The sequence below is a fragment of the Phycicoccus sp. Soil803 genome (genome assembly GCF_001429685.1).
GTDB lineage: Bacteria > Actinomycetota > Actinomycetes > Actinomycetales > Dermatophilaceae > Pedococcus.
Genome location: NZ_LMST01000001.1, coordinates 1,316,735 through 1,373,410, shown reverse-complemented (window position 1 = coordinate 1,373,410; position 56,676 = coordinate 1,316,735). Strand labels below are relative to the sequence as shown.

Annotated in this window: 51 protein-coding genes (2 of these 51 only partly in view); 21 read left to right on the top strand and 30 right to left on the bottom strand. The window is 71.5% G+C overall.

What is annotated here, in order from left to right; translation table 11 throughout:
- Nucleotides 1-645 carry the 5' portion of a metallophosphoesterase gene (locus ASG95_RS06370; RefSeq protein WP_056922796.1) on the bottom strand. It extends 75 nt beyond the left edge of the window, so the window shows 645 of its 720 coding nt (coding positions 1-645); the start codon lies at nt 643-645; the stop codon falls past the left edge of the window.
- A gap of 90 nt (nt 646-735) precedes the next feature.
- Entirely contained in the window at nt 736-1,446 is a 711-nt protein-coding gene (locus ASG95_RS06365) for an MOSC domain-containing protein (RefSeq protein WP_057376917.1), read from the bottom strand.
- A gap of 64 nt (nt 1,447-1,510) precedes the next feature.
- Here ASG95_RS06365 and ASG95_RS06360 point away from each other — a divergent pair, with 64 nt between their 5' ends.
- Nucleotides 1,511-1,966: a hypothetical protein gene (locus ASG95_RS06360; RefSeq protein ID WP_162259373.1), complete on the top strand. Its 456-nt coding sequence runs from the start codon at nt 1,511-1,513 to the stop codon at nt 1,964-1,966.
- A 50-nt stretch (nt 1,967-2,016) separates the two neighbouring features.
- On the opposite strand, the gene ASG95_RS06355 is transcribed toward ASG95_RS06360, so the two are convergent.
- Nucleotides 2,017-6,921: an NAD-glutamate dehydrogenase gene (locus ASG95_RS06355; protein WP_235543480.1), complete on the bottom strand. Its 4,905-nt coding sequence runs from the start codon at nt 6,919-6,921 to the stop codon at nt 2,017-2,019.
- Between the two features lie 212 nt (nt 6,922-7,133).
- Here ASG95_RS06355 and ASG95_RS21740 point away from each other — a divergent pair, with 212 nt between their 5' ends.
- The 6 genes from ASG95_RS21740 to ASG95_RS06330 all read left to right on the top strand — a co-directional run bounded on the left by ASG95_RS21740 (nt 7,134) and on the right by ASG95_RS06330 (nt 11,223).
- The gene (locus ASG95_RS21740) at nt 7,134-7,292 is read left to right on the top strand and encodes a DUF6131 family protein (protein ID WP_200961291.1); all 159 of its coding nucleotides are present in this window, start codon (nt 7,134-7,136) and stop codon (nt 7,290-7,292) included.
- An 89-nt stretch (nt 7,293-7,381) separates the two neighbouring features.
- Nucleotides 7,382-7,690: a hypothetical protein gene (locus ASG95_RS06350; protein ID WP_056922799.1), complete on the top strand. Its 309-nt coding sequence runs from the start codon at nt 7,382-7,384 to the stop codon at nt 7,688-7,690.
- Complete coding sequence (locus ASG95_RS06345; RefSeq protein ID WP_056922800.1) at nt 7,687-8,223, top strand: hypothetical protein; 537 nt, start codon at nt 7,687-7,689, stop codon at nt 8,221-8,223. Before ASG95_RS06350 ends, ASG95_RS06345 begins: the two co-directional genes overlap by 4 nt.
- A complete protein-coding gene (locus ASG95_RS06340; protein ID WP_056922801.1) occupies nt 8,220-8,990 on the top strand; it encodes a LamB/YcsF family protein in 771 nt (256 codons plus the stop codon). Before ASG95_RS06345 ends, ASG95_RS06340 begins: the two co-directional genes overlap by 4 nt.
- Nucleotides 8,991-8,996: 6 nt before the next feature.
- Entirely contained in the window at nt 8,997-10,658 is a 1,662-nt protein-coding gene (locus ASG95_RS06335; protein WP_056922802.1) for a 5-oxoprolinase/urea amidolyase family protein, read from the top strand.
- Nucleotides 10,659-10,731: 73 nt separating this feature from the next.
- The gene (locus ASG95_RS06330) at nt 10,732-11,223 is read left to right on the top strand and encodes a DUF2505 domain-containing protein (protein ID WP_056922803.1); all 492 of its coding nucleotides are present in this window, start codon (nt 10,732-10,734) and stop codon (nt 11,221-11,223) included.
- Nucleotides 11,224-11,382: 159 nt separating this feature from the next.
- Here ASG95_RS06330 and pruA read toward each other — a convergent pair whose 3' ends face one another.
- A complete protein-coding gene (gene pruA / locus ASG95_RS06325; protein WP_056922804.1) occupies nt 11,383-13,011 on the bottom strand; it encodes an L-glutamate gamma-semialdehyde dehydrogenase in 1,629 nt (542 codons plus the stop codon).
- A gap of 91 nt (nt 13,012-13,102) precedes the next feature.
- Here pruA and ASG95_RS06320 point away from each other — a divergent pair, with 91 nt between their 5' ends.
- Nucleotides 13,103-13,924, top strand: coding sequence for an alpha/beta fold hydrolase (locus ASG95_RS06320; RefSeq protein ID WP_057376914.1), 822 nt, complete (start codon nt 13,103-13,105; stop codon nt 13,922-13,924).
- A 24-nt stretch (nt 13,925-13,948) separates the two neighbouring features.
- Here ASG95_RS06320 and ASG95_RS06315 read toward each other — a convergent pair whose 3' ends face one another.
- From ASG95_RS06315 to ASG95_RS06300, 4 genes are all read right to left on the bottom strand, one after another.
- Entirely contained in the window at nt 13,949-15,415 is a 1,467-nt protein-coding gene (locus tag ASG95_RS06315; protein ID WP_057376913.1) for a peptide ligase PGM1-related protein, read from the bottom strand.
- 117 nt (nt 15,416-15,532) lie between these two features.
- Nucleotides 15,533-15,955: a hypothetical protein gene (locus ASG95_RS06310; RefSeq protein WP_056922807.1), complete on the bottom strand. Its 423-nt coding sequence runs from the start codon at nt 15,953-15,955 to the stop codon at nt 15,533-15,535.
- Nucleotides 15,952-16,992: a patatin-like phospholipase family protein gene (locus ASG95_RS06305; RefSeq protein ID WP_082592383.1), complete on the bottom strand. Its 1,041-nt coding sequence runs from the start codon at nt 16,990-16,992 to the stop codon at nt 15,952-15,954. Before ASG95_RS06305 ends, ASG95_RS06310 begins: the two co-directional genes overlap by 4 nt.
- Complete coding sequence (locus ASG95_RS06300) at nt 16,989-18,413, bottom strand: wax ester/triacylglycerol synthase family O-acyltransferase (protein ID WP_056922809.1); 1,425 nt, start codon at nt 18,411-18,413, stop codon at nt 16,989-16,991. The genes ASG95_RS06305 and ASG95_RS06300 overlap by 4 nt, the downstream gene beginning before the upstream one ends.
- Nucleotides 18,414-18,462: 49 nt before the next feature.
- Here ASG95_RS06300 and ASG95_RS06295 point away from each other — a divergent pair, with 49 nt between their 5' ends.
- Nucleotides 18,463-18,912, top strand: coding sequence for a cupredoxin domain-containing protein (locus ASG95_RS06295; protein ID WP_369820404.1), 450 nt, complete (start codon nt 18,463-18,465; stop codon nt 18,910-18,912).
- Complete coding sequence (locus ASG95_RS06290) at nt 18,909-20,288, top strand: hypothetical protein (protein ID WP_235543478.1); 1,380 nt, start codon at nt 18,909-18,911, stop codon at nt 20,286-20,288. The genes ASG95_RS06295 and ASG95_RS06290 overlap by 4 nt, the downstream gene beginning before the upstream one ends.
- Nucleotides 20,289-20,307: 19 nt before the next feature.
- On the opposite strand, the gene ASG95_RS06285 is transcribed toward ASG95_RS06290, so the two are convergent.
- Nucleotides 20,308-21,552: a ParA family protein gene (locus ASG95_RS06285; protein ID WP_057376910.1), complete on the bottom strand. Its 1,245-nt coding sequence runs from the start codon at nt 21,550-21,552 to the stop codon at nt 20,308-20,310.
- Nucleotides 21,549-22,226 carry a hypothetical protein gene (locus ASG95_RS06280; protein ID WP_157581761.1) on the bottom strand — a complete coding sequence of 226 codons (678 nt, stop codon included), beginning with the start codon at nt 22,224-22,226 and terminating at the stop codon, nt 21,549-21,551. Before ASG95_RS06280 ends, ASG95_RS06285 begins: the two co-directional genes overlap by 4 nt.
- A gap of 276 nt (nt 22,227-22,502) precedes the next feature.
- Here ASG95_RS06280 and ASG95_RS06275 point away from each other — a divergent pair, with 276 nt between their 5' ends.
- Nucleotides 22,503-22,727, top strand: a complete 225-nt coding sequence (locus ASG95_RS06275; RefSeq protein WP_056922813.1) for a helix-turn-helix domain-containing protein — start codon at nt 22,503-22,505, stop codon at nt 22,725-22,727.
- Here the strand turns inward: ASG95_RS06275 and ASG95_RS06270 are convergent.
- Nucleotides 22,718-23,290, bottom strand: a complete 573-nt coding sequence (locus ASG95_RS06270; protein WP_057376908.1) for a hypothetical protein — start codon at nt 23,288-23,290, stop codon at nt 22,718-22,720. The two genes, ASG95_RS06275 and ASG95_RS06270, sit on opposite strands and share 10 nt — an antisense overlap.
- A 628-nt stretch (nt 23,291-23,918) precedes the next feature.
- Between ASG95_RS06270 and ASG95_RS21990 the strand changes: the two genes are divergently transcribed.
- The coding region (locus tag ASG95_RS21990; RefSeq protein ID WP_235543476.1) for a LysM peptidoglycan-binding domain-containing protein at nt 23,919-24,267 on the top strand (349 nt) is incomplete at its 5' end.
- Nucleotides 24,264-24,815, top strand: coding sequence for an Rv3235 family protein (locus ASG95_RS06255; protein ID WP_157581757.1), 552 nt, complete (start codon nt 24,264-24,266; stop codon nt 24,813-24,815). The genes ASG95_RS21990 and ASG95_RS06255, both read left to right, overlap by 4 nt.
- 16 nt (nt 24,816-24,831) lie before the next feature.
- Here the strand turns inward: ASG95_RS06255 and secA are convergent, their stop codons facing one another.
- The 7 genes from secA to ASG95_RS06220 form a co-directional block, all read right to left on the bottom strand.
- Nucleotides 24,832-27,741: a preprotein translocase subunit SecA gene (gene secA, locus ASG95_RS06250; RefSeq protein WP_057376905.1), complete on the bottom strand. Its 2,910-nt coding sequence runs from the start codon at nt 27,739-27,741 to the stop codon at nt 24,832-24,834.
- A gap of 225 nt (nt 27,742-27,966) precedes the next feature.
- Entirely contained in the window at nt 27,967-28,269 is a 303-nt protein-coding gene (locus ASG95_RS06245) for a GNAT family N-acetyltransferase (protein ID WP_056922817.1), read from the bottom strand.
- Nucleotides 28,270-28,338: 69 nt separating this feature from the next.
- Nucleotides 28,339-29,691 carry an MFS transporter gene (locus ASG95_RS06240; protein ID WP_082592381.1) on the bottom strand — a complete coding sequence of 451 codons (1,353 nt, stop codon included), beginning with the start codon at nt 29,689-29,691 and terminating at the stop codon, nt 28,339-28,341.
- A gap of 100 nt (nt 29,692-29,791) precedes the next feature.
- Nucleotides 29,792-30,988, bottom strand: a complete 1,197-nt coding sequence (locus tag ASG95_RS06235; RefSeq protein ID WP_235543461.1) for a winged helix-turn-helix domain-containing protein — start codon at nt 30,986-30,988, stop codon at nt 29,792-29,794.
- 17 nt (nt 30,989-31,005) lie between these two features.
- A complete protein-coding gene (locus ASG95_RS06230) occupies nt 31,006-31,716 on the bottom strand; it encodes a response regulator transcription factor (protein ID WP_056922820.1) in 711 nt (236 codons plus the stop codon).
- A gap of 70 nt (nt 31,717-31,786) precedes the next feature.
- The gene (gene hpf, locus ASG95_RS06225) at nt 31,787-32,437 is read right to left on the bottom strand and encodes a ribosome hibernation-promoting factor, HPF/YfiA family (RefSeq protein ID WP_056922821.1); all 651 of its coding nucleotides are present in this window, start codon (nt 32,435-32,437) and stop codon (nt 31,787-31,789) included.
- A 228-nt stretch (nt 32,438-32,665) separates the two neighbouring features.
- Nucleotides 32,666-33,559 (bottom strand): ComF family protein, encoded by an 894-nt coding sequence (locus tag ASG95_RS06220; protein WP_056922822.1) that lies wholly within the window; start codon nt 33,557-33,559, stop codon nt 32,666-32,668.
- Between the two features lie 151 nt (nt 33,560-33,710).
- Between ASG95_RS06220 and ASG95_RS06215 the strand changes: the two genes are divergently transcribed.
- On the top strand, nt 33,711-35,300 hold the full coding sequence (locus ASG95_RS06215) for a sensor histidine kinase (protein WP_056922823.1): 1,590 nt from the start codon (nt 33,711-33,713) through the stop codon (nt 35,298-35,300).
- Nucleotides 35,297-35,947, top strand: a complete 651-nt coding sequence (locus ASG95_RS06210) for a response regulator transcription factor (RefSeq protein WP_056922824.1) — start codon at nt 35,297-35,299, stop codon at nt 35,945-35,947. Before ASG95_RS06215 ends, ASG95_RS06210 begins: the two co-directional genes overlap by 4 nt.
- A gap of 114 nt (nt 35,948-36,061) precedes the next feature.
- Here ASG95_RS06210 and ASG95_RS06205 read toward each other — a convergent pair whose 3' ends face one another.
- The 8 genes from ASG95_RS06205 to ASG95_RS06170 form a co-directional block, all read right to left on the bottom strand.
- Nucleotides 36,062-36,982, bottom strand: coding sequence for a type II secretion system F family protein (locus ASG95_RS06205; RefSeq protein WP_056922825.1), 921 nt, complete (start codon nt 36,980-36,982; stop codon nt 36,062-36,064).
- A complete protein-coding gene (locus ASG95_RS06200; protein WP_057376903.1) occupies nt 36,982-38,958 on the bottom strand; it encodes a type II secretion system F family protein in 1,977 nt (658 codons plus the stop codon). The genes ASG95_RS06205 and ASG95_RS06200 overlap by 1 nt, the downstream gene beginning before the upstream one ends.
- On the bottom strand, nt 38,958-40,328 hold the full coding sequence (locus ASG95_RS06195) for a CpaF family protein (RefSeq protein ID WP_056922827.1): 1,371 nt from the start codon (nt 40,326-40,328) through the stop codon (nt 38,958-38,960). Before ASG95_RS06195 ends, ASG95_RS06200 begins: the two co-directional genes overlap by 1 nt.
- Entirely contained in the window at nt 40,325-41,530 is a 1,206-nt protein-coding gene (locus ASG95_RS06190; RefSeq protein WP_056922828.1) for an AAA family ATPase, read from the bottom strand. Before ASG95_RS06190 ends, ASG95_RS06195 begins: the two co-directional genes overlap by 4 nt.
- A 9-nt stretch (nt 41,531-41,539) precedes the next feature.
- Nucleotides 41,540-42,319 (bottom strand): RcpC/CpaB family pilus assembly protein, encoded by a 780-nt coding sequence (locus ASG95_RS06185; RefSeq protein ID WP_056922829.1) that lies wholly within the window; start codon nt 42,317-42,319, stop codon nt 41,540-41,542.
- Nucleotides 42,320-42,375: 56 nt separating this feature from the next.
- Nucleotides 42,376-42,618: a Flp family type IVb pilin gene (locus ASG95_RS06180; protein WP_057376902.1), complete on the bottom strand. Its 243-nt coding sequence runs from the start codon at nt 42,616-42,618 to the stop codon at nt 42,376-42,378.
- Between the two features lie 57 nt (nt 42,619-42,675).
- Nucleotides 42,676-42,849: a Flp family type IVb pilin gene (locus tag ASG95_RS06175; protein ID WP_056922831.1), complete on the bottom strand. Its 174-nt coding sequence runs from the start codon at nt 42,847-42,849 to the stop codon at nt 42,676-42,678.
- A gap of 295 nt (nt 42,850-43,144) precedes the next feature.
- Nucleotides 43,145-43,306, bottom strand: coding sequence for a Flp family type IVb pilin (locus tag ASG95_RS06170; RefSeq protein ID WP_235543459.1), 162 nt, complete (start codon nt 43,304-43,306; stop codon nt 43,145-43,147).
- 215 nt (nt 43,307-43,521) lie between these two features.
- Here ASG95_RS06170 and ASG95_RS06165 point away from each other — a divergent pair, with 215 nt between their 5' ends.
- Nucleotides 43,522-44,913 carry a hypothetical protein gene (locus ASG95_RS06165; RefSeq protein ID WP_056922833.1) on the top strand — a complete coding sequence of 464 codons (1,392 nt, stop codon included), beginning with the start codon at nt 43,522-43,524 and terminating at the stop codon, nt 44,911-44,913.
- The gene (locus tag ASG95_RS06160; RefSeq protein ID WP_056922834.1) at nt 44,910-46,328 is read left to right on the top strand and encodes a hypothetical protein; all 1,419 of its coding nucleotides are present in this window, start codon (nt 44,910-44,912) and stop codon (nt 46,326-46,328) included. Before ASG95_RS06165 ends, ASG95_RS06160 begins: the two co-directional genes overlap by 4 nt.
- Nucleotides 46,329-46,344: 16 nt before the next feature.
- Here the strand turns inward: ASG95_RS06160 and ASG95_RS06155 are convergent, their stop codons facing one another.
- From ASG95_RS06155 to mtrA, 3 genes are read right to left on the bottom strand one after another with little or no spacing between them, the layout of a single operon-like run.
- A complete protein-coding gene (locus ASG95_RS06155) occupies nt 46,345-48,111 on the bottom strand; it encodes an LpqB family beta-propeller domain-containing protein (protein WP_082592380.1) in 1,767 nt (588 codons plus the stop codon).
- The gene (gene mtrB / locus ASG95_RS06150; RefSeq protein ID WP_235543449.1) at nt 48,108-49,895 is read right to left on the bottom strand and encodes an MtrAB system histidine kinase MtrB; all 1,788 of its coding nucleotides are present in this window, start codon (nt 49,893-49,895) and stop codon (nt 48,108-48,110) included. Before mtrB ends, ASG95_RS06155 begins: the two co-directional genes overlap by 4 nt.
- Before the next feature lie 2 nt (nt 49,896-49,897).
- Nucleotides 49,898-50,575, bottom strand: coding sequence for an MtrAB system response regulator MtrA (gene mtrA / locus ASG95_RS06145; protein ID WP_056922836.1), 678 nt, complete (start codon nt 50,573-50,575; stop codon nt 49,898-49,900).
- Nucleotides 50,576-50,841: 266 nt separating this feature from the next.
- On the opposite strand from mtrA, the gene ASG95_RS06140 reads away from it, so the two are divergent.
- The 4 genes from ASG95_RS06140 to ASG95_RS06125 are packed head-to-tail and all read left to right on the top strand — an operon-like array spanning nt 50,842 to nt 55,424.
- Nucleotides 50,842-51,354: a TadE/TadG family type IV pilus assembly protein gene (locus ASG95_RS06140; protein WP_056922837.1), complete on the top strand. Its 513-nt coding sequence runs from the start codon at nt 50,842-50,844 to the stop codon at nt 51,352-51,354.
- Nucleotides 51,351-52,541, top strand: coding sequence for a pilus assembly protein TadG-related protein (locus ASG95_RS06135; protein WP_056922838.1), 1,191 nt, complete (start codon nt 51,351-51,353; stop codon nt 52,539-52,541). The genes ASG95_RS06140 and ASG95_RS06135 overlap by 4 nt, the downstream gene beginning before the upstream one ends.
- Before the next feature lie 5 nt (nt 52,542-52,546).
- A complete protein-coding gene (locus ASG95_RS20740) occupies nt 52,547-54,037 on the top strand; it encodes a bifunctional glycosyltransferase/class I SAM-dependent methyltransferase (protein WP_082592378.1) in 1,491 nt (496 codons plus the stop codon).
- Nucleotides 54,030-55,424 carry a DUF2029 domain-containing protein gene (locus tag ASG95_RS06125; protein WP_057376901.1) on the top strand — a complete coding sequence of 465 codons (1,395 nt, stop codon included), beginning with the start codon at nt 54,030-54,032 and terminating at the stop codon, nt 55,422-55,424. The genes ASG95_RS20740 and ASG95_RS06125 overlap by 8 nt, the downstream gene beginning before the upstream one ends.
- Here ASG95_RS06125 and ahcY read toward each other — a convergent pair.
- On the bottom strand, nt 55,418-56,676 hold the 3' portion of the coding sequence (ahcY, locus tag ASG95_RS06120; RefSeq protein ID WP_057376900.1) for an adenosylhomocysteinase. 172 nt of this gene lie beyond the right edge of the window; the window shows 1,259 of its 1,431 coding nt (coding positions 173-1,431); its start codon lies off the right edge, out of view — the gene reads right to left on this strand; the stop codon is at nt 55,418-55,420. The genes ASG95_RS06125 and ahcY overlap by 7 nt on opposite strands.

Here is a 56,676-nt window from a genome sequence, read left to right as displayed (position 1 = left end):
GTGCGCCGGCACCTTGCCGATCTGCTTGCCCGCGTTGAAGACCCACGTGTCACCGAGCCGGGCGTGCCACGAGCCGCCCTTGGCCCACGGCGCCTGGTGGATGTGCCCGCAGAGCACCACGTCAGGGCCGTGCAGCGCGATCCAGGCGGCCAGCTCCTCGTCGGGGAAGGTCCGGCGGCCGTCGAAGCAGAGCGGCGTCCCCGCGGGCGGGGCGTGGTAGAGCCACACCCAGCGGGCCGGGCGGTCGACCGCAGCGGCGGCGAGCTGGGCAGCCACCTCGTCACGGGTCACCGGGCCGTCCCACCAAGGGCAGACGGTGAAGCGGGTGTCGCCGAGGTCGACACTGGTGCCGTCGACGTGCACCGACTCGGGCTGGGGCAGCCGCAGCCACGCGGCCACCTGCTCACCGTGCGCCCCCGGCCCGTCGAGGTCGTGGTTGCCTGAGGCGACGAGGACCGTGCCCCGGGCCGCGAGGAGCGCGAGGTAGCGGGTTAGCACCACCGTCTGGACCGCGTGCGGCACCGGGCTGACGACATCAGCCAGGTCACCGACCACGGCGACCACGTCCACGTCGGAGGCCGCCTCCACGAGCCAGTCGTAGTGCGGCAGCCGGTAGTGCAGGTCCGACACGACGAGGATCCGCATGGCGTGATCCTTGCGGGTCGACCCCCCTCGGCGCGCCCCCGGTGTCACCCGCTGGACCATGCTGTCCGATATGCCCTGCTGGTGACCCGATCAGTCGACGTGAACGCTGTCGCCCACGGTGATCGTGCCCGGCTGGAGCACCGACGCGTAGATCCCCGCGTTGAGGTCGTGGTGGTCGCTGATCGCCTTGAGCATGCCCGGGCGCTCGGCCAGGTCCACCTGCGCGACCCCCACCATCCGGCACCGCTCGATCGCCTCGGTCACGCGCAGCCGCACCGTGCCGATGGTGACCACGCGCCCGATCCACGACTCCTCGGCATACGGCTCGGTCGTGGTGACGACGAGGTTCGCGCGCAGGTGCCGTGGGTCGAGAGGGCGTCCGTCGCCCTCGTGCCGACCGAGCTCGGCGAGGGTGGCGCTGCCCACGAGCGAGAAGGTCGCAGCGTCCTGGTGCGGCACCTCACCCTCCTGCCGCACGGTGACCGGCTGTCCGAAGTGGCGCGACACGGTGGCGTCCGCGCCGTCCCGCCCCAGCGTGACCTCCGAGCCGTCCGGCAGGGTGACCACGGTGTCGGCGGCCCGCTGCGCCGCGACCAGCTCGAAGACCGGGTCCATCCTGCGGAAGCGCCGTGAGTGCTTGCCGCTGGCGAGCTTGCCGTCCGCCGCGTAGACCGCCCACTCGCGATCGCCGACCAGCCCGGTCGGGCCGACCTCGACCGAGGTGAGGGTCTCCCCACCCATCGACTTGACCGGGTAGCGGGTCACGAGCAGGACCTGCGGTTGCGTCGTCTGGTCGGCCACGCGCTCACTGTATCCGCGCGGTTTCGCCCCACTCCGGACCGGTTTCGTCCTACCCTCGGCGACCATGACCGTGCCGCCGCCCCAGCCACCCGTGCCACCCGTGCCACCCGGCCAGTCGATGCCGCCGGCCCCGCCGTCGCAGCCCGCCGTGGGCACGATCCGGCTGACCATCCAGGGGTCCATCTGGACGGCCAACGCCATCACCCCGCGGGTGCGGATCAACGGCTACCCAGTGCCGTCGCGCTACGGCGTGCAGGACCTGCCGGTCTACGCCGGGCCGAACCACCTCGACATCGACACGCAGTGGATGCGCACCTACGGCCAGGCCGGGATCGACACGAGCGTGGCGCCCGGGCAGGTCGTCGAGGTCTGGTACGCCTCGCCGGTGCACCAGTTCGCGCGCGGCAACATCGGCTTCACGAAGCAGCCCCGCCCGGGCACGGGCTGCCTGTGGGTGGGCCTGGCCGCCGTCGCCCTCTTCTGCGTCCTCGCCCTGCTGGCCGACGTGCTCGCCGGCTGACGCGACACTCGCCGACTGACGCGATACCTGACCGCCAGGAGACTCGACCGCTAGGACGTCGCCGCCCCCGAGCGGATCACCGAGCGCAGCGTGCGCAGGGCGACCGACAGCGCCGCGATGTTCGGCTTGTCGAGCCGCTCGATGCCGCTGAGCGCCGTCTTGGCCCGGGCCAGGCTCTCGGCGTTGGCCTTGGCCCACTCGTCGTACCGCGCCAGCGGCGTGGCACCCGAGGTCGACGCGTCGATGACGGAGCGCACGAGGCTCTCCAGCACGGCATACAGGTCGTCGCGGAGGGCACCACGCGCCAAGGCGTCCCACCGGTCGTCACGCGGCAGGTTGGTGACCCGGGTGAGCATGCCGTCGATCCCGAACCGCTCCGAGAGCACGAAGTAGAGCGGTGCCACGTCGGCGGGCGACTCGCCCGTGTCGGTGGCGATGTCGACGATGTCGAGCAGCGAGAACTGGTCGAGCAGGCTCGCCGAGCGCAGGGCGAGGTCCTCGGGCACACCGAGCTTCTCGAGCCCGGAGGCGTTGTGCTGCAGCCGCTTCAGCTCGGCGCCCTTGAGCAGGTCGGTGATCTGGGGAGCGAACTCACGGACCACCGCCCCGAAGCGCGTCACCTCGTTGGCGACGTCGAGCCGCGACGGGCGCGAGGTGAGGAACCAGCGCATCGAGCGGTCGATCAGCCGTCGGAACTCGAGGTAGAGCTGGCTCTGCACGTCGGTGGACACCACGTTGTCGAGCGCCTCGACCTCGTGCACGAAGCTCGGCAGGTCGAAGATCTCGCGGCAGACCACGAAGGCGCGCGCGATCTGCTCCGGGGTCGCGCCGGTCTCCTCCATCGCCCGGAACGCGAATGTGATGCCGCCCCGGTTGACCATCGAGTTGACCACCGAGTTGGTGATGATCTCGCGACGCAGCGGGTGCTCGGCCAGCTCGCCGGCGAACTGCTCGCGCAGGGCCGCCGGGAAGTAGTTGGTCAGGGTTGCCTGGAACCACGGGTCGTCGGGCAGCTCGGACGGCAGCAGGTCCTCCTTGAGGGCCAGCTTGGCGTAGGCCACCAGCACCGAGAACTCCGGCGACTTCAGGCCGAGGCCGTCGGCGAAGCGCCGGTCGATCTCGGTGTCGGTCGGCAGGAACTCCAGCGCCCGGTCGAGGTCGCCGCGCTCCTCCAGCCAGTGGATCAGCCGCTGGTGGACGGGGAGCATCGGGTGCTCCTGGGCCCGGGCGTTGCCCAGCAGGACGTTCTGCTCGTAGTTGTCGCGCAGCACCTGCGCGGCGACGTCGTCGGTCATCGACGCGAGCAGGGTGTTGCGCTGCTTGAGCGTCATGTCACCGGCCTTGACCAGGGAGGTGAGCAGGATCTTGATGTTCACCTCGTGGTCGGAGGTGTCGACGCCCGCGGAGTTGTCGATGGCGTCGGTGTTGACCCGCACGCCGTGCAGCGCCGCCTCGATGCGGCCGAGCTGGCTGAGCCCGAGGTTGCCGCCCTCACCGACCACCTTGCAGCGCAGCTGGGCGCCGTCGACGCGGATCGCGTCGTTGGCGCGGTCGCCGATGTCGGTGCTGCTCTCGCCGGCCGACTTCACGTAGGTGCCGATGCCGCCGTTCCAGAGCAGGTCGACCGGCGCCTGCAGGATCGCCTTCATCAGCTCTGCAGGAGTCATCGACGTGGCGCTCTTGGGCAGCCCCAGCGCCGCGGTCATCTCGGGGGTGATGGCGATCGACTTGAGCGAGCGGTCGAAGACCCCACCACCGGTCGAGATGAGCGAGGTGTCGTAGTCGGCCCACGAGGAGCGCGGCAGGTCGAACAACCGCTGGCGCTCCGGGAAGCTCGTCGCCGCAACGGGATCGGGGTCGACGAAGATGTGGCGGTGGTCGAACGCGGCGACCAGTCGGATGTGCTCGGACAGCAGCATGCCGTTGCCGAAGACGTCGCCGGACATGTCGCCGATGCCGACTGCGGTGAAGTCCTGAGTCTGCGTGTCGTGACCCATCTCGCGGAAGTGCCGCTTGACCGACTCCCACGCGCCGCGGGCCGTGATACCCATCGCCTTGTGGTCGTAGCCGGCCGAGCCGCCCGAGGCGAACCCGTCGTCGAGCCAGAAGCCGTAGGACTGTGCGACCCCGTTGGCGATGTCGGAGAAGGTCGCCGTGCCCTTGTCGGCCGCCACCACGAGGTAGGAGTCGTCGGGGTCGTGCCGCACCACCGAGGGAGGCGGCACGATCTTCGAGCCGTCGCGGTTGTCGGTGAGGTCGAGCAGCCCGGAGATGAAGACCTTGTAGGAGCCGATGCCCTCGGCGAGCCACGCGTCCCGGTCGACCGTGGGGTCGGGCAGCTGCTTGGCGTAGAACCCGCCCTTGGAGCCGGTCGGCACGATGACGGCGTTCTTGACCATCTGCGCCTTGACCAGGCCGAGCACCTCGGTGCGGAAGTCCTCGCGGCGGTCGGACCAGCGCAGCCCTCCACGAGCCACCGGCCCGAAGCGCAGGTGCACGCCTTCGACGCGCGGCGAGTAGACGAAGATCTCGAACTGCGGCCGCGGGGCCGGCAGGTCGGGCACCTTCTTCGGGTTGAGCTTGATCGAGACGTAGGTCTTGGCAGCCCCTGCGGAGTCGGCCTGGTAGAAGTTCGTCCGCAGCGTCGCCGTGATCACCCCGAGGAACGCCCGGATGATCCGGTCGTGGTCGAGGCTCTTCACCTCGTCGAGGTCCTTGGTGATCTGGTCGCACAACGCGCCCTGCTCGGCCTCGCGCTCGGGACCGGCCGCACCGGCATACCGGCTCGGGTCGAACCGGGCCTCGAAGAGGGCCACCAGCTTCGCGGCCAGCCGCAGGTTGGAGACCAGCGCCGACTCGACGTAGTCCTGGGAGAACGTCGAACCGGTCTGGCGCAGGTACTTCGCGACGGTGCGCAGGATGACGACCTGTCGCCAGGTCAGCCCGGCACCGAGGACGAGGGCGTTGAACCCGTCGGACTCGGCCTCGCCCCGCCACACGGCGCCGACCGCGTCCTGGAACAGCTCACGGAGCCGGTCCCGGCCGCCGTCACCGGTCCACACCTTGTCGTCACGCACCCGCAGGCCGAAGTCGTAGACCCAGAGGCCGACGCCGTCGCCCCGCGAGATCTCGTAGGGCCGTTCGTCGACGACCTCGACGCCCATGTGGGTGAACATCGGCAGCACCTGGGTCAGCGACAGCGGGCTGCGCCGGTAGAGCTTGAACCGGCGCTCGTTCGCGGGGGCGCCGGGCTCCTGGTACATGTTCAGGCCGGTGGCGTCGTCGCTCTCGAGCGCGTCCATGTGACGGATGTCGGCCACGCCGATCCGGGAGGTGAAGTCCTCCTTGTAGGCCTCGGGGAAGGCCCGTCCGTAGAGGCCGACCAGCCGCGCGGCCGCCTCCTCACCGTGCTCCGCCCGGGCCGCCTCGCCGAGGTCCTCGTCCCAGGTGCGCGTCGCGTCGACGAGCTGGCGCTCGAGCACCGCCTCGTCGATCGAGGGGATCGACTCACCTGGCGGGACCCGCACGACGAAGTGCAGGCGCGCCAGCACGGACTCGGAGACCCGTGTCGTGAAGTCGACCGTGGCACCCGGAAATGCTTGCCGCAGAATGGATTCCATCTTGAGCCGGACGCCGGTGTTGTAGCGGTCGCGGGGGATGTAGACGAGGCAGGACACGAACCGGCCGAACCGGTCACGCCGCAGGAACAGCTTGGTCTTGCGCCGCTCCTGCAGGTGGAGCACTGCCGTCGCGTTGTCGTAGAGCGACTCCTCCTCGGCCTGGAAGAGCTCGTCCCGCGGATAGTTCTCGAGCACCTCGAGCAGGTCCTTGCCCGAGTGCGAGTCGGGCAGGAAGCCGGTGCGCTGGAAGATCGCAGCGACCTTGTCGCGCAGCACCGGCACCCGGGTCACGGACTCGGTGTAGGCGCTCGAGGTGAACAGCCCGAGGAAGCGCTTCTCCCCCGTCACCTCCCCCGCGTCGTCGAACTGCTTGACGCTGACGTAGTCGAGGTAGGTGTTGCGGTGCACCGTCGCCCGCGAGTTGGCCTTCGTGATGATGAGCAGCTCGCGCGCCCGCGCCACGGCCTTGGCCTGCTCGCTCAGCAGCACGCCGTCACCGGTGCGGTCGTAGCGCAGGAGACCCAGCCCGGTGCCCTGGACGGCCTCGAGCGTGTCGGCGTCCGGCCCGCGGTGGAGGGCGTACTCGCGGTAGCCGAGGAAGGTGAAGTGGTTGTCCGCCAGCCACTCCAGGAGACCGCGGGCCTGCTCCACCTCTTCCTCCGGGAGGCCGGTCGGCGGCGCGTCGGCGAGGTCGCGCGCCAGCTGCGAGCAGGTGGCCTTCATCTTGGGCCAGTCCTCGACGGCCTCGCGCACGTTGCCGAGGATGCGGCGCAGCCCGTCGGCGATGGCGGCCCGCTCGGAGGCGCTGCTGTCGCGGTCGATCTCCAGGTGCATCCAGGACTCGCGCACCAGGCCGAACCCGTCGTCCTGGCCGGGCTGCCCGGCCGCAGCGGCGCCGTCGAGGACGACCTCCTCCAGCTGGCCCGCGGCGTTGCGTCGCACCCGCATCGTCGGGTGCACGACGAGGTAGACGGCGCGCTCCATCCGCTGCAGCTCGGCACTCACCGAGTCGACGAGGAAGGGCATGTCGTCGGTGACGATCTGGACGACGGTGTGCCCGCTGGCCCACCCCTGCTCCTCGACCGCAGGGTTGAAGACCTCGACCTTCGCGGTGCCGACCGGTCGGTTCGTCGCGAGCTCGCGCTGGGCCATCGCCGCGCCGAGCAGGTCCTCGGGGGCACGGGCGAGGAGGTCCTCGGTGGCCACGTGGCGGTAGTAGGTGCGCAGGAACTCCTCGACCGCCTCACCACCGGCGTGGTCCGCGCGCTCAGCGGCGGTGTGCAGGAGTTGCTGACGGGACTGCTCCAGCGACGCAGACATGGCTGTCGACTTCATCCTCACTAGGTTCGTCGGGCAGTGCGGGTGGTCGTGCACTGCCGTCGCACCACTCTGTGCGACCCAGCCGAGACTATCGCTCACGTGTCGCAGGCGGCACACCCCGCCCCTCGTGCCCCATACAGGGAACGTTTTCGCAGGTCAAAGTGCATTTTTGCCCCAATGTGTGGTGAGGTGGAGTGTTTGCATCCCCTGATCAAAAGGAGTTCCACGTGATCGTCCTCGGCATCGTCTTGCTGATCCTCGGTCTGCTCGTCAGCAGCCTCAAGGTCTTGGTGACCATCGGCGCCATCCTCATCGTGATCGGGCTCGTCCTGGCCATCCTGGGTGGCACCGGTCGCGCCATCGGCGGCAGGAAGCACTGGTACTGATCGGACCTCGTTCGTGACGAACGGCCCTCGGAGTGCCCCATGTGGGTATCTCCGGGGGCCGTTGCCATGACCTCACTACAGTGAGGGGTATGCCGCCCGCCCGGGTCGACCCCGACCGTCTCCGTTCGCTCGGCGCGGCTCTGGGGCCGCTGCGCGAGTGCGCGAGGGACGGCGCCGAGGAGGTCCTCGAGCAGTTCCCCGAGGTGGGTGACCGGGAGACCCAGGCCGTCCTCGACGGGTGGGTCGAGCAGCTCGCCGACCTGTTGCGCGAGATCGAGGCGACCGCCACCGACCTCGCCGGTCAGCTGCACGTCGCCTCGCTCGCCGAGCCCACCGGACCTACTGACCCTGGGGGACTCCCTGACCCGGCCGGACGCGACGATCGGGTGCGGTCGTGAGCCTCGTCGCCGGCGACCCGGCCTCCTGCTCGCGCCTGGGCGGCACCCTGCGCCAGCTGGCCACCCGGCTGCGGACCACTGGCCGCGCTGCCCACGACGCCTTCGACCATGACTGCTTCGACCACGACGGCTTCGCTCGACCCGGCGCGGTGCTGCGGCCGGCCCGACGACGCGTCGCGGCGCTCGACGCCGCCACGGCCGCCGCGGCCCGCGAGGTCGACCGGGTCGGCTCGGCCCTGCAGGCCCACGCCGCCGACCTGTCCGAGGCGGTCGCCGACAGCCGCCGAGTCGCCGCCCGCGCCAGCCAGGCGGGTCTCCGGGTGGGTGACGACGGGGAGGTCGGCACGGCCTGGGGCGTCAGCGGGGTCGCCGACGGCGAGGTGAGCGCCCACCAGCTCGCGTCCGCCGAACGCATCCAGGCCGAGCTCGACGCCGTCACCGGCCTCGTCGCCCAGCGCCGGCACCGCCTGGCCCTGGTGCTGCGCGAGTCGCAGCACGTGCTGGCCACCCACGCGGAAGCCCTGCGCCGGTGACGACCGTCGACCTCAACGCCGACCTGGGCGAGTCGTTCGGGCGGTGGACCCTGGGCGACGACGAGGCGATGCTCGACGTCGTCAGCAGCGCCAACGTCGCCTGCGGCTTCCATGCCGGCGACCCCCGGGGGCTGTTGCGTGTGTGTGGACAGGCCGCCGAGCGCGGCGTCGTCATCGGTGCGCAGGTCGGCTACCGCGACCTCGCAGGCTTCGGGCGCCGGTTCATCGACCTCGACCCGGCCGACCTGCTGGCCGACGTCGTCTACCAGCTGGGCGCCCTCCAGGGCATCTGCGCGGCGGTCGGCGCGAAGGTCCGCTACGTCAAGCCGCACGGCGCCCTCTACAACGCGGTCGTCCACCACGAGGCCCAGGCCGCTGCAGTGGTCGAGGCGGTGCGTCGGGTGGACCCGTCGCTGCCCGTGCTCGGACTCCCCGGCTCGGTCCTGCTGGCCGTCGCCCAGGCCGCCGGGCTGCCGACGGTGTCCGAGGCCTTCGCCGACCGCGCCTACACGCCGCAGGGCCGGCTGGTCCCCCGCAGCGAGGACGGCGCCGTGCTGCACGACCCCGACTCGGTGGCCGCACGGGCCGTGCGCATGGTGGTCACCGGCCGGGTCGACGCCTCCGACGGTTCAGCGGTCCCGGTCGCCGCGCGGTCCCTGTGCGTCCACGGTGACAGTCCGGGCGCCGTGTCGATGGCCACGGCCGTGCGGACCGGCCTCGAGGCGGCCGGTGTCACCATCCGGCCGTTCGTCGCGGCTGACTCCTAGGCCGTCGTGACCGGTCGGCTGCTGCCCAGCGGCGAGCAGGCCCTCCTCGCCGAGGTCGACACGCTCGAGGAGGTGCTCGAGCTGAACCGACGCCTGTGGGTCGACGACCGCGCCCCTGGCCTCGTCGACGCCGTGACCGGCGCCCGCACCCTCCTGCTCGTCGTCGACTCGGCGGGTGCCCTGGGCCGGGTCCGCTCGGCCGCCGAGACGGCCATCCGCACGCTCTCGGGCTCGTCGGGTACAGCGGTGGCCGAGGCCGGGGACGCCGCCGACGTCGAGATCGCGGTCCACTACCACGGCCCCGACCTCGCCGACGTGGCCGAGCTCACCGGACTGTCGCCCGAGGAGGTCGTCGCAGCCCACACCGGCCGGGTCTGGCGGGTGGGGTTCAGCGGCTTCGCGCCGGGCTTCGCCTACCTCGTGGGTGGCGACCCTCGCCTCGACGTCCCACGCCGCGCCTCACCCCGCACCCGCGTCCCCGCCGGGGCGGTCGGGCTGGCCGGGGAGTTCAGTGGCATCTACCCGCGGTCCTCCCCCGGCGGCTGGCAGCTGATCGGCCGCACCGAGCAGGTCCTGTGGGACCTGGACCGAGACCCACCGGCACTGCTCCGACCCGGGCTGCGGGTGCAGTTCGTCGATGCTGACCGTGTCGATGTGCACCGTGTCGATGTCGACAGTGTCGATGGTGACCGGGCCGATGGTGACCGGGTCGATGGTGACCGGGTCGATGTGGTTGGTGTCGACACGGACGGAACCGCCATGACTGGTGACCGGGCGGCCACCGCCGGCCAGACGGCATACGCACGGCTGGAGGTGCTCGCGACCGGCCCCCTGGCCCTCGTCCAGGATCGCGGTCGCCCCGGGCTGTCCGAGCTCGGGGTCGGCCCGTCTGGGGCCGCCGACCGCGGGGCCCACGCGCTCGGTGCCCGGCTGCTCGGACAGGACACCGACCGCGCTGCCATCGAGGCCCACCACGGCGGCCTGGCCCTGCGCGCCCACGGCGCGGTCACCGTGGTGCTCACCGGCGCACCCACGACCGCGACCGTCGACGGCAGCCGGGTCGGTCATGCCGCCCCGTTCACGGTCGGCGACGGAGCGGTCCTGGACCTGGGCCGACCCACGAGCGGACTGCGCACCTATCTGAGCGTCCGTGGCGGCATCGACGTCGAGCCGGTGCTCGGATCACGTTCGTACGACACGCTTTCCGCGATAGGTCCGGCACCCTTGCGCCAGGGCGACCTGCTTCGGGTCGGCTCCCCCGTGGGCCAGCCGACGGTCGACGTCGCCCCTGTCCCCACTCCGTCGAGCGGCACCGTGGTGCTCGACCTCCTACCCGGCCCGCGTCGCGACTGGCTGCGCGACGTCGCGGAGCTGACCTCGTCGCCCTGGACCATCGACCCGGCCAGCGACCGCGTCGGGCTGCGCCTCGACGGTGCCGTCCTGACGAGGTCGCCACAGTTCGAGGACCGCGAGCTCCCCAGTGAGGGCGTGGTCAGGGGTGCCGTGCAGGTCACCGCCGACGGGCGCCCGGTGGTGTTCCTCGCGGACCACCCGGTCACCGGCGGCTACCCCGTCGTCGCCGTGGTCACCGAGCGCGCCGCGGACCTCGCCGCCCAGCTGGTGCCCGGCCAGCAGGTGCGCCTGCGGATGGCCTCGTCGCGGCCCTGAGCCCCGATGGCTACGCTGGCGAGGCGACGTCCCGCCGCTTGGTGGGCAGCACCCCGGTGACAGGAGAAGACGCATGAAGATCGCCAAGACGATCGAGTACGCCGCCACCCCTGAGGAGGTCTTCGCGGTCCTGTCGGACGTGAAGTTCCAGGAGGCGAAGTGCGCGGCCACCGCGGCCATCAAGCACTCGGCGGACGTCGAGACCGTCGGCGACCACACCGTCATCACCACCGAGCGCATCCTGCCCAGCGACGGGCTGCCCGACTTCGCCAAGTCCATGGTCGGCGACACCCTGAAGGTGACCGAGACCCAGGACTGGGGGCCGGCCGCCGCCGGCGGGGGCCGGCGCGGCACGGTCGAGATGGCGGTCGCCGGCGCACCCATCGCCCTCAAGGGCACCCTGATGCTGGCCCCCGGCGCGGGCGGCACGGTGGAGACGCTCGAGGCCGAGCTCAAGGCCAAGGTGCCGCTGATCGGCGGCAAGATCGAGAAGGCCGCCGCGCCGCCGATCGAGGAGGCCATCGACATCGAGGCCACCACCGCCAAGACCTGGCTCAAGCGCTGAGGCGACCCGGCGCGCCCGCCCGGCTTCGCCGCGGCATACCTCATCTTTATCGGGTCATGGGACAAAGGGCGGCTTCACCCGAGAACCTTTGTCGGGTGAAGCCGCCCTTTCCCGGTAGACCCGATAAAGCTGAGGTGCGGGTCTGACGTCGTCGTCGCGTCAGCCCATGTGCGGGTAGGCGTGTGCCTTCGGCGGGTTGAAGGTCTCCTTGATGGAGCGGGCGCTGGTCCAGCGCAGGAGGTTCTGGGCGGCACCGGCCTTGTCGTTGGTGCCCGAGGCCCGGCCACCACCGAACGGCTGCTGGCCCACCACCGCACCGGTCGGCTTGTCGTTGATGTAGAAGTTGCCGGCCGCGAACCGCAGTCGCGACGTCGCGTCGGCGATCACGTAGCGGTCCTGGGCGATGATCGAGCCGGTCAGGCCGAACGGCGCGAACGACTCCATCTGATCGAGCACCTTGTCGTACTGGCGGTCCGGGTAGACGTGCACCGACAGGATCGGGCCGAAGTACTCGGTGCGGAAGGACTCGTCGGTCGGGTCGTCGATCTCGAGGACGGTCGGGCGGATGAACCAGCCCTCGCTGTCGTCGTAGGTGCCACCGGCCACGACGTCGACGCCCGGAGTGGCGTGCGCGCGGTCGATGGCGGCGGTGTGCTTGGCGTAGGCCCGCTCGTCGATGACCGCGCCCATGAAGTTGGACAGGTCCGTGACGTCGCCCTGGCTCAGGCCGTTGGTGATCGACACGAGGTCGGCCTTGATCTTCTTCCACAGCGAGCGCGGCACGTAGGCACGCGAGGCGGCCGAGCACTTCTGCCCCTGGAACTCGAAGGCGCCGCGGATCATGGCCGTGCGCAACACCTCCGGGTCTGCGGACGGGTGGGCGAGGATGAAGTCCTTGCCGCCGGTCTCGCCGACCAGGCGCGGGTAGGTGCGGTAGCTCGGCAGGTTGGCGCCGACCTCCTGCCACAGGTGCTGGAAGGTCGGGGTCGAACCGGTGAAGTGGATGCCGGCGAGGTCGGGGTCGGCGAGCGCGACCTTCGAGACGTTGAGTCCGTCGCCCGTGACCATGTTGATGACGCCGGGCGGCATCCCGGCCTCCTCGAGCAGCGACATGGTCAGCTGCGCCGCGAACTGCTGGGTCGGGCTGGGCTTCCACACCACCGTGTTGCCCATCAGCGCCGGCGCGGTCGGCAGGTTGCCGGCGATCGCGGTGAAGTTGAACGGGGTGATCGCATAGACGAACCCCTCGAGCGGGCGGTGGTCGGTGCGGTTCCAGATGCCCTTGGCGTTGAGCGGCGGCTGCTCGGCGAGGATCTGCCGGGCGAAGTGGACGTTGATCCGCCAGAAGTCGATCAGCTCGCAGGCCGCGTCGATCTCGGCCTGGTAGGCGGTCTTCGACTGGCCCAGCATGGTGGCCGCGTTCAGGTGCGCACGCCACGGGCCGGAGAGCAGCTCGGCCGCCTTGAGCAGGATCGCGGCGCGGTCGTCGAACGACGTCTCGCGCCACTGCGGGGCCGCCGCCTTGGCCGCGTCGACCGCTGCCTGGGCGTCACCGAGGGTCGCGTTGCGCATCGTGCCCAGCACCTTGCGGCGGGCGTGCGGCTGGCGGACCTCGATCTTCTTGCCCGTGCCCATGACCCGCTTGCCTGCGATGGTGTGGGGCAGGTCGACGCGGGAGCTGCCCAGCTCGGCGAGCGCCACCTCGAGGGAGGCGCGTTCGGGGCTGCCCGGCGCGTAGTCCAGGACGGTCTCGTTGACGGGGACGGGCACCTGGGTGACGGCATCCATGTGGGCTGGCTCCTCGGGGTCGCTTCGGTGGCTCGGGCGCGGCTGCCGCACAGCTCCGGTGGCAGCGCAGCGCGGACCTATGGTGTCACGTATGCCGCCTGCCCTCGACGCCCCCGAGCTCGCCTACCGCTGGTCCGGCCCCGCCGACCCGAGCGCCCCCACCGTCGTGCTCCTGCACGGACTGGGTGACTCCGGCGACTGCTGGCCGGACGCGGTGCGCCGCTGGTCCGCGGACTACCGCGTGGTCGGCGTGGACCTGCTCGGCCACGGCAGCTCACCGCGGTTCACACCCGTGCAGCTGGCCTCCCCCGACCCGATGGAGGCGATGTATGCCGCGGCCGAGGCCACCGTCTCGCAGGTCGCCGCCGCGCACGGCGGCCGGGTCCTCGTGGTGGGCCACTCGATGGGCGGTGGCATCGCGGGGGCGCTGGCCGCGCGACGACCGGACCTCGTGGCCGGCGTCGTGCTCGAGGACCCCGCGTGGCGCGACCCGGCCGAACGGGTGCAGCCGCGCGGCATCGTGCGTGAACGGGTCGCGGAGTGCCGCGCCTTCGCCGACGACCCCGCCGGGCAGCTCGAGAAGGGTCGCGCCGACAACCCGACCTGGCCCGACGTCGAGCTCGCCCCGTGGGTGGAGTCCAAGGCCCAGGTGGACCTGGCCTTCCTCGACCTCGGCATCGCGAACCTGCTCGAGCCGTGGGACCAGCTCGTCGCCGCCATCGGGGTGCCGGCGCTGGTGCTGCTGGCCGAGCGTGGCGGGCCGGTCACCCCTGCCGTGCGCGGGCGCGCCGCCGAGCTGGCCAACCCGCAGGTCGACATCAGGGTCGTCGACGGCGCCGGGCACTGCGTGCGCCGCGACCGCACCGAGGAGTTCCACGCGATCGTCGACCCCTGGCTGGCCGCCCTCGCCTGACGGCCGGCACCGGAGAGGTCGGGGTCAGGCCGTCCCGAGGGACCGCACGGCTCGTTCGGTCGCCTCGTAGAGTCGCTCGACCTCGTCGGGATCGGCGGCGATCGCGGTCACCCCGAGTCGGCCGTCGACGCGCAGGCAGCTGAGCATGTGCAGGACGACGCCGACCCGTCGCGCCGGGTCGAACTGGAGTCCCGCTGCGGCAACGGCCTCGATCACCGCGGTCGGGGAGAGTCGGGTCCACGCCGGGTCCATGAGGCCGTCCGTGGAGCGGTAGCACCGTGCGCCACTGCCGTCCGCGAGCTCGTACCTCCCGGTGGCCGCGTCGTAGGTCCCGGGGGCCAGGTGACGCAGGGCGGTGAACGGATGGGTCGTCCCGCCCTTGCGGAGGTTGACCTCCAGCGCGCGCACGTCCCAGCCCTCCCGGTGCCGGACGGCGAGGAAGTCGATGCCCAGCCGGCCCCGGGCGCCGCGGTCAGCCAGCCACTGGCCCACGGCCACGGCGTGCGCACCCAGCCGCGCGGCATACGCAGGGTCGGCGGGGAAGCGGCAGCCGGAGTAGACCTGGCCGTTGTCGCCCCCGAGGATCTGCTCATGGGTCGCCAGCACCCGCACGGAGCCGTCCGGAAGGACGTCCACCTGGGCGCTGGGGCTGCGCAGGTCGCCGCCCTCCAGGAGCTCCTCCACGACTCCCCCGGCCTGGAGATCCGCGACGTACCACGGCGGGAGGCTCTGCCCGAGGGTGGCGACGAGGTCGGCCGGGTCCAGGGGACGACCGGAGGTGTCGCGGACCGGCACCACGACGTTGCCGTCACCCGCACCGCTGTTGTCGTGCTTGACGACCACCGCGGCGACCTCGGGGCGGGTGCGCCGGATGGCGGTCACGGCCCGTCCGACCCCCTCGACGTCCCGGACGTCCTCCACGCCTGCGGGCGTGGGCACTCCCACCTCGCGGAACAGCCTGCGGCCGGCGCTCTTGAAGGCGAGCGGCCACAGGTCCGGCGCGGTGCCGTTGACGGGCGCGCCGACCCTGCGCGCGACCTCGATCTCGGTGTCCGTCACGTTCCACGGCTCGAGGAGGGTGAGGCGGCCGTCGGTCAGGCTGCTCAGCCGCTCGAGGAGGTCAGGACGGTCGAGGAGCTTGGCCGACACCGCGCGGGGCGAGCGGTCCTCGACCGTCAGGACGTGCAGCCGCTCCAGCAGGCCACTCGGGTGGCCGGGTGAGCCCAGCCGGTCGTAGTAGTCGAGGACCTCGGGCTCCGGTGCCTGGCAGGTGACGAACACCAGCTCGCAGCCGGGGATCCTGGGGATCATCAGGGTGGCGAGCAGGTAACGGTGCTCGTACGCGCCGAGGCGGGTGGCGTAGTGCGCCAGCAGGCTCTCGGCGAGGCTGAACGCGGGCAGGACCACGACGACGTGCGGCGTCGCCGAGCCGGCCCGGTTGGCAGCCACCGCCTCGGCCAGCCGGCCCTGGCGCTGCGTGTCGCTCTCCACACCACCTCCGGACTCCCCGCCGTGACCTCGAGCATCGAGGTGGTCGGCCGGTCCGGGGAACCAGCGTTCTCCGTAGTGGCAGCGGAACGGCCGTGTGGCAGTAGGCAGCCGACCGGGTCAGAGCAGGCGCAGCACCTCGTCGAGCTCGGTCGCGTCGTACCAGAGCAGGTCCTCCATGCCCTGGTCGCCCGCCTCCTCGTCGACGTGGAACGACACCACCTGTCGCAGCGAGACCGGGCTGGCGACCGTCACGGCCGCGAGGGACTCACGGGTGCCGTCCGACGAAACCGCGCCGGGGTCGACGTCCGCGGCGGCGACGACCCGCTTGGCCACCGTGGTGCCCTGGAGCAGCGCTGCCGCGTCCGCGGCCTCGGTCAGCGCGGCATACTCCCACTCCTCCTCGAGGCCGGTCGGGTCGGCGCGCTCGATGCGTTCGGTGACGCCGAAGGCGGCGACCGGCGCAGGACCGATCTCGCGGTCTGCGGCCAGCCGGCGCACGGCCTCCGGGAGCAGGGGAACGTAGATCCTGGTCTGGGTCATCCCACGTCCTCACTGAGTGATCCGACATCGTCGAAGGCGGCACGGTCGGGTAGGGGTGCCGGGTCGTGCAGGGCCACGGCCGACGTGCGCAGCGAGGTGGCGATCACGGCCGGCCGGCGGCTGACGTCCATGAGGTTGGAGCCGAACGCCTCGAGGTCCTCCTCGCCGGGGCCGAGCACCGTCACCTCGGCACCGTCGTCGTGCACCTTGGCGAGCTCGCGGAGGACCCGGAGGGTCACGCGGTTGCGCCACTGCCGCTCCACGCGGGTGCGCCAGTGGGTGGGGGCGTCGCGGACGAAGCTCACCTGCGGGGCGAGCACGTAGACCTCGTCGAGGCCGAGCCCGGCCATCAGGTCGAGGTTGGTCGACGACCAGGCGCCGCCGTCGATGTAGCGGTGCGCACCGATGCGCACCGGCTGGTACCAGCCGGGGATCGCGCACGAGGCCATCACCGCGGCCGGGAGGTCGACGACCGGAGCACCTTCCCGACCGAAGGCCACCCGCTCCCCCGTGTCGTAGTCGAGGGCCACGACGGTGACCCCGCCTCGGGGCGGCCACCCGTCCGGGACGACGTGGCCGACCATGGCCCCGACGGCCTCGATGCTGCCGCGCCCCTCGGGCAGGATCGCGGAGAGGACGGCGGTCGGCGGCAGGTGGCGGAGGTGGAGTGCGTTGCGCCGCAACAGCTCTCGCGACCCGAGCCCGACCTTCGGGAGACCCGGTCGGTCGCCGCCGGTGTCCTTCTCGTAGTCCCAGGCGTACCCGGCCAGCGGCCCGACGTCGATGCTGCCGTCGAGCTGGTGGGTGAGGAGGTCGGCGACCGAGACCCCGGCCCCGAGCAGCCCGGCGAGAACGGAGCCGGCCGAGGTGCCCACGAGCTCGTCGAACTCGCGCACGTCCACCCCGAGCTCGGCCTCGAGCGCGGTGAGGGCACCGACCATCCACGCGGCGCCCAGCACCCCGCCGCCCCCGAGCACGAGGCCACGCCGCGGGCCGCCACGACGGCTCGCCGCACCGGGCATCGCGGCCGGTGTCATCGCGCCTTGGACCGGTGGCTGTCCAGCAGCTCACCGAGGGAGTCGACGATGCTCTGGCCGAGGACGTCGATGTCGGGCATCGAGTCGCGGTCGGCATTGAGGCCGTAGTAGACGCCACCGTCGTAGGACGTCAGCCCGATCGACAGGGCCTGTCCCTTGGCCAGCGGCATCACCGGGTAGGTGGACAGCATCCGCGCGTCACCGGCATACAGGGTGTGCTGGGGGCCGGGCACGTTGGTGATCACGACGTTGAACAGCCGCCGGGACACCGCGCTCCCGAGCCGGGCACCGAGGGAGTGGAGGGTCGGCGGCGCGAATCCGGCCAGTCCGGCCAGGGACTCGGCACCGACGGCCTGGCCGCCCTCCATCTGCTGCCGCATCGCGAACGCGATCTGGTGCAGCCGCATCGACGGGCCGGGTTCTCCGACGGGCAGGTCGACGAAGCAGGCGGTGAGCCGGCTGCCGACGTGTCGGGCGTCCTCGTCGTAGACGCTCACGGGCACCATCGCCCGCACCGTCGTCCCGGAGTGGACGGACTCGCCACGGGTCAGCAGCCAGGTGCGGAAGGCACCCGAGATGGTCGCGAGCACCACGTCGTTGATCGACACGTCGTCGGCGTAGTTGCCCCGGGCGAGCCGGCTGCGGACCTTGCGGTAGTCCTCGAGGTCGGTGCCGATCATGACGTAGCGGCGGGCCTCCCCCACCGGCGCGTTGAGCGGCGAGTGGGGGGCCGGTCGGGCGGCCGTGCGAGCCAGCGTCGACACGACATCGCCTGCGGCAGTAAGGGCGCGCGTGCCCACGGCCTTCACGTCGACCATGCCGCCGCGGATGTTCTCGACGACCTCGCTGGGCCGCCGGACCGCGTCGACGAGGGCGCCGGTGAGCAGCTCGATGTCGCTCGGCTCGCGGGAGGGTCGCCAGGTGTCGGTGACCAGTCCCTCGGCTGCCGGGTCGCCGTCGACGATGACGTGCGCGATGTCGACCGCGTTGATGCCGTCGACCAGCGCCTGGTGCGACTTCGTCACGATCGCGAAGCGCCCCTCGGCCAACCCCTCGACGAGGTAGACCTCCCACAGGGGGCGGTGCCGGTCGAGGGCGCGGGGCTGGATCCGGGCGACGAACTCCTGCAGCTGCTCGTCGCTGCCCGGCCGCGGGAGGGCGGAGCGGCGCACGTGGTAGGTCACGTCGAAGTTCTCGTCGTCGACCCACACCGGGTTGGCCAGCCGGCCGGGGATCTGCCGGATCCGCTGCCGGTAGCGGGGCACGAAGGCGATGCGGGTGGAGATGAGCTGCACCAGCCGGTCGTAGTCGAACCCGTCGCTCGGGGGGTCGAACACCATGACCGAACCGACGTGCATCGGCGTCGTCGCCTCTTCGAGGTAGAGGAACGACGCGTCGAGGGAGCTCAGGCGGTCAGGCACCCGCTCATCGTGTCAGAAAGCGCTGTCTAGACTCGGGTTCGTGACGAAGATGACCCTGCGCAGGCCGATGACGTGTGCCGCCGGGCTGGCGCTGAGCCTGCCCCTCGCCCTCGGTCTGGCCGCCTGTGGGAGCTCCGGCGACGACTCCGGGACGGGCGGCTCCACCTCCTCCTCGACGACGTCCTCGAGCTCCTCGAGCAGCGGCTCCAGCTCGTCCAGCAGCAGCTCCAGCGCGAGCGGCCGCACCATCGCCATCACCGTCACCGGCTCGAAGGTCACTCCCGCGCCCGCCACGGTCGACCTCGCGGTCGGCGAGCAGCTGACCCTCACCGTGACCAGCGACCACGCCGACCAGCTCCACATCCACGGGTTCGAGATCGAGAAGGACCTGGTCGCGGGCACGCCGTTGAGCGTCACCGTCACGGGCGCGCAGCCCGGCGTCTACGAGGTGGAGACCCACCACCCGGAGCTGCGGCTGATGAAGATCGCGGTCCGGTGACACCCGGCGCCCTCGCCGCCCTTCCCGCAGCCACGGCCCTGCCCGCTCTCGCGCCCGGCCTCGTGCCCGGCCTCGTGCCCGCCCACGGCGTGGGGTCGCGAGAGGACCTCCCGCTCCCCTTCACGCTCCTGCTCGTCGGGGCCGGGCTGGCCCTCGTGGTGTCGTTCGTCGCGCTGGGGCTGCTCTGGAAGCAACCGCGCCTCGATGCCAGAGACGGGCGCCTGCTCCCGATGCCGGTCGCGCTGGCCCTCGACAGCGGCGCCATCCGGGGGTTGTTCGTCATCCTGTCGCTCGCCATCACGGCCTGGACCCTGCTGGCGCTGGCCTTCGGCAAGGACGACGCGAACAACCCGGTGCCCTCCGTTGTCTACGTGTGGCTCTGGGTCGGGCTCGCCTTCCTGTCCATGGTGTTCGGCGGCATCTGGCGGTTGCTCAACCCGGTGCGCTGGATCCGCACCGGCATCCTGCGGGCGGCCCGCATCGACGACGACTTCGCCCTCGCGGACTACCGCCTCGGCTTCTGGCCGGCCGCGACCGGCCTGCTCGCCTTCGCCTGGCTCGAGCTGATCGCCCCCGACAACGCCGACCAGCCGGTACTGCGCATCGCGGTGCTCGGCTACCTCATCGTCAGCATCGTCCTGGCCCTCACCTTCGGCACGCCCTACCTGCGCCGCGGCGACCCCTTCACCTCCTGGTCGTCCCTCTACGGCACGCTCAGCCCCCTCGGCCGGCGGGCCGACGGTCGCTGGGTGCTGCGGACCCCCCTGCACGGACCGCTCCAGCTCGACGCGGCCCCCGGGCTGCTCGCAGTCACGTCGGTGATGCTCGGCACCACCGCGTACGACGGCTTCTCCGGCGAGACCCGCTGGTACACCTTCGTCCAGTCGTCCAGCCTCCCCGCCCGCCTGTGGGAGACCGGGGCGCTGGTCACCTTCAGCCTCGTCGTCGCCGCCTCCCTGTATGCCGCGGCCGTGCTGTCGGCGCGCCTCGCCGGCGTCAGCGTGCGAGGAATCGCCACGGCCTTCGCGCCCTCGCTCATCCCGATCGCGGCGGGGTACCTCGTCGCGCACTACTGGTCGCTGTGGGTGTGGGAGGGCACCAACGGCCTCGCCAAGATGAGCGACCCCCTGGGGACGGGGGCCAACTGGCTGGGCACCGCCGGCGTGTCGCCCTCGGCCGCGCTCATCGCCCCCGGCCTCGTGGCCGGCATCCAGGTCGTGGCCATCATCACCGGCCACGTCCTCGGCGTCGTCGCCGCCCACGAGCGCGCGATCACGCTGTTCCCGCGCCGGGCCGCCGTGCTCGGCCAGGTGCCCCTGCTCGTCCTGATGGTCGGCTACACCGTGGGCGGGCTCACCCTGCTGTTCAGCTCCTGACCCGACGGGGCCGGGCCCGTCAGCGACGTCGGCGACGACGCTCGGGAAACGGCGCGGCATACCCGTCGGCGAGCGTGGCGAGCGCCCTGCGCAGCGCGGACTGTGGCGCGGACTCGGCCAGCGTGGTTCCGGCGAACACGGCCGAGTCGAGGGTCGGCTGGTCCAGGGGCAGGAAGGTGAGGTCGTCCATCCCGGCGAAGCGCCCGAGCGCCTCGGCGATCCGGCGCTCGGGGCGCGGCCCCACGGACGTGGGCCGGACCCGGTTGACCACCACCCGGGCCCGGGGCGACGGCACCGAGGCGAGGTCCTGGACCGCCCGGACCAGCCGCTGCAGCCCGATCGGGTCGGCCGTGCCCACCACGACCAGCTCGTCCGCCTCCTCCAGCGCCGTGAGGGTGGCGGCGTTGCGCCGGGGGGCCAGGGTGTCGTAGGACAGCTCCTCGTCGTCCTCGATCGCGAATCCGCAGTCCACGACGACGAAGCTGACCAGTCCCCGGGCGGTGGCCAGCACGTGCGCCACCGAGGGCGCCCGGAGCTCGGTCCACCGCCCGGCCCGCGGTATGCCGGTCAGCACCCGCAGCCCGGGGCTCACCTCCGGAGCCACTCGCGCCAGCCCCGCGAGGTCGAGCCCACCCTGGTCGGCGGCGCGGGTCGCCGCGGCGACCCCCGGCGCCTCGTCGAGCAGCCCGAGCACCTGGGCGATGGACGAGCCGTAGGTGTCGAGGTCGACCAGGAGGGTCGGCTCGCGGAGGGCGAGCTCGGCGGCCAGGTTGACCGCGACGGTCGTGCGACCCGGCGCGCCGGTCGGGCCCCAGACCGCGATGACGGTCGCCGGGGTCGGCGGTGCCGCGCCGTCGTCGAGGTGGCCACCGGCCAGCCCGTCGGGTCCGGTGGGGGGCGGCCCGCCGTGGACCGCCTCGAGGGAGTCGAGCGCGTCATCGATCTCGTGGCTGGCCAGGTCGGCGCGCAGGACGACTTGGAGGCCGAGCTGGCGCAGTCGGAGCTCACCCGGCTCGTCGCCCGGCCCCACCACCCCGGCGGCCTCGACCCCGTGGCTGGCCAGCTCGTGCAGCGCCGGACGGTCCAGGGCGCGCAGGTCGGCGGAGACGAGGGCGATCTCCCCGTGCCCCGCCGCTGCGGCGGCCAGCAGGTCGGCGAGGTCGGCGCACCGCCGCGCGACGGTGTAGCCGGCGGTGCCCTCGACCGCCGCGACCAGCTCCGACTCCCAGGACGCGTCGAGGGCGGCGATGACCTGACGCGTCACTGCTCCACCCGGAGGGCCGAGCCGGCCACCGGCACCACCGTCACCCGCGCCCCCAGGTCGACCGCGGCGATGATCTCCTTGATCCGCGGGGTCGGGGCCATGACCTGCACGGCGCGGTCACCCGCCGAGCCACCTCCCAGCCCGCCCGGGCTGCGGGGCAGGCTCGACACGGAGACGGCCTGCAGGGTGAGCTCCGGCCCGAGGAAGCCCCCTGCCGAGCCGCTGCCGGCGGCCGGGTCGACCCGGTTGACGTAGACGTCGACGGTGGACCCCACCTGCAGGGCGGCCGCGGAGCCGGCATCGACGGTGAGGACCAGCGGCTGGACCCCGACCTCGTCCCGGTCGCCCACCGCGGCGGCCGGGACGAGCTCTCCGGCGGGCACCGGCCGGAGCACGAAGCGGTCGGGCGCCAGGCCACCGGTCGCCGAGAGGTAGGCGGTCAGCTTCGCCCCCAGTTGGACGTCGACCCGGCTCAGGTCGTCGTCGGTGAGCCGCTGGCCCGGCACCAAGGCTCCGCGGGCGGCATACACCGCGGTCCGGTCGTCGACGTGGGCCACGACAAAGGCGCCGAGGCCGACCGAGGACAGCACGAGCAGCACCCCCACCCCGAGGCGGGCGTCGCGCCACCCCGGGCGCTGGAGCCGGACCGCCTTGGGCGCAGCGAGGTCAGTCATGGCGAGGTCCCCCTTCGTCAACACGTCTTCATCGGCTCCTGACCGGGGCAAACGAGCGCACCGGAGCGGTCATCATGGCGCGCCGGGAGGGGCCAGACCCGCTCAGTCCACAGGTTCGCGGGTCATCCACAAGGTCGGGAGGCCAACTCCCCCAAACGGCTATAGATGCCAGAATCTGTCCAACGAACAGACGCAGCCACAAGAACATGGTAAAAATTCGGTCAAGGAAAGGTCTGCTCCCAGTCAAGGCGACTGGCGGAAGAAGAGGGGAAGAACGTGGCAAAGCGATTCATTCAGCTTTCCGAGGTCTCGGAAGTTCTCGACATCTCGTCAGCCCAGGCATACGCACTCGTCCGCTCCGGAGAGCTGCCCGCCATCAAGGTCGGCGGGCGCGGTCAGTGGCGCGTCGAGGTGGCCGAGCTCGAGGGGTACATCCAGCGGATGTACAGCGAGACCAAGACCTTCGTCGCCGCCCACCCGTTCGGCCAGGGTCAGGACTGACCCGGCTGCGCCCCGGCCGGTCGGGCGGGGCGCACCAGCACCACCGCGGAGAACGGCACGAGGCGACGCCCGGTGACGTTCTCCGCCCTGCGGGGCAGGTCCGGTGCGTGCTCGCTCAGCTCGAGCACGTCGCGACCCACCGCATCGATGGTGCCGCTCACCACCACCCCGTCGAGGTCGGTCACGAGCACGGTGGCGCGGTCGCGGCTCAGCCCGCGCAGGGCATAGCCGAGCCCGAAGCGACGTCCTTGACCGGTCGCGTCGACCCGAGCCGGGAGCCCCGTCACCCCGGTCACCGCGGGGAACGGCACGAGCCCCAGGCCGCCGGGCTCGGTGGCCAGCAGCAGCCACCCGTCACCCACCTCCAGGACCCGCCCCGGCAGCGAGCCGACCACGCGCACCGTCAGCGCCACCCGCCCGCCGAGGGCCGCCGCCAGCCGCTCCTGCAGGCCCACCAGCGCCCGCTCCCGCCTGGTGCGGTCGGCGACCTCGCCGTCCAGCTCGCGCCGCGCCTCGGCGTCCCACTGGGCCCCCAGGTCTGAGAACAGGTCGTCCCAGCGCATCGTCCTCCCCTTGCCACCATGGCTCCACGTTGTTACCGTCAAACCGCGTCAAGCAGACGCAAACACACGGAAACGATACAAGGCAAGTCGCCACGGGGGGTGTGGATGGTGCTCAACGAGTCCGTGAGCCGACGCCGCGGGATCGGCGCAGGCCTGAGGCCGGTCGCCGCGATCGGTGCGCTGGTCGGGCTGGAGCTGCTCGCACTGGGAGGGGCACGGAGTGCGTGGCGGGTCGTGCGGGCCCCCGGACCAGCGAGCCTCGACGAGGCGGTGCTGGTCTGCGTCCTGGCCGCCTGCGTGCTCCTCGCTGGGTGGCTGGTGGTCAGCACCACCATCGCCTGCGCGGCCCACCTCCCGGGCTGGCTCGGCGACCGGGCTCGACGGTGGTCGCGCACGGTGGCGCCCGCGGCGACGAGACGAGTCGCCGCGATCCTGGTGGGTGCTGCCGTCGGTGCCACCCTCGCGCCAGGCACCGCGACCGCCTCGGTGGGCGGCGTGGGCGGGCCCGGCGTACCCGCGGGACGCTCCCCCGGGTTCGTCCTGACCCTGCCGGCGGCCGCGCCTTCGCCCTCGCCTTCGCCTTCGGCACCCACACCAGCCGCCCCGGAGGCCTCCGCCACGGCAGNNNCTCCGTCACCGCGCCCTCCGTCACCGCGCCCTCCGTCACCGCGCCCTCCGTCACCGCGCCCTCGGTCACCGGGCCCGGCTGGACCCCGTCGCGACCGGTGCACCCGCCCGCCCCCGTGGCGCGCCTCGTGACCGGCCCGAGCGCGCCGGCCTCGACCGAGGTCGTCGTCCACCGCGGCGACTCGCTGTGGACCATCGCGCGTCGTGACCTCGGCCCCGGGGCCACCGACACCGAGGTCGCTGCTGCATGGCCGCACTGGTACGCAGCCAACCGCGACGTGATCGGTCCCGACCCCGACCTCCTCCGGCCCGGACAGCGGCTGCGCGCACCCGTGGGAGCCCACCCGTGAGCCCCGCGAGGGGCGCCTCCCCCACCCCGACGGCGCCCGGACGGCTCACCCCGCTCCGGATCGTCCCGGCTCCCCGCACCCGGCCCCCGGTGCTGAGCGAGCTCGAGTCCTGGGTGCCCGAGGACCGCGTCCCGCCGCGCTACATCCAGGACGCGCTCGCCGTCGACTTCGACTCGATGACCGACGAGCAGCTCTTCGGCGAGCGCCCGACCCGGCGCGACGACCTCCCCGACCCCCGCGAGTGGGCCGGCCACATCGCCCAGGGGCTCGTCGAGGTGATGGCCGGAGCTCGTCCGGCGCCTCAGGTGCTGCGCTGGACCACCCCGGAGGTGTATGCCGCCGTGGCCCGCCGCGCGGCCGTGTCAGCCCGGCGCGGGGCCGGGTCGACGCGGCGCACCGTGGTGCGTGGCGTCCGCGTGTGCGAGCCGGCCGACGGAGTGGCCGAGGCCAGCGCCGTCGTGGTCGACGGCGGCCGGGTCCGCGCGCTGGCCTTCCGGCTCGTGGGCATCGACGGGCGCTGGCGGGTCGAGGCCCTCCAGGTCGGCTGAGGTCAGGACGTCGGCGTCACGGCTTCCCGTGGCACATCTTGAACTTCTTGCCCGAGCCGCAGGGACACGGACCGTTGCGTGACGCGCCCTTGAGCTGGTCCTCGGTCAGCGTGTCGTTGACCGAGCCCACCGCCCGGTGCTCCACGTCGCCGGTCTCGCTCGGCGCGGAGTACTGCAGCTGCTGCGGACGACGCTCCGGCTGCTCGAGGCCCTTGGCCCGGAACGTCGGGTGCCGCTCCGCCGCCAGGGCGGACTCGGCGGGCACCAGGTCGGCGTCCGCGGCCCGGCCGCCGTTGCTCGACCCGGCCGAGGCGTCGACGGTCTCGTCGACCTCGGTCGCGGCCGAGGACAGCCCCGACCCGGCGAGCATGTCGGACACGCTGACCGGCTGGAGCGCCGGAGCCGGCTCAACGGGCTGGTCGACGTCGACCTGCACGTTGAACAGGTAGCCGACCGACTCCTCCTTGATGGACTCGTTCATCGCCTCGAAGAGCTGGAAGCCCTCGCGCTGGTACTCGACCAGCGGGTCGCGCTGGGCCATCGCCCGCAGGCCGATGCCCTCCTGGAGGTAGTCCATCTCGTAGAGGTGCTCGCGCCACTTGCGGTCCAGCACGGACAGCACGACCCGGCGCTCGACCTCACGCATGACCTCGGCGCCGAGCAGGGCCTCACGCTCGTCGTAGGCGTGGTGCGCGTCGGAGGTGATCACCTCGCGCAGGCTGTCGCGGGTGAGTGACCCGTCCGCCGCCTCGAGGACGTCCTGCGGGGTCACCGACACCGGGTAGAGCGTCTTGAGGGCGGTCCACAGGCGGTCGAGGTCCCAGTCGTCGGCGAAGCCCTCGGCGGTCTCGGCGTCGACGTACCCGCCCACGACGTCGTTGATGAAGTGCCGGATCTGCTCGTGCAGGTCCTCGCCCTCCAGGACGCGACGGCGCTCGTCGTAGATGACCGTGCGCTGGCGGTTGAGGACGTCGTCGTACTTCAGCACGTTCTTGCGGATCTCGAAGTTGCGACCCTCGACCTGGCCCTGCGCGCTCTGGATCGAGCGGCTGACCATCTTGGACTCGATCGGGACGTCGTCCTCCATCTTGGCCGTGGTCATGAACCGGTCGACCATCGCGGCGTTGAACAGCCGCATGAGGTCGTCCTGCAGGGAGAGGTAGAACCGCGACTCGCCCGGGTCACCCTGGCGACCGGAGCGGCCACGCAGCTGGTTGTCGATGCGGCGCGACTCGTGCCGCTCGGTGCCCAGCACGTAGAGCCCACCGAGCTCGGTCACCTCGTCGTGCTCGGCCTGGACGGCCTCCTCGGCCTTGACCAGGGCGGCATCCCACGCGGCTTCGTACTCCTCCGGCGTCTCCACCGGGTCGAGGCCCTGCTGCTTGAGGGTGGCGACGGCCATGAACTCGGGGTTGCCACCGAGCATGATGTCGGTGCCTCGGCCGGCCATGTTGGTGGCCACCGTGACGGCGCCCTTGCGACCGGCCTGCGCCACGATCGCGGCCTCACGCTCGTGCTGCTTGGCGTTGAGGACCTCGTGCGGGACACCCTTGCGGCGCAGCTGGTCCGAGAGGTACTCGCTCTTCTCGACCGAGACGGTACCGACGAGCACGGGCTGCCCCTCGGCATACCGCTGCGCGATGTCGTCCACGACGGCGGTGTACTTCGCCTCCTCGGTGCGGTAGACGAGGTCGGCCTGGTCCTTGCGCACCATGGGGCGGTTGGTCGGGATCGGCACGACGCCGAGCTTGTAGATCGAGTTCAGCTCGGCGGCCTCGGTCTGGGCCGTACCGGTCATGCCGGAGAGGGTGTCGTACATGCGGAAGTAGTTCTGCAGGGTGATCGTGGCGAGCGTCTGGTTCTCGTTCTGGATCTCGACGCCCTCCTTCGCCTCGATCGCCTGGTGCATCCCCTCGTTGTAGCGACGGCCGGCCAGCATGCGGCCGGTGTGCTCGTCGACGATGAGGATCTCGCCGTTCATGTTGACGTAGTCCTTGTCGCGCTTGAACAGCTCCTTCGCCTTGATGGCGTTGTTGAGGTAGCCGATCAGCGGGGTGTTGACGGACTCGTAGAGGTTGTCGATGCCCAGGTAGTCCTCGACCTTGGCGATGCCGGCCTCGAGGACGCCGACGGTCTTCTTCTTCTCGTCGACCTCGTAGTCGCCCTCACCGGACTCGAGCTCACCGCGGGTCAGCCGGTCGGCGATCTTGGAGAACTCGGTGTACCACTTGGTCGCCGCGTCGGCGGGACCGCTGATGATGAGCGGCGTTCGCGCCTCGTCGATGAGGATGGAGTCGACCTCGTCGACGATCGCGAAGTTGTGGCCGCGCTGCACGAGCTCGTCGACCGACCAGGCCATGTTGTCGCGCAGGTAGTCGAAGCCGAACTCGTTGTTCGTGCCGTAGGTGATGTCCTTGGCGTACTCGGCGCGACGCTGCTCGGGCGTCATCGACGCGAGGATGACACCGGTCTCGAGGCCCAGCAGGCGGTGGACGCGGCCCATCAGCTCGGACTGGTACTCCGCGAGGTAGTCGTTGACCGTGACCACGTGGACGCCCTTGCCCTCGAGGGCGTTGAGGTAGGACGGCAGGGTCGCGACCAGGGTCTTGCCCTCACCGGTCTTCATCTCCGCGACGTTGCCGAGGTGGAGCGCGGCCCCACCCATGAGCTGGACGTCGAAGTGACGCTTGCCGAGGGTCCGCTTGGACGCCTCGCGCACCGCCGCGAAAGCCTCGGGGAGGAGGTCGTCCAGGGTCTCACCGTCTGCGAGGCGCTTGCGGAACACATCGGTCTCGGCCCGCAGCTCGGCATCGGTGAGCGCGGCGAAGTCCTCCTCGATCGCGTTCACCTGGGCGGCGATCCCGTGGAGCTTCTTGAGGATGCGTCCCTCACCGGCACGCAGCAGCTTTTCGACGATCTTGGACACGCAACATCTCCTGAAGTTTTCTGATCTCCTGCTACGCCCGGACGATCGCAGCCGTGGTCATCCGGGTGGCAAGGCCCGACCTAGGCTAGTCGAGTCGACGCGACGCCGTGGACCCGCGGGCGGGGAACGCTCCCCACGGCCGAACGCGCCGGGCGCATTCGGGGTTCCGGTCGACAACACAGCGGGGTTCCGGTCGACGGCACAGTGCGGTTCCGACGAGGAGCCCTAGTGGGCGACGAGGTCCTGGTAGTCGGGGTGCCGGGCGATCCACGCGGAGATGAAGGGGCAGAGCGCGACGACGTCGTGCTCGGCCCGGGCCCGGACGTCGTCGAGCGCGCCCCTGGCCAGCACCCCGCCGACGCCCTGCCCGGCGAAGGCGTCGTCCACCTCGGTGTGCGTGAAGACGATGTGGGCGCCCTTGAAGCGGTAGGCCGAGAAGCCTGCGAGCGCCCCGTCGATGCGGGCCTCGTACCGGTGCTCGGCCGGGTTGTCGGTGACCACGATGTCGGAGGTCCGGAGGTCCGTCATGCGCCAAGCCAAGCACGGCTGTCAACGCAGCCGACGGGTGGGCTCACCGCCGCCGACCGGTGGGCCCGGTCAGGCCACCGCGCCCACCTCGGCGTCCTCCCCCTCCGAGCTCCACGAGCCGCGTTCGGGGGACCGGGAGATCGCCAGGCAGGCGAGCGCCGCGAACAGGCACAGCCCGCCGGCCGTCAGCCACGCGGTGAAGTAGTCGCCCGTGCTCTGCCGCACCCAGCCGGCATAGCTCGCGGCGACCCCGGCGCCGACCATGTGGGACGCGAAGACCCAGCCGAAGACGACCCCCGAGCGCGCGACCCCGAAGTGTCGGCGGCACAGCGCGATCGTCGGCGGCACGGTGGCCACCCAGTCGAGCCCGTAGAAGACGATGAAGATGAAGAGGTTCGGGTGGATGTCCGGCCCGAGCAGGGCGGGCACGAACAGCAGCGAGAGCCCCCGGAACCCGTAGTAGCCGCAGAGCAGCAGCCGCGGGTCCACCTTGTCGGTGAGCCAGCCCGAGGCGATCGTGCCGACCAGGTCGAAGACGCCGATCAGCGCGAGCAGCCCGGCGGCGGTGGTCTCGGGCATGCCGTGGTCGTGCGCCGCGGGGATGAAGTGCGTGCCGATCAGCCCGTTCGTGGACCAGCCGCAGATCCAGAAGGTGCCGACGAGGATCCAGAACGTCCGCGAGCGCGTGCTCTCGCGCAGCGTCCGCACAGCGAGCCGGCCCGGCCCGACCTGCGACCCGGTATGCCGCGTGGCCGGCTCGTCGAGCGGCTCACCCGGGTGCGCCCCCAGGGGCCGCAGGCCGAGGTCGGCCGGCCGGTCGCGGACGACCAGCAGGACCAGCGGCACCAGGAGCAGGGCCGCGCCGGTGACCACGAGCGCCGACCAGCGCCAGCCCGGCCCGGCGGCCAGGGCGGCGATCCCCGGGAGGAAGACCAGCTGTCCAGCGGCACCGGCTGCGGAGAACACCCCGGTGACCAGGCCGCGGCGCGACTCCACGAACCACCGGTTCGCGACGACGGCCCCCAGCACGAGGGCCATCGCCCCGGCCCCGACGCCCACGAACACCCCCCAGAGCAACCACAGCTGCCAAGGGGCGGTCATCACGGTGGTGAGCCCGCTGCCGAGCGCCACGAGGACGAGGGCGAGGCAGACCACCCGGCGCAGGCCGAACCGCTCCATGAGCGCGGCCGCGAACGGCGCGGTCAGCCCGTAGATCACCAGGTTGGCCGTGACCGCGCCGGAGGTGGTGGCCCGCGACCAGCCGAACTCGGACTCGAGCGGCTCGAGCAGGGCCCCGGTCGACGACCGGAAGCCGGCTGCGGCCACGAGGGCGCCGAGGATCACGAGCGCCACCCACCAGGCCCGGTGGATGGCCGGCCGTCGGGTCGGGGTCGTCACCTGGGTAGCGGCAGGAATCGTCACTGCCGCAGGCTATCTGCCAACCATCGGCGCCTGACAGCGCATTCCGGACAACCCCCGGCAGGATCCCGCCACGGGAGGCGCCCCCGCCATCGAACTCCAGTCAGGCGACGCCGGCCAGGCCCAGCCAGCCGGCCATCAGGGCCAGCTCGTCGTCGAGGGCGGCCCGGGCCGCCTCGGGGGCCCCTGGCTCCCAGTGCAGAGCCTGCACCCGCAGCACCCCTGCCGCTCGGTCGGCCTTGAGGTCACAGCGCGCCACGAGCGCGTCGCCGAACAGGAACGGCAGGACGTAGTAGCCGTGCACCCGCAGGTGGGCGGGCACGTAGATCTCGAGCCGGTAGTCCATGCCGAAGATCGCGGCGGTGCGGTCCCGCTGCCAGACCAGCGAGTCGAACGGGCTGAGCAGCGCCTGGGCGTGCACCTTCCGGGGCCGGCGCGCCTCGGGGTGCAGGTAGGCCGGCCGTTTCCAGCCCTCGATCGTGGCCGGCACGAGCGCCCCCTCCGCCACGAGGGACTCGAGGGCCGGCCGGGCCTGTTCCGGCTTGAGCCGGAAGTAGTCGCGCAGGCACTGCTCGGTGCCCACCCCGTGGGCCCGGGCCGCGATCAGGACCAGCTCCCGGAAGGCGACGTCGTGCGGCGGCCTGGCTGCGGGGTCGGCGACCTCGGCGGCGAGGTGTCCGGGCAGCACCCGCTCCAGCGCGGCATACCGTCGCTCGAACTGGCTGGTCCGGCCGGCGCTGGTGATCTGGCCGGCCCAGAAGAGGTGCTCGAGCGCGCTCTTGACCAGCGACCAGTTCCAGCCCCACTCGTCACGCTGGCGCGGGAGGTCGTGCTCGAGCGCGGCCTCCAGGCCGCGTGACGTGATCGGGCCCCGCGCGCCGACCTCGGCGAGCACCGCCGCCACCAGCTCGGGGTGCTCGCGGGCGACCCGCTGCATGCCGCCCCACGAGTCCTGCAGGGCGCGTTGCATGCGGAAGTCGAGCAGCGGCCAGGTCGACGGCGGGATCAGGCTCGCCTCGTGGGCCCAGTACTCGACCAGCCGACGCGGGGCGCGGTCGCGGGCCCGGTCGAGCAGGGCGGTGTCGTAGGGGCCGAGCCGGGAGAAGAACGGCAGGTACTGGCTGCGGGTGAGCACGTTGACGCTGTCGATCTGGACGATCTGCACGCGGTCGATGACGCGCTGGACGTGCCGCATCGTGGCGCTGCCCGGCGCCGGGCGCGGCTCGGCGAAGCCCTGGGCGGCGAGGGCGATCCGCCGCGCCTGGGCACGCGTCAGGCGCACCGGGGAGGGGGTCGTCACGGCCGGTGCGTCGCTGGTCACTCGCCGGGTTCGAGGAGGTTCTCGCGGACGGCGTACATGGCCGCCTCCATCCGCGAGTGGAGCTGGAGCTTCTCGAGGATGTTGCGCACGTGGTTCTTGACGGTGTTCTCGGAGATGAACAGCTGGTGGGCGATCTCCTTGTTGGCCAGCCCGCGCGCGACGAGCCGCAGCACCTCGAGCTCGCGGTCGGTCAGCCGCGGGGCGCCGACGCCGCTGGGGCGCTCGCCCTGGCGCTTGCTCATGTGGGCGAACTCGGCGAGCAGCTTGGACGCCATCGAGGGTGACAGCAGCGAGTCGCCGTTGAACACCGCGCGCACGCCGTCGGCGATCTCCTCGCCCGGCACGTCCTTGAGCAGGTAGCCGTTGGCACCGGCCTTGACCGCCTCGTAGAGGTCGGACTCCTCGTCGGACATCGTCAGCATGATGATCTTGGTCGACGGCACGAGGGCCTTGATGGTCTGGCAGGCCTGGATGCCCGAGGTGTGGGGCATCCGCACGTCCATCAGCACGACGTCGGGAAGCAGCTCGACGGTGCGGTCGACGGCCTCCTTGCCGTCACCCGCCTCGCCGACGATCTCGATGTCGTCGTCCTGCGACACCACCATCTGCAGGCCCCGGCGGTAGAGGACGTGGTCGTCCGCGATGACGACCCTGATCGGGTCGGCACCGCTGCCCAGCACACCATCCCCATTCGACACGAGGCACATACTGTCACGGACAGCGACGACACCGGACGAAACGCCCTCTGGGCTCGCCCGGTGTCGTCGTCGTCGCAGGTCAGGAGACCTTGCGCTCCGCGCCCTCGTCCTCGGTGACGTCGAGGTGGATCACGCCGTAGGACCAGCCCCTGCGGCGGTAGACGACGCTCGGCTGGCCGGTGTCCTCGTCGTGGTAGAGGTAGAAGTCGTGCCCGACGAGCTCCATCTCGCGGACCGCCTGGTCGAGCGCCATCGGCACGGTCGCGTGGATCTTCTCGCGGATCTCGACCGGCGAGTTGCCCTGGGCGCCGAACCGGTCGCCGTCACCGTCGAGGCCGTCGTGCACGTGGTCCTCGCCGGTCGATGCGCCGGGCTCCTGGATCCGCGCCGTCGCAGCGGCCACCGACTCGGGTGCGTGCCTCCCGCGGTGCACCCGCTTGCGGTCCTGGGCCCGCCTGAGGCGTTCCATCAGCTTGTCCAGCGCCAGGTCGAGCGCGGCGTACTTGTCGTCGAGACATGCCTCGGCCCGCACGATCGGGCCCTTCACGTGACAGGTGATCTCGACCCGTTCGCAGGACTTCGCCTGCCGCTTGTTGGGCTCGTGGCTCACGATGACATCGACGCGCTGCACCCGGGGGGCGAGCTGCGGGATCTTGGCGAGCTTTTCGTCGAGGTGGTCACGGAATCGGTCTGAGACCTGCATGTGGCGTCCGGTGACGACAATCTCCACGGTGTTCCTCCATGGGTTCGGCGGGAGTGTGGGTCGGGCTGCGCAGCCCGGTGGTCAGCCGCGGCAGCACCTCCACGCGGGCGTGCGGGAGCACCCGGTGGTCGGCGTGTCCTGCTGCTCCGCTCCCTGCCGCAGAGCGCCCTTCGGACCGCGTCCGAGGCGCCCTGTTCGCGTGACGTGCACGGGGGCCAGGGGGGCCATGTACCGACGGTAGACCACGCCGGAGGTTTACGACACAAGGATTGGTTCAGCGTTTGCCCGGAGTCCGTGGTGTGCCACCTGTATGCCGTGCTCAGGCGGTTCGTGGACGGGGAAACCCGGCCCCGGGTGCCGTTCCAACCCGTGGGACAGCGACCCGGTCCGGCCGCCGGAGCGCCGCTGGGTGGCGCAGATGGTGGCGGCCACGACCACGGTCGCGCCCGCCGCACGCAGCGCGCGGGCGGCCTCGACCAGGGTCGACCCGGTCGTCAGGACGTCGTCGACGACGACGCACGCCGCCCCGTCGACGACGGCCCCCCAGCGTGGTCGAACCGCCATCGCGTGCTCGAGGTTGACGGCCCGCTCCCGCGCCCCGAGGCCGGCCTGGTCGGCCACCCGGCGCCGGGCGCGCAGCGCGTCGGCGAGGACCGCCTCAGTCGGGTCGAAGCCGGTGACGGCGCGCTCGGCCAGGGCCCGCAGCGGCGCGTCACCCCGCCGGCGACGGGCGGCTGCCGAGGACGGCACCGGGACGACGAGCACCGGCCCGTCGCCGCGGCGCCAGCGCGCGACCACCTCCGGACACCCCACCACCGCGGCATCCAGCGAGCCGGCGAGCAGCCCGCCCAGCAGGCCGGTGCAGTCGCGGCGGCCGTCGTCCTTGTAGGCCGTGACGACGGCAGCCAGCGACCCGGCATACCGGCCTGCGCTGTGCACCGGCGGCAGCCCGCGCGGGACCGGCCGCGGACGCACGGCCCTGGGGCCGCTCGGCCACAGGGAGGCCGCCACGTCGGCCTCGCAGGCGGGGCACAGGAGGTGGTCCGGGCGCCCGCAGGCGGCGCAGCCGACGGGGAGCGCGAGGTCGGTCAGGGCACGGAGAGCGTCGACGGCTCCGACCGGGCTGGACCATGGGCGCTCGCGCGACATGGGCCACATCGTGGGCTCGACGGTGTGTTGCCGCTGATTGGGGGGCGCAAGCGTGGGGACACGACTAGTCTGGGCCTCGGCCTGTGGACAACTGCTGGGCGCCGGGGACGTGAGACGGGAGGCGTGTATGCGTTGGCTGCCCCATCTGGCCGTGTCCACCCGGCTCCGCCTGTCGATGGCCGCAGTGGCCGGACTGTTCGCCTACATCGACGGAAGCTTCGTCACGGCCCTGCCGTGGATCCTGCTGGTGGTGACGCTCGACCTCGCCGCGGCCAGCCTCGGGTACCTCACCGTCATCCAGGGCGCCTTCCGGAACACCCAGCTGATCGCGCTGCTGGTCGTCGGGGTCGTCTCCGCGGGGATCGGCATGGGGAGCGAGGGATCGTGGTCCAAGCTGCTCATCCTCATCCCCGCCTACCACGCCGGATCGCGGTTCGCCCGCACCGGCGCCTTCTCCGCGCCGCTGGTCGGCCTGGTCGTCGCCTTGGCCACCTCGCAGTGGCTCAAGCAGCTGACGCCGCCCGAAGCCCAGCTGATCACCCTCGCCTCGCTGTTGGCCGTGCTCTTCGGGCTGCTCGGGGCCTGGTCCCGCGAGCTCGAGCCGGAGGAGGTGCTCCCCGACGCCAACGTGGCGGCCGAGGCGAGCCTGCTGCTCCGCCGGCTGCACGAGCTCGCCGACACCCTCGACACCGGCTTCGACGCGCCCGGGTCCGCCGAGATGGCGCTCCAGGACCTCAGCAACCAGATGCGCTCGGCCCGCAGCGCGATCCTCGTCGGCTACGGCGACGACCCGGCCGTGCCGCTGGCCATCCGTGGCGCTGACCGCACGCCCTGGCCCGACCCCATGGAGCAGGACTCCGTCCTCGCGTGGACCTGGCGACGCGGCGAGGCGACCCTCGCGGAGTGGAAGGACGACCTCGTCGCCCGCTCGGTCATCGTCGTGCCCCTCAACGACGACAAGGGCGACCGCCTCGGCCTCCTGGTCGCCGACCGCCCCCTGGTCACGCCGTTCCGCGAGGAGGACCTCGTCGCGGCCCAGGGCGTGGCTGACCGCCATGCGGCCAACATCGACCTGTCGGTGCTCTTCGCCGGGCTGCGCGAGCGCGCCGGGCTGGAGGAGCGCGAGCGGCTGGCCCGGGAGATGCACGACGGGATCGCCCAGGAGATGGTCGCGCTCGGCTTCGGCATCGATGCCGTGCGGCGCAAGGCACGCGGCGCCGACTCCCCCCTCGCCGACGAGCTGGACGCCCTGCGCGTGGACGTGTCGCGGGTCCTGGGTGACCTGCGGCTGCACATCGCCGACCTGCGGATCGCGGTGCGCCCCGACACCGGGCTCGGCGCGATGATCGGCGCCCGGCTCCAGAACTTCGGGTCGTCGTCGGGCGTGACCACCCGGATGCACCTCAGCGAGACCGGGTTCCGGCTGCCCGCGCACACCGAGGTCCTCATCTACCGACTGTTCCTGCGGATGCTGGCCGACGCCCGGCACTCCCTCAATGCCGAGACCGTCGAGGTGCGGCTCAACGTCGCAGCCCCGAGAGTGGAGCTGTGGATGGCTCACGACGGCACCAGCACCCTCACCGAACGCGACTTCGGCGACCATCCCCTGCTCAGCCTCGGCGGGGAGATCTCCATCGAACCCTTCGGCGTTGAAGGCGTCGCCCTCCGCATGCGCATGCGTGCTCGTGGCGCCGCTCCCTCAGCAACGCTGTCCAACGAAAGGATCCCCCAGCCCTCATGACCATCAACGTCGTGGTGATCGACGACCACACCCTCGTCCGCGAAGCCGTCTGCCGCATGATCGACAGCGAGCCCGACCTGGCCGTCGTCGGCCAGGCGGGAGGCATCGCAGAGGGACGCACCGTCCTCGCCCAGAACCTCATCCACGTGCTCGTCGTCGACGTGTCCATGCCCGACGGCTCGGGACTGGTGCTGGCCCGCGCCGCGCGCGAGGCCTCGCCCCGGCTCGGCATCGTGGTCCTGACCATGCACAACGACGACGAGACCCTGCTGGAGGCGCTCGACCTGGGCGCGTCGGCGCTGGTCCTGAAGTCGGCCCCCTCCGACGAGGTCATCGCCGCGGTCCGCCGGGCCGCCGTCGCGCCCGACGCCTTCATGGCGACCGGGCTCGCCGAGGCGCTGCGCCGTCGGGACTCGAGCGACAAGCCCCGCCTCACGCCCCGTGAGGCCGAGGTCCTCGACCGCCTCGTCGCCGGTGACTCCATCGCGGCCGTCGCCAAGAAGCTCTACATGAGCGAGTCGACCGTGAAGACCCACGTCTCCAAGGTCTACGAGAAGCTCGGCGCCCACAACCGCGCCTCCGCGGTGATGTCCGCGCTGCGCCTCGGGCTGGTGAAGGCCGAGTCGGTGGGCCACGCGCGGCACTGACCAGCACCACGCGGCATACCCACCACAGCGACCGGGTGTGCCGCGGACGCACCGCATGCAGAAGGACCCCGCCGGTGGCGGGGTCCTTCTGTCGTACCGGCTGGTGGGGTCAGCTCACATGTTCCCGAAGGTGTCGGCGATCCGGATGGCACCGGGGCCGATGATGACGATGAACAGGGCGGGGAAGATGAACAGGAGCATCGGGAAGAGGATCTTCACCGGCACCTTCATGGCCTTCTCCTCGGCCCGCTGACGGCGCACGAGACGCATCTGGTTGGACTGCTCGCGCAGCACGTTGCCGATGGGCAGACCCAGCCGGTCGGCCTGGACCAGGGCGCTCACGAAGGTCTTGGCCTCGGAGACCGTGGTGCGGGCGGCCAGCGAGGAGAACGCCGCGCCTCGCGTCTTGCCGATCTGGATCTCCGACAGCACGCGGGCGAACTCACCCGAGATCGGGCCGGTGGTGGAGCGAGCGACCTGCAGCAGCGCCGCGTCGAAGCCCTGACCGGCCTCCACACAGACGGTCAGCATGTCGAGGGCGTCGGCGAGGCCGCGCTGCAGCTCCTCCTGGCGCTTCTGGCCGGTGTTCATGAGCAGCAGGTCGGGCAGGAAGAACCCGGCTGCCGCGGCGGCGGCGCAGATGACCAGGCCGCGGATGCTGAGCTGTCCGCCCAACAGGAAGCCGAGGACCGCTCCCACCAAGAGGCCGATGCCCTTGGCGCCCATCACCCGCTCGACCGTCCAGGAGCCGGGGTTGCCGGCCAGGTTGAGCCGACGCACGATGCGGTCGTTGGCCCCGGTCGGCGACAGGCGCTGCGCGAGGGCGCGGGTCTGGTTGAGCATCGGGGCGACGAGCCGCTCCATGGCCGGGAGGTCGGACTTGCCCACCTCGTTCTTGTCGATGGTCCGCTCGATCAGGTCGAGGGACCGAGCGACCCCGGTGGGCTGGCCGGCGCCGAGGCCCGTGGCGAGCACCAGAGTGCCCAGAGCTCCACCGATGAAGACGAGCGCGAGGACGAGCAGAATTGTTCCCATCAGACCTTCACATCCACGACTTTGCGCATCCAGGCCATGCCGATGCCGAGCGAGATGACGCCGCCGATGATCATGGCTATACCCATCGGTCGGGTCCAGAGGAGTTCGATGTACTCACGGTTGGTCTTCATCGTGTAGAGGAAGACCCCGATCGGGAGCGCGACGAGGATGTAGGCCGACAGCCGGCCCTCGGCCGAGAGGGCGCGGACGTGGCGACGGAGCTCCTCACGCTCACGAAGCGTCTTGGCGGTGGTGCGCAGCGTCTCGGCCAGGTTTCCACCGACCTCACGCTGGATCCGGATGGCCATCGAGGTCCAGCGCATGTTGTCGCTGTCCATCCGGTCGGACATCCGCTCCAGCGAGTCCGCGATGTCAGAGCCGATGCGGGTCTCGGCCAGGGCCCGGGCGAACTCCTTCGCGGCCGGCTCAGCGGCGTCCTTGGCCACGGCGTCGAGCGCCTGCGGCAGGGAGAAGCCGGTGCTCAGGCTGCTGGCCACCAGGGTCAGCACGTCGGGCAGCTGGCTGTCGAACTTCTTGCCCCGACGGTTGGAGAGGAAGCGCAGGACGAAGGCCGGCCCGAAGATCCCGACCACCAGACCGCCCAGGGCAGCCGCGATCGTCGCCAGGAGGCCGCCACGGAAGAAGATCATCGAGGCGGCGACCGTCGCGACGAGAGCCACGATGCGCAGCACCCACCACTCTCCTGCGCGCAGGGGCAGGTCGGCACGCTGGATGTGGGCCATCGTCTTGCTGGTCGACGAGCGACCTTCCATCATCCGCTCGCCGAGGAACACGAGGTTCTCCGACATCACGTTCGGGCGGGACTTGGCCTTGCCGATCGCGGCGGTGCCGGCGGCCACGTAGCGGTCGATGTTCTCGACCCGGGTGCGGCGACCGGACTTGAAGGACGAGCTCGCCAGCGAGATCACCAGCACCATCAGGGCCAGGAAGACCGCCCCGATGGCGATGCCGAGGATCGGGGAGACCCCGAGGATCGGCAGGACCGCAGGCTTGGGTGCCGCCTTCACGACGTCCTCGGTGGGGCCGACGACCGGTGAGTTGTCCGAGGTCGCCTTGGTCGGGGCGGCCACGCCGGCTCCGAAGTCCACGAGCGCGGTCGTCGCGAACGGCTTGCCGTTCGACTGGCCGGAGATCTTGACGTTCTGGGCGCCACCGACGCCCACCGGGAGCGGCATCGAGAAGCTGAGCTGCGAGGCGAGGGTCTTGGCAGCGGAGGTGAAGGCGTTCTGCACACTGCCTGCGTTGGCCGCGGAGACGACGCTGCCGCCGCCCGCCTTGGCGAAGCTCTGGAGCACGCTGACGTTGCTGTCGGTGGACTTGAACGAGACGGCTTCAGCGCGGACCTTGGCACCCTTCAGGGCGGCCACGGTCGAGGCCTGGGTGGCCGTGCTCGCGGTGTCACCACCGTCGCTGAGGATCAACAGGCTGCGCTCGCCCTTGCTGCCGAGCGACTTCACCGCGAGGGTGACCCCGTCGTACAGCGCGGTCTCACCGTCGGCGGTCAGGGCGTTGACCGCGGTCTGGACCTTGCCCTGGTCGCCCGTGGGCGGGAGGTTCAGCTTGGCCTTGCCGGAGAACGACACGACGCCGATCCGCACGTCGTCGGGGACGCTCTTGAGGAACGCCCCGACGGCGGAGCGCACGGTGGCCATCCCCGTCGTCCCCATCGAGCCGCTGGTGTCGACGACGATGATCGCGGTCCGGGCCACTGGCGAGCCGGAGCCGCTGGTGATCGCGTCGACCGGGTAGGTCTTCCCGGCCACCGTCACGTCGAGCGAGGGGTCGATGTCCGACCCGGACGTGGAGGAGATCAGGCCGATCAGGTTGCCGGACTTGACCTCGATCCCGGTCACCGTGACCGAGCTGTCCGCGGCCAAGGCAGGCACTGCGGCGAGGAGCCCGACCAGTCCCGCGGTGAGCAGCGCGCGGCCGGCGCGCTGGGTACCACGCACCATCACAACCCCTTGATGAAGAGGTCTGCCGGCAGCTCGATGCCCTGGTCACGCAGGTCGTCGGCGAACTTGGGCCGGAGCCCGTTGCTCTTGAGCGCGCCGCGGAAGCGACCCTGCTCGTCCCGGCCGGCGCTGTAGTCGAAGGTGAACAGATCCTGCATGGTGATGATCTCGCCCTCCATGCCGATCACCTCGCTGATCGCGGTGACGCGACGCGAGCCGTCCTTCATACGGGCCTGCTGGATGACCATGTCGACGGCGCCGGCGACCTGCTCGCGGATGGCTCGCACGGGCAGGTCGACGCCGGCCATGAGCACCATGGTCTCGAGGCGGGACAGGCTGTCGCGCGGGCTGTTGGCGTGCACGGTGGTGAGCGAGCCGTCGTGACCGGTGTTCATGGCCTGGAGCATGTCGAGGGCGGCGCCGTCACGGCACTCACCGACGACGATGCGGTCGGGGCGCATACGCAGCGAGTTCTTGACGAGCTCACGGATGGCGATCTCGCCGCGACCCTCGATGTTGGAGGGGCGGGACTCCAGCCGCAGGACGTGGTCCTGGTGGAGCTGGAGCTCCGCGGCGTCCTCGATCGTGACGATGCGCTCGTCGGCGGGGATGAACGACGACACCACGTTGAGCAGGGTCGTCTTACCCGAACCGGTACCACCGGAGATGATGATGTTGCGGCGACCCCGGACGCAGGCCGAGAGGAAGTCGCGGACCTGCGGCGTGAAGGTGCCGAAGGCGATGAGGTCCTTGTCCGTGAACGGGTCGGTCGCGAACTTGCGGATGGTGAGCAGCGACCCGTCCAAGGCGATCGGCGGGATCACCGCGTTGACACGCGATCCGTCGGGCAGGCGGGCGTCCACGAGCGGGCTGGCCTCGTCGACGCGGCGACCCACGCGGCCCACGATCTTGTCGATCGTGCGGCGCAGGTGGGCGTCGGAGGCGAAGTGGGTCTCGACGGCATACAGCTTGCCGGCGCGCTCGACGTAGATCTGGTCGGGCCCGTTCACCATGATCTCGGTGATCTCGCTGTCGCGGAGCAGCGGCTCCAGCGGACCGTGGCCGAGGATCTCGTCCGAGACCTCCTGGGAGATCCGCGTGCGGTCGGCGAGCGAGAGCGGCGTGTCCTCGTGGTCGATGACCTCCTGCAGGGTGTGCCGCACCTTCTGCTCGAGCTCGTTCTGGTCGAGGTGCGGGTCGTACAGCTGCGGACCCAGCGAGTCCATCAGCGCCTGGTGGACGCTGGCCTTCACCGTGGCGAACGGGTCGATCAGGCGCGGCCGGTCGTTGGCCGAGGGCGCACTCGCACTGGACTCGGTCGCAGACGCCTGACTGCGACGGACGCTCTCGAGCCGGTCGGCCAGGCTCATCGGTTACCTCCACGCGACAGGGACCAGCGGCTGGCCTTGGGGGACTGCTGTGACGTCCCGGGTGCGTCGGCCGCACCCGTCGGGGCGTCGGGGACACGGATGAAGCGGTCGGCGAGGTCGCGCAGGGCGACGCTCACCGCGTGCTTCGGCTCGTCGAGGATGATCGGCACCCCACGGTTGACCGAGGCCGGCACCGCGGTGCTGTTCGGCACCATCACGGCGATGTCCTGCTTGATGGCCGCGACGACGTCCTCCGGTCGGAGCCCGACCTTCGCGTCGGAGCGGTTGAGCACGACAAGGCGTGACTCCTTCTTGTTGCCGAGGAGGTCGAGGGTGTCGAGGGTGAGGCGCAGGTTCTTGACCGCGGGGATGTCGAGGGTGGCGATCAGGATCAGCAGGTCGCTGTCATCGAAGGCCGCCAGGACGTGCGAGGTGAAGGCCGGCGGGGTGTCGAGGATGACGTAGTCGTAGTGCCGCTTGGCCACGCGGACGAGCTCGGCGACCGTGGTGCCCGGCACCCGGTCCGCGTCACTCGGCTCGGCCGGCGCGCTGATCGCCTCGAGGCCGCTGTCGTGCTTGGTGACGACGGCCTTGATGGCCTGCTCGTCGATGTTGCCGGCCATGCTGACCAGGTCGATGATCGAGTTCTGGGGCAGCATCTGCAGGCTGATGCCGACGTCGCCGAAGGCGAGGTCGAGGTCGATGAGCAGCACTCGCGAGCCGGTAGAGGCCAGGTAGGCACTGAGGTTCGTCGCGAACGTCGTCTTGCCGACGCCGCCCTTCGCCGAGAACACCGTCACGACCCGGGCCGTCTTGGCGCCGACGCCCCCCGACTCTCCGGCGTGCCCGTGCACGCGGGTCGAGAGGTCGCGGCTGCGGCGCGCCGCATCGGCCAGACCGGTGACGTCGTCGGAGGTGATGACCTCGCGGATGCCGGCGCGCAGGGCCTGGCCCAGCACGGCCACGTCGATGCGCCGGCGCAGGAGGATGACCCCGAGCTCGGGGCGCTCCACGCGGCAGAGCTCGGCGAACTGGCAGGCGGCATCCATGTCGACGTCCGGACCGATCAGGACGAGCAGCTCGGTCGGGTTGTCCTCGAGCGCCCGGACCATGGTGGCCTGGGTCTCGAAGCGGGTGATCGCACCCACCGCGAAGTCGTAGCGCTCGGTGGCGCCGGGGTCGGCGTCCCACAGGAGGGTCATGACGCACTCCTACTTGGCGGAGAAGAGGGTGGCTTCGGAGATGACCTTACCGAGGTCGATCTTGGGGTCCGTGCCACGCAGTGCGGCGTACAGGTTGCCGGTCTGGATCCCGTGCACCAGGCGGGTGGCGTCAGCGGGCGACACCGCGACGGTCATGAGGGCACCCCGGACCGGAGCCGAGCCGGCGGAGTCCTCCCCCGCGTCGGTGGGGGCCTGCGTCGGGGTGAGCGAGGCCTCGCCCATCGCGATGACCAGGACGTCGTCGAGGAGGACGCGGGTCTGCTGGCTCAGCTTGGTGGCGTCGGCGCCGTCCTTCACTGCCGTCTCGGTGGGCGTGTAGGTGTCGAACAGGACGACCTTGGACCCGGGCGTGAGGAAGGTGCCGACGCGGGCGGGGTCAGCCAGGGCGATGGACACCGCGACCTGACCGGCCGGCACGTCGATGGCCTTGGTGCCCACGGGCTTGGTGCCGAAGCGGTCGGCGAGCACGTACTCGCCGGGTTGGATGTCCGAGAGGGCGTACAGCCCACCATTCGAACCGGTGACGCCCTGCAGGGCACCGAGCGGCACACCCTTCGCGGCGACCGAGGTCTTGATGATCAGGCCGCTCTGCACCGAGTCCTTGAGCGTCGTGCCAGCGGGCACGACGGACTTGACCACATACACGGACGATGGGTCCTGCGCAGCGATGGCCCTGTCGTCAGCACCCTTGGCGTACATCAGCACGGCGACCACGCCGAGCAGTGCCACGACGGCGGCCGCGAAGATGGCGACGATTCTGCGTCCCACGATGTGATTCCCTTGCTTGAGGTCAGACGGTGGAGGCGCGCCGGCGAGGGCGCGTCCTACGGGTTGAAAACGCTTGAAGGCACGTTGTAGAGGTCACTCACGTTGTGCCCGAAGGCCACGACGGAGACCACGATGACGATGGCGATGAGGCCCACCATCAGGCCGTACTCGACAGCGGTGGCTCCGTGGTCGCCCCGGTGCGTACCAGGGCGACCACGGTTCAGCCAGCTGTCGGAGGAGCGCAGCCGCACTCCCGCGGACCGGCCGAAGGGCGCGATACGAGCGAGTCGTGCGGTCATGCTTCCTCCTGGGTTCGGCGGGCTGAAGTTGTGGCCCGTCGGATTTTCTTGGTTACGTCAGATGCTGGTGGCGGTGTTCTTGAACAGCGTGCTGAGGTTCGTGCCGAGCAGCGCAACGGCGACGATGATGACGATCGCGATGAGGGCAACCATGAGGCCGTACTCGACGGCGGTCGCACCCTTCTCGCGGGAGACGAGCTTGGTGTGAAGCTTGGCGGCGAACTTGTGCATGTGAGTAGTCCTTTCGAGACCAACGGGCGCGGTGGCCGTGTGCCCCGCGGTGAGAAGACTCGCAGTTCCGAGGACGGTGGGTAATCGTCCGTCATGCCATCCCCAACCGGCACCTTCGACTCCACTCTCTCCCCCGAACGGCCGATACCCGCCACCGAGTCACGCGCGTAGGGGACGTGCGAATCGGCCGCCTCCGGTGCGGGGCTGGACGCGGGTTGCGTCGTGGTCCCCTGGGTGGAGGCGGCCGATCACGGTCACGAGTGGGCGACCGGTGCGCGCGGTCGCGAGGAAATGGTCAGACGCTGTTGGCGGTGTTGTTGAACAGCGTGCTGAGGTTGGTGCCGAGGAGCGCCACGGCGACGATGATGACGATGGCGATGAGGGCGACCATCAGGCCGTACTCGACGGCGGTCGCACCCTTCTCGCGAGCAGCGAGCGCGGTGTTCAGCTTTGCCACGAACTGGAGCATGAGATGAGCCCCTTTCTGGGTAGAGCGGTGAGCGCGGGACGATTTCCCTTGGCGTCAAGCACACGGTCCCAGTTCGTAGGCGCCGCGATAATCGCCCAACGTGCCAGCCCCGACCGGTACTTTCGACTGCTCCCGCTCCCCCGTACAGCCGATGCCGGTGCGCCTGCGTGCGCCGCTATGGGCAACCTGCGAAGAATGAGGACATGCCCAGGCGAACCCCACTTCTCCGTGGCTGGGCGATCCTGCTGCCTGCGGTGGCCGTGGCCCTGGCCCCCCTCGCGCTGACCCGACCGGTGGGCGACCCCAGCCCCTGGCTGCACCTGCGCGTGGGGCAGTTCCTGCGGGAGGGCGGCCGGTTCGGCCTGCCCGACCCGTGGGCACCCTTCGCCACGCACGCCTACGTGCCCACCCAGTGGCTGCCTTCCATCGTCGTCTCGGACCTGACCGACCGGTTCGGGCTCGGCGCGGTGGTGTGGACGCGGGACCTGGGCATCGTCGCGCTGTTCGTCGCGGTCCACCTCGCCCTGCGCGCCCTTGCGGACGTACGGATCTCGCTGGTGGTCAGCTCGGCGGTGATGCTGGCCGCCTGGCCGGCGCTGACCGAACGACCCCAGCTGCTCGGCTTCGTCCTGTTGGCGCCCGTCGTGGCGCTGTGGCAGGCCAGTGCGCGTGACGGGCGGGCCCGCTGGTCCCTGGTGCCCCTCAGCTGGCTGCTGGCCTGCACCCACGGCATCTGGTCGCTCGGCCTGGCCGTCGGTGCGGTGTGCGTCGTCGCCACGCCTTGGGGCCGGGCCGGGCACCGCCGGATGGCGGGGGTCTGGGTGGCGAGCCTGGCCGCGACGGCCCTGACCCCGCTGGGCCCCAGGATCCTCGCGACGCCGTTCGCAGCCGGCTCGAACGGGCGCCAGTTCGTCGAGGAGTGGCTGCCGTCCTCGGCGCGCGACCCACACGTGGCGGTGGCCCTCGGGCTCTGCGCGGTGCTGGTGGCGCTCTGGCTCTTCCAGCCCGACCGGCCTCCGCTCTGGCAGGTGCTGCTCCTCCTGCTGTCGATCGTGTTGACGCTCTCGATGCAGCGGACGGTGCCGGTCGCAGCGCTGGTCCTCGCGCCGATGGTGGCGGCCGCCGGCACGCTGCGCTGGGGTTCGCTCGACCGCGAACGCCCCGCCCCTGCCACGGAGCGGTGGGCCCTGCTCGCCGCGGTCGTGGTGGCGGCGCTGGTCGCCCTCCCGCTGTCCGCGAGCGCGGCCCGCCAGGAGCCGGCCTACGTGCCGCAGGCCCTGCAGGCCCCGCTCGACGCGCTGCCGGCCGGCACCCGCGTCCTCGCCGAGGGCGACGTGACCGGCTGGTTGCTCTACACCGCGCCCCAGCTGCGACCGGTGTTCGACCTGCGGATCGAGTCGTACGCCCCCGACCACGTGCGCGACTACATCGACGCCCGCGCCGCCGAACCCGGCTGGCAGTCCTTCATCGCGAAGACCGCGCCGAGGGCCGCCCTCCTCCTCGAGTCCGCTCCCCTCGCCGGCGCGCTGCAGGATGAGTCCCACTGGACCGTGCAGGCCCGGGACCGGGGCTTCGTCCTGCTGGTGGCACCGTGACCCGGTCCTTCTCCCGCGCCCTGGGCATTTTCGGGTATGCCGTGGCGCTCCTCGTCGGGTTCGGTTTCGGCACGGGGCGGTACCAAGAGGTCGACACCTGGTGGCACCTGCGGGTGGGCCGGCACATCCTCGACACCCACCAGCTGCGCGGCACCGACCCGTGGGCGGCTTTCGCCGTCCACCCCTACACGGCCACCCAGTGGCTGCCCGAGGCCGTCACCGCGTGGCTGGTTGACCTCACCGGGATGGGGGCAGTGGTCTGGCTGCGCTCCCTGGCCAGCCTCTCCCTCGTCGTGCTCCTCTATCTCACGGCGCGGCAGTCGGCCGGGCGGCTGGCCTCCTCCGCGGCGGCGGCCATCGGCGTGCTGGGCTGTGGGGCCGGGCTCAACCCCCGTCCCCAGCTCGTGAGCTTCGTCTGCTTCGCCGTCGTCGTGCTCGCCTGGTCCCGCACGGTGCGCGACGGCCGTCCTCGCTGGTGGCTCATCCCGGTGTTCTGGCTCTGGGGGTGCAGCCACGGCCTGTGGACCTTCGGCCTCCTCGTCAGTGCCGTGTTCCTGGCTGCACTGGTCGTCGACCCCGTGACCCGGCCCGACCGGCGACGCACGGCGCAGCTCGCCGGGCTGGTGGCCGCGTGCGCCGCAGTGGTCGCGCTGACCCCGCTGGGCCCGGCCCTCCTGCTCACCCCCTTCGACGTGGCGGCCAACGCCGCTGGGCTCGCCGAGGAGTGGCGGGCGACACCGGTCAACAACGTCTTCGCGATCGCGGCCCTGGGCATGGGGGTCGCCACGCCGCTGGCCTGGCTCGTGACCCGGCACCGCCCGCGGGTCTGGGAGCTGGCCCAGCTCACCCTGTCGCTCGGCCTCACCCTGGTGATGTGGCGTCTCGTGCCGCTCGGGGCGATCCTGGCGGCGCCCCTGCTCGCCACGGCGATCCAGCCGCTGGTCGGTCGAGCCCGCGAGGGCTGGTCGAGGCGCGAGCGCCGGGCCGTGCTGGCGTCGTGGGCCGCCGCACTGGCGCTCGCCACCGCCCTGGCGGCCGGCTCCGCCGGCCCCACCGCGCAACAGTTCCCCGGCAAGGTCGGCGCGGTGGACTCGGCGCTGGCGGAGCTGCCGGCCGGCACCGTGGTGCTGGACGACTTCGGCCTCAGCGGCTGGCTCCTGTGGAAGCACCCGACGCTCGAGCCCGTCATCGACCTCCGGGTCGAGCTGTACTCCCCCGAGCACATCGCCGCCTACCGCCGGACCGAACGCGTCCAGCCGGGCTGGCAGGACCTGCTCACCGAGACCCGGCCCGCCTACGCGGTGCTGCGCACCGACTCCGCGCTGAGTGGCGCGCTGCAGGACCGGCTCGGCTGGGCGACCGTCGCGACCGGCGGCGACTACACGCTGCTGCGCGCCCCGGCCGGACCCGGCTGAGCCGAGCCGCGCGTCCTCAGCGCGCCGCGACCAGCAGGTCGGTCCCCTCGCCCACCCGCTGCCAGCGGCTGCCGGCGCGGATCAGCACCTCGTGGTCGTCGGTCGTCACGACCAGCCCCCGCTCGCCGTTGACCGTAGTGATCGTCCGCGCGCCGGCGATCTCCGGCCCGGCCGCAATGGGTCCGCCCAGTGGCACCAGCCAGGGCCGGATCACCTGGCTGGACGTCAGTCGTCCGAGGACAGCCACCGTGGCGTCGTCGACCCAGACCAGGTCGCGCGCCAGGGACAGCGTCGGGGCCAGCCGCAGCGGCGTGGAGAGCGAGGCCGGGAGTCCGTTGGGCTGCCGCACCACCCCCGCGACGTCGACCCGCGGGCTCGAGCCGTCGCGGTCGGTGGTCACGACCGCCACCCGCTGTCCGTCGGGCGAGAGCCGCAGGCTGACCACCGTACGGCCGCTCAGCCAGTCGGCCGAGACGGTCTGCGGGGTGGACTTGGAGGCGTCTCCCGGGTCGGCCGCCGCGTTCACGACCCAGACCCTGGTGGCGCCGTTGGCGCGACCCGCGACCCACAGGACGTCCTCGCGGTCGTAGGTCGGATGGGTCAGCATCGTGCCGGGCGCGGTGAGCTGGACCTGGGTGGTCCCCCGCCAGCGGATCAGCTGGGCCCGGTCGCCTCCCACGGCAGCGATCTCCTGGCCGTTGCGCGACATGGCGAGGTAGGCCCAGCCCGGTTGGACCGTCGGGAAGCTGGCGGCCTGGGGTGGTGGTGGGCGCTGCCCGTTGTCGCCGACGTCGTCCGGGTCGACCGCGACCAGCGTGGTGCCGACCCGCAGGACCGGCTTGACCAGGGGGTCCGACGGTGTGGGGAACCCGAGCAGGGACAGGCTGTCGACCGTGCTGTCGCCATTGGGCATCTGCAGGTCGGCGCCCTCGAGCTGGAGGGCCACCCGTTCCACCCCTGGGGCCTGGGTGACGGTGGCGAGGAACTGGGCGCCGAGGTTCTGCCGCTGGCCGGGGTCGTTGCCAAGCTTGGTGGCCGAGAGGTCCACCTTGGCCGTGCCCGACGCGACCGTCACGGCGTCGACCGCGAGCTTCGTGCCGGCCGGGATGTCGGTGCGCACTGCCCCCTTGAGGTAGTCGGGCACCCCCGCCAGGAGGGAGCGCGCGAGCCGGGTCGCCAGGCCGGTGCCGAGGGGCAGCCACCGGATGTCGGGGACGAGCCGGTGGTCGCCGGCCGACACGTAGTAGATCCGGAACGGGTCGTAGAGCCGGTCGAGGTCGGCCTGGCTCAGCCAGGTGCCGAAGTTGTCGGGCATCTGGCTGATCCGCCACTCGCCTCCCGTGCGCTCGAGCCGGAACGTCACCTGCACCCTCGACCGAGGCGACAGCTCCTGGTAGCGCCCGGCGCCGTCGATGCGGGCGATGGCCTTGGCGACGGCCGTCACGGTGTCGTCGTTACTGGGCTTGTAGGTCACTTCCGAGTCGGACCCGAAGACGACGACCGACGAGTCGGGCCGCCAGGTGCTCTGCGGTCCGCTCGCGAGGTAGGACCGGGCGACCTGATAGGAGTCGTCACTGGCCGCGGCGGCGCGGATGAAGCCCTGTACCACCTGCTGCGGTGAGGAGCCCGGCGCCACCGGGTTGACCTCCACCCGCACCTCGTTCTCCTGCACCGACCCGACCTCGAGCCCGGGCTGGATCGCCGAGCTGGTGGACAGCCCGCCGCAGGCGGTGACGGCGAGCACCGCGCCCGTAGCCAGCGTCGCGGCATACCGGCGCCTCATCGGGGACGCCCCGGGGCGGTGGGGGTATGCCGCGTGCTCCCCACCGGGCGCGCGGCGCCGGTCTGGACGATGGGGCGCACCGGGGCCTGGGGCTCCGCAGGAGGTTCGGTGAGGTCGTCGGGGCGCAGGGGTAGTGGCGCCTCGACGATCGGGACACCGGCGCGGCGCGGCAGGGTGAGCCGGAAGCAGGACCCCTCTCCGGGCTCACCCCACGCCTGCAGCCAGCCGTCGTGCAGCCGCGCGTCCTCCAGCGAGATCGCCAGGCCGAGCCCGGTGCCGCCGGTGGTGCGGGCCCGCGCCGGGTCGGCCCGCCAGAACCGGTTGAACACCAGGGCGCCCTCGCCAGGGCGCAGGCCGACGCCGTGGTCGCGGACCGTGACGGCCGCGGCGGTCTCGTTGACCGCGATGGCGATCTCGACCGGACGGCCCTCGCCGTGCTCCAGCGCGTTGACCACGAGGTTGCGCAGGATCCGCTCGACCCGGCGGGCATCCATCTCGGCGTCACACTGCCCGTCCGAGGAGACCGTGATGGTGCTGCCCCAGCGGTCGGCGATCGGCTGGGCGGACTGCACGGCGCGCGCCACCGTGGCCCGCAGGTCGGTGACCTCCGAGTCGAGCGCGGCGGCCCCGGCGTCGAATCGGCTGATCTCGAGCAGGTCGGCGAGCAGCTCCTCGAACCGGTCGAGCTCGTTGTGCAGCAGCTCGGCCGACCGGGACACCGCGGGGTCGAAGCCGGTCCGCGAGTCGTGGATCAGGTCGGCGGCCATCCGGATGGTCGTCAGGGGGGTGCGCAGCTCGTGGGACACGTCGGAGACGAAGCGCTGCTGCACCCGCGAGAGGCCTTCGAGCTGGCGGATCTGGGTCTGCAGGCTGTCGGCCATCTCGTTGAACGACTTGGCCAGCCGGGCCAGGTCGTCCTCGCCGCGGGCCCGCATCCGCTCGTTGAGCCGGCCGGAGGCGAGCCGCTCGGCGACCACGGCGGCCCGGCGCACCGGGGAGACCACCTGACGGGTCACCACCCAGGCGATCACCCCGACGAGGAACACCAACGCGAGCCCGCCGATGAGGAAGGTGCGGGTGATCAGGTCGAGGGTGGCCTGCTCGCGCTGCATCGGGAACACCACGTACATGTCGTAGCGGCCGGCCAGGGGCGGCTCGACCTGCGAGCCGACGATGACGGCCGGCACGGTGTTCTCGGTCTGCGGGTCGGTGATGCCGATCAGCGTCACCTGCTGCCGTCGGGGGTCGTCCCGGACGGCCTCACGCAGGGCGAGGGGCACGACGGTCAGGCCGATCTCGCCGCTGGAGATGGTGCGAATGGTCGTGTTCGAGGTGTTCTCGAGGCCCCGCGTCAGCACGAGGTAGCGCTCGTTGTCGCCGCCGGCCGAGGCGGCGCTCTTGATGGCCTGGCTGGCCAGCACGTTGAGGTCGGCCTCGCTGCTGGTGCGGTCGCTCTCGTCGAAGGTGGCCTGGACCTCCGTGGTCAACCGGGAGGTCTCGGTCTGCGCCGACTCGATGCGGTCCTGCTCGAGGCCGTCCGAGATCGAGGAGAACAGGTAGGAGCCGAGCAGCAGCACGACGACCAGCCCGAGCAGCATGGTCGTGGACACCACGCGGAACTGCAGGGAGGCCCGCCACATGTGGGCGGCGGTCCGCGCCCAGCGGGCGGCATACCGGCGAGCCCGGCCGAGGAACGACCGGAGTGCACGCGCGCCCTGGGCGCGGTGGTCGGAGAACCGCGGTGTCGGCGTCCGACCAGGCCTCGGACCGGCCGACTCGGACATGGCTAGCTCGGGCCCGCCTTGTAGCCGACGCCGCGGACGGTGACGACGATCTCGGGGTGCTCGGGGTCGTGCTCGATCTTCGAGCGCAGCCGCTGCACGTGCACGTTGACCAGTCGGGTGTCACCCGCGTGGCGGTAGCCCCAGACCTGCTCGAGCAGCACCTCGCGGGTGAACACCTGCCACGGCTTGCGGGCCAGGGCGACCAGGAGGTCGAACTCGAGGGGGGTGAGCGACAACGAGTCGCCGTCGCGCTTCACCGAGTGGCCGGCGACGTCGATGACGAGGTCACCGATCTCCAGGCGCTCCGGCTCGGGCTCGTCACCACGACGCAACCTGGCCCGGATGCGGGCGATCAGCTCCTGCGGCTTGAACGGCTTGACGACGTAGTCGTCAGCCCCTGACTCGAGGCCGACGACGATGTCGACGGTGTCGGTGCGGGCGGTGAGCATGACGATCGGCACGCCGGACTCGGCCCGGATCCGCCGGCACACCTCCATGCCGTCCAGGCCGGGCAGCATGACGTCGAGGAGGACCAGGTCGGGACGGTGCTCGCGGAAGGCGCCCAGCGCCCCCGCGCCGTCGGCGACGTGCGCGACCTCGAGTCCTTCGTTGCGCAGGACGATGCCGAGCATCTCCGCCAGCGCCAGGTCGTCGTCGACGATGAGCACGCGACCGTTCACCTGCGCCTACCCTCTTTCTGCAGTGAGTGGAGAATCCCTCCTGAATCATCACACACGGGTGCGCTCCGCACGGGGACCCGGTGTCATCAGCCGTTCGGTCAAGGTGGGACCGGTCCGAACGTCCCATCCTGCTGGCCCGGCGCGTGCCGGGAGCCGCGCACCTGCGGATTCAACCGTTTGGACGATTCAGGACGGTGGGCGCTCCCCCGAGGATGTGCTTGGCAGCACGCCGATGGGGTGTGTGATGAGCAGGGAGAGCAGCACGCATGGCACTGAAGCGACCCATCCGTGGCAGCCGCCCTGAGGGCGGGGCTGCGGCTGTCGAGTTCGCCCTGGTCATGCCGATCCTCGTGCTCCTGATCAGCTCGATCGTGGGCTTCGGCGTCGTCCTGGCCCAGCAGATGGCCCTCGGCAACGCCGCCCGCCAGACGGCCCGCTCGGCTGCCGTGGAGGCCTCCTTCTGCGGCACCGGCGGCGGCACCGGCTCGCCCGGCACGATGCTGACCGCGGAAGCCAAGCTCAACGCCACCACCCTCTTCGTCACGAAGAACAACGTGCAGGTCGAGATCAAGACCGGAACCACCTCCCCCACCGACCCCTACTCGACGGCGTGGACCAACACCTGCAGCGGCGACACGACCCAGCCGTGCACGGGGACCACCTTCGGAGACAACGTCTACGTGCGGATGCGCTACACCTCCACGCTGTCCCTGCCCTTCTTCCAGCCGTCCTTCAACCTCTCCGCGATTGGGGCCTTCCGATGCGAGTTCAACTCATGAGCCGCCTGCGCTCCCGCCGTCGTGACGAGCGGGGCGCCGTCGCCGTGACCGTGGCGATGTTGATGGTGGTGCTCGTCGGCATCGGCGCCTTCACCGTGGACTTCGGCGTCTCCTACGTCAGCACCCGACAGCTCCAGACGGCCTCCGACTCGGCCGCCCTCGCCGCAGCCACCAAGTACGGACAGCTGCCCGGCAGCTGCGCAGTGCTCGCTGCCGACACCGCGGCGAAGGCCGCGGTGCAGTCCGGTGTGACCTCCTACCGCGAGGAAAACCGGGCCGGCAGCACTGGCTCGATCACCTCGGTGGCCTGCTCGCCTGACGGCAAGGCCCTCGACATCACGTACAGCTCGGCCGGGTCGACAGAGTCCTTCCTGGGCGGTGTCTTCGGCCACAGCAGCGGATACAACTCCACCAAGAGCGCCACCGCCCGGGTGCAGGTGCCGACCCAGGGGATTGGCGTGCGGCCCTACGCCCTCTGCGGCTCGATCCTGCCCTCCGTCACCACGTTCCCCTCCCCCGTGTTCCAGATGGACCTGCCCTCGACCGGCAACTCGCTGTGCCCGGGGGCGGCGTCAAGCGGCAACTGGTGGTCGATCGACTGCCCCGAGGCCCCGAGCAACAGCAACACCTACCTGGGTGAAGCGACCCTGAACGGCTGCACGGACCCGATCAGCATCGTGCCCAACCAGGGGACGCGCACCGGTTCCGACCTGCGCAACTACCTGAACAACAGCTGCCCGGTGAAGTCCAGCAGCTGCCTCGGCGCCAACACCGGAAACCTCGGCGGTACCCCGATCCTCAATGCCTGGTCCAGCCTGGTCCAGGAGCGCAAGCGGATCCTGCTCCCCGTCTTCTGTGGCACGCCCAGCCCGTGCGACCAGGCCGCCGTGGTCAACGCCGGGGGCAACAACGCCATCTACCCCGTGCAGGCGCTCGTCGGCGTCATCGTCTGCGGCTACCACTTCGGCACGAACAACAACCAGAACAGCGCGGCGATCCCGATGGACGGCGACTGCGGCGGTCTCAACAACCCGAACGGCCTGACTGCGGCTCCCGGCGGCAACCAGGACAACTACCTGCTCCTGCGAGCGGTCCGGATACAGGTCTCCGGCAGCAGTGGTGACCCGCAGTGCGCCATGGGCGACACCTGCGACCTGGGCGCCCGCATCTACAAACTCGTCAAGTAACCATCATGCAGATCACCCGCCCCCGCACGCTGATCCTCATCGTGGCGTACAACGCCGAGACCACCCTGCGGTCCGTGCTCGACCGGATCCCGCAGACCGTCCTCGACGACTACGACTGCGAGGTGCTGGTCATCGACGACGCCTCGTCCGACGAGACGTTCTCGACCGGCCTGGCCTACCGCCAAAGCCGGCCGGACCTGCCCCTCACGGTGCTGCGCAACCCGGAGAACCAGGGCTACGGCGGCAACCAGAAGCTCGGTTACTTCTACGCCATGACCCACGGCTTCGATCTCGTCGCGCTCGTGCACGGCGACGGCCAGTACGCCCCGGAGGAGCTGCCCCGCCTCCTCGCGCCGCTGCGCGACGGGGTGGCTGACGCCGTCATGGGCAGCCGCATGCTGACGCCCGGGGCGGCCCGCAAGGGCGGCATGCCGCTGTACAAGTTCGTCGGCAACCGGATCCTCACGACCGTCCAGAACCGCCTCGCCGGTGCAGACCTCTCGGAGTGGCACAGCGGCTTCCGCCTCTACACGGTGGACATCCTGCGTCGGCTGCGGTTCGAGACCAACCCCGACGACTTCAGCTTCGACACCAAGATCATCCTCCAGCTGCTCGGTGCCGACGCGACCGTCCTGGAGCTGCCCATCCCGACGTACTACGGCGACGAGATCTGCCGGGTCGACGGCATCCGCTACGCCGGTCAGGTCACCCGGGCCAGCGTGACGGCGCTCTTCCACCGGGTGGGCCTGATGCATCGACGGGACCTCTCCCCCGTCGATGCCGGCTCCATCGAGCGCTACGACGTCAAGCTGCACGAGCGCAGCAGCCACACCGAGGTGCTGGCCCGCGTCGACGCAGGCAGCCGAGTGCTCGACCTCGGCGCCGGTCCCGGCGCATTCGCCAGCGCCCTCGCCGACAAGGGTGCCGTCGTGACGACGGCCGACCTGCACCGCTCCACCGTCATCGACCCGCGGGTCGCCACCCACGTGGTCGACCTCAACCAGCCGCTCGAGCTCCCGCTGGACGACTACGACCAGGTACTGCTGCTCGACGTCATCGAGCACCTCGCCGATCCGGAGACCTTCCTCGAGGACCTGCGGTTCGCCCTGGGCAGCCAGCGCCGCGAGCTCGTCCTGACCACGCCCAACATCGCCTTCGCGGTGTCCCGCCTGATGCTCGCCCTGGGCCAGTTCAACTACGGCGAGACCGGCATCCTCGACCGGACGCACACTCGCCTGTTCACCTTCCGCACGATCCGCACGGCACTGCACCAGGCCGGCTGGGACGTGCAGGAGGTGGTCGGCATCCCCGCCCCCTACGCCAAGGCGATCGGCCACGGGCCGCTGGCATCCCTGCTCACCCGGGTGAACAGTGCCCTGATCCGAGTCGCTCCCCGGCTGTTCTCGTACCAGATCCTGGTGACCGCGAGGAGCCGGCCGCACGCGCAGCACCGACTCGCCTCGACGACCGCCCTCTCCGCCCAGCTCAGTGCGTGACCTGAGCTCACGTCTGGGGAGCAGCCAGGGCCAGGGCGCCGCTGCAGTGCTGCTGTTCGCGGTGTACGTCGGCACCGCCTTCATGAACCTGCGCCCCCTGGCGCTCGTGGCCGTCGTCGCAAGCCTCGCGCTGGCCCACGCCAGCCTGCGCAACCCGACTCTGCACGAGAGCTCCTACGCCCGCCTCCCGATGGGCCTCATCGCGGCTGCCGCCCTCACCGGGGCACAGCTGCTGGCCACGGCCGGGCTCTACCTCCTGACCCCCGTCTTCGTGGCGGTGGCCGTGCTCGCCACGCTGCCCCACCGGTTCGCCGTCGCCCGGGCAGCCCGGATCGTCCTGCCCCCGTTGCTCGCCGCGCTGGCCGTGTGGTGGCTGGCGCGGGACGAGCCGCGCATCGACGTCCACGTCTTCCTCACCGACGGCGCCCGTGCGCTCCTGCACGGCGTCAACCCCTATTCCATCGACTTCCCCAACATCTACGGACCCGAGGAGACCGCCCAGTACTACGGCCCCGACGTCGTGCAGGACGGGCGATTGGCGTTCGGCTTCCCCTATCCTCCGTTGCTGCTTCTCACCGCCCTCCCGGGCTATCTCCTCGGCGATGTCCGGCTCTCCTCGGCCATCGCGGTGACCGTCGTGGGCGGGTGGCTGTTGTGGCGGTCGCACACGACGAGCGGCCGCCGGGCGGCCGTGCTGCTCCTGTGCCTACCCGGCCTGCCGAGCCTGTTCGCGGGGGCCTGGGTCGAGCCCGTCGTCGTGGCCCTGCTGGCCGTCGTGGTGCTGGCCGCCCGGCGCGAACGGTGGGTCGTGGCCGCGGTGGCGCTCGGGCTGCTCTACGTCTCCAAGCAGTACTTCCTCGTCGCGCTCCCCTGCCTGTGGCTGCTGCGGCCGTACGTCACCAGGGGCCGACTGCTGGCCTTCGTCGGCACGGGCGCCGTGGTGACGCTGCCCTTCATTGCCTGGAGCCCGGCGTCCTGGTGGAGCAGTGTCGTGACGCTGCAGTTCCAGCAGCCGTTCCGCCCCGACTCCACCAGCATCGTCGCCGAGCTGGCCGAGGTGTTCGGCTGGGCCGACCCGACGTGGGCGGGCCCGGTGTCCCTCGCCGCGGGCTTCGCCGTGGCGCTGGTACTCGCCCGGACCCTGCGGCCCGGGGTCGCGACGTTCAGCCTGGCCCTCGGTCTCTGCCTGGCGGTGACGTTCCTGCTCTCGAAGCAGGCGTTCCTCAACTACTACCTCGTCTGTGCGGGAGCCTTGGTCCTGGCGGCCTGGTGCCGTGCGGAGGAGGCACCCTCGGAGACGGGTATGCCGCCCGCTCACGGTGAGCGGGCGGCATACCCGGTGGTGCGTGGTGGCGCCGAGGCACCGGTGGGGTCGGCGCCTCAGTAGCGGTAGTGCTCCGGCTTGTACGGGCCGGACACGTCGACACCGATGTAGGCGGCCTGCTCCTTGGTCAGCTCGGTGAGCTCGGCGCCGAGGGCGTCGAGGTGCAGCCGTGCGACCTTCTCGTCGAGGTGCTTGGGCAGCACGTAGACCTGCTTGTCGTAGTCGTCGTTCTTCGTGAACAGCTCGATCTGGGCGATCGTCTGGTTCGCGAAGGAGTTCGACATGACGAAGCTGGGGTGGCCGGTCGCGTTGCCGAGGTTCATCAGGCGACCCTCGGAGAGCACGATGATCGAGTTGCCGCTCTCGAAGGTCCACTCGTGCACCTGCGGCTTGATCTCGGTCTTGGTGACGGCGACCTTGGCCAGGCCGGCCATGTCGATCTCGTTGTCGAAGTGACCGATGTTGGACACGATCGCCTTGTTCTTCATCTGCGTCATGTGCTCGGCGGTGATGATGTTGAAGTTGCCGGTGGTGGTGACGAAGATGTCGGCGATGCCGACGACGTCGTCGAGGCGGGCGACCTGGTAGCCCTCCATCGCGGCCTGCAGCGCGCAGATCGGGTCGATCTCGGTGACGATCACGCGAGCGCCCTGGCCGGCCAGCGCCGAGGCGCAGCCCTTGCCCACGTCGCCGAAGCCGGCGACGACGGCGACCTTGCCGCCGATGAGGACGTCGGTGGCGCGGTTGAGGCCATCGAGCACCGAGTGGCGGCAGCCGTACTTGTTGTCGAACTTGGACTTGGTGACCGAGTCGTTGACGTTGATCGCCGGGAACAGCAGGTCACCGGTGGTGGCGAGCTCGTAGAGGCGGTGCACGCCGGTCGTGGTCTCCTCGGTGACGCCCTTGATCTCCTCGGAGACCTTGGTCCACTTGGTGGGGTCGGCCTTGAGGGTCTTGCGGACGAGCTCCTTGAAGACCCCGACCTCCTCGGAGTCGGCCTCGTCGGTGGGGGGCACCTGACCGGCCTTCTCCCAGGCCCGCCCGTTGTGCACGAGCATGGTGGCGTCGCCACCGTCGTCGAGGATCATGTTGGCGCCCTCGCCACCGGGCCAGGTGAGGATCTGCTCGGTGCAGTCCCAGTAGTCGGTGAGCGTCTCGCCCTTCCAGGCGAACACCGGGACACCCTGCGGGTCCTCGGGCGTGCCCTTGCCGACGACGACCGCGGCAGCGGCCTCGTCCTGGGTCGAGTAGATGTTGCAGGAGGCCCAGCGGACCTCGGCACCGAGCGCGGTCAGCGTCTCGATGAGCACGGCGG

What these genes read in the sequence shown, in the direction of transcription:
- ASG95_RS06355 (WP_235543480.1), bottom strand. Translation starts at nt 6,921, where the DNA reads ATGAAGTCGACAGCCATGTCTGCGTCGCTGGAGCAGTCCCGTCAGCAA.
- ASG95_RS06280 (WP_157581761.1), bottom strand. Translation starts at nt 22,226, where the DNA reads ATGACTGACCTCGCTGCGCCCAAGGCGGTCCGGCTCCAGCGCCCGGGG.
- ASG95_RS06205 (WP_056922825.1), bottom strand. Translation starts at nt 36,982, where the DNA reads ATGGGAACAATTCTGCTCGTCCTCGCGCTCGTCTTCATCGGTGGAGCT.
- ASG95_RS06230 (WP_056922820.1), bottom strand. Translation starts at nt 31,716, where the DNA reads ATGTGCCTCGTGTCGAATGGGGATGGTGTGCTGGGCAGCGGTGCCGAC.
- ASG95_RS06195 (WP_056922827.1), bottom strand. Translation starts at nt 40,328, where the DNA reads ATGAGCCTGGCCGACCGGCTCGAGAGCGTCCGTCGCAGTCAGGCGTCT.
- ASG95_RS06210 (WP_056922824.1), top strand. Translation starts at nt 35,297, where the DNA reads ATGACCATCAACGTCGTGGTGATCGACGACCACACCCTCGTCCGCGAA.
- ASG95_RS06360 (WP_162259373.1), top strand. Translation starts at nt 1,511, where the DNA reads ATGACCGTGCCGCCGCCCCAGCCACCCGTGCCACCCGTGCCACCCGGC.
- ASG95_RS06320 (WP_057376914.1), top strand. Translation starts at nt 13,103, where the DNA reads ATGCCGCCTGCCCTCGACGCCCCCGAGCTCGCCTACCGCTGGTCCGGC.
- pruA (WP_056922804.1), bottom strand. Translation starts at nt 13,011, where the DNA reads ATGGATGCCGTCACCCAGGTGCCCGTCCCCGTCAACGAGACCGTCCTG.
- ASG95_RS06155 (WP_082592380.1), bottom strand. Translation starts at nt 48,111, where the DNA reads ATGAGGCGCCGGTATGCCGCGACGCTGGCTACGGGCGCGGTGCTCGCC.
- ASG95_RS06305 (WP_082592383.1), bottom strand. Translation starts at nt 16,992, where the DNA reads ATGACACCGGCCGCGATGCCCGGTGCGGCGAGCCGTCGTGGCGGCCCG.
- ASG95_RS06270 (WP_057376908.1), bottom strand. Translation starts at nt 23,290, where the DNA reads ATGCGCTGGGACGACCTGTTCTCAGACCTGGGGGCCCAGTGGGACGCC.
- mtrB (WP_235543449.1), bottom strand. Translation starts at nt 49,895, where the DNA reads ATGTCCGAGTCGGCCGGTCCGAGGCCTGGTCGGACGCCGACACCGCGG.
- ASG95_RS06180 (WP_057376902.1), bottom strand. Translation starts at nt 42,618, where the DNA reads ATGACCGCACGACTCGCTCGTATCGCGCCCTTCGGCCGGTCCGCGGGA.
- ASG95_RS06220 (WP_056922822.1), bottom strand. Translation starts at nt 33,559, where the DNA reads ATGTCGCGCGAGCGCCCATGGTCCAGCCCGGTCGGAGCCGTCGACGCT.
- ASG95_RS06310 (WP_056922807.1), bottom strand. Translation starts at nt 15,955, where the DNA reads ATGACCCAGACCAGGATCTACGTTCCCCTGCTCCCGGAGGCCGTGCGC.
- ASG95_RS06165 (WP_056922833.1), top strand. Translation starts at nt 43,522, where the DNA reads ATGCCCAGGCGAACCCCACTTCTCCGTGGCTGGGCGATCCTGCTGCCT.
- ASG95_RS06295 (WP_369820404.1), top strand. Translation starts at nt 18,463, where the DNA reads ATGACCCTGCGCAGGCCGATGACGTGTGCCGCCGGGCTGGCGCTGAGC.
- ASG95_RS06330 (WP_056922803.1), top strand. Translation starts at nt 10,732, where the DNA reads ATGAAGATCGCCAAGACGATCGAGTACGCCGCCACCCCTGAGGAGGTC.
- ASG95_RS06135 (WP_056922838.1), top strand. Translation starts at nt 51,351, where the DNA reads ATGAGCCGCCTGCGCTCCCGCCGTCGTGACGAGCGGGGCGCCGTCGCC.
- ASG95_RS06350 (WP_056922799.1), top strand. Translation starts at nt 7,382, where the DNA reads ATGCCGCCCGCCCGGGTCGACCCCGACCGTCTCCGTTCGCTCGGCGCG.
- ASG95_RS20740 (WP_082592378.1), top strand. Translation starts at nt 52,547, where the DNA reads ATGCAGATCACCCGCCCCCGCACGCTGATCCTCATCGTGGCGTACAAC.
- ASG95_RS06245 (WP_056922817.1), bottom strand. Translation starts at nt 28,269, where the DNA reads ATGACGGACCTCCGGACCTCCGACATCGTGGTCACCGACAACCCGGCC.
- ASG95_RS06200 (WP_057376903.1), bottom strand. Translation starts at nt 38,958, where the DNA reads ATGGTGCGTGGTACCCAGCGCGCCGGCCGCGCGCTGCTCACCGCGGGA.
- ASG95_RS06190 (WP_056922828.1), bottom strand. Translation starts at nt 41,530, where the DNA reads ATGACCCTCCTGTGGGACGCCGACCCCGGCGCCACCGAGCGCTACGAC.
- ASG95_RS06140 (WP_056922837.1), top strand. Translation starts at nt 50,842, where the DNA reads ATGGCACTGAAGCGACCCATCCGTGGCAGCCGCCCTGAGGGCGGGGCT.
- ASG95_RS06175 (WP_056922831.1), bottom strand. Translation starts at nt 42,849, where the DNA reads ATGCACAAGTTCGCCGCCAAGCTTCACACCAAGCTCGTCTCCCGCGAG.